At 67.0% G+C, this 57,671-nt stretch carries 47 protein-coding genes and 2 rRNA genes (1 of these 49 running past the window's edge); 19 read left to right on the top strand and 30 right to left on the bottom strand.

Annotation, left to right across the window (positions count from 1 at the left end; all coding sequences use genetic code 11):
• A protein-coding gene (gene glnE / locus ABE522_RS10095; RefSeq protein WP_346591572.1) for a bifunctional [glutamate--ammonia ligase]-adenylyl-L-tyrosine phosphorylase/[glutamate--ammonia-ligase] adenylyltransferase crosses the window boundary here: on the bottom strand, nt 1-2,661 show its 5' portion. The gene continues 138 nt to the left of window position 1, outside the view; only the first 2,661 of its 2,799 coding nucleotides appear in the window; it begins with the start codon at nt 2,659-2,661; the stop codon falls past the left edge of the window.
• A 408-nt stretch (nt 2,662-3,069) separates the two neighbouring features.
• Between glnE and ABE522_RS10090 the strand changes: the two genes are divergently transcribed.
• Both ABE522_RS10090 and ABE522_RS10085 read left to right on the top strand, forming a co-directional pair.
• On the top strand, nt 3,070-4,584 hold the full coding sequence (locus tag ABE522_RS10090; protein WP_346591571.1) for an acetyl-CoA hydrolase/transferase family protein: 1,515 nt from the start codon (nt 3,070-3,072) through the stop codon (nt 4,582-4,584).
• A 74-nt stretch (nt 4,585-4,658) separates the two neighbouring features.
• Entirely contained in the window at nt 4,659-5,432 is a 774-nt protein-coding gene (locus tag ABE522_RS10085; protein WP_346591570.1) for a hypothetical protein, read from the top strand.
• Here the strand turns inward: ABE522_RS10085 and hglS are convergent.
• The 9 genes from hglS to ABE522_RS10040 all read right to left on the bottom strand — a co-directional run bounded on the left by hglS (nt 5,409) and on the right by ABE522_RS10040 (nt 16,633).
• Complete coding sequence (gene hglS, locus ABE522_RS10080) at nt 5,409-6,773, bottom strand: 2-oxoadipate dioxygenase/decarboxylase HglS (protein ID WP_346591569.1); 1,365 nt, start codon at nt 6,771-6,773, stop codon at nt 5,409-5,411. The two genes, ABE522_RS10085 and hglS, sit on opposite strands and share 24 nt — an antisense overlap.
• Before the next feature lie 165 nt (nt 6,774-6,938).
• On the bottom strand, nt 6,939-7,430 hold the full coding sequence (locus tag ABE522_RS10075; protein WP_346591568.1) for a hypothetical protein: 492 nt from the start codon (nt 7,428-7,430) through the stop codon (nt 6,939-6,941).
• A 36-nt stretch (nt 7,431-7,466) separates the two neighbouring features.
• Nucleotides 7,467-8,225, bottom strand: a complete 759-nt coding sequence (locus ABE522_RS10070) for an HAD family hydrolase (protein WP_346591567.1) — start codon at nt 8,223-8,225, stop codon at nt 7,467-7,469.
• Between the two features lie 175 nt (nt 8,226-8,400).
• Nucleotides 8,401-8,826 carry an EF-hand domain-containing protein gene (locus ABE522_RS10065; RefSeq protein ID WP_346591566.1) on the bottom strand — a complete coding sequence of 142 codons (426 nt, stop codon included), beginning with the start codon at nt 8,824-8,826 and terminating at the stop codon, nt 8,401-8,403.
• A 219-nt stretch (nt 8,827-9,045) separates the two neighbouring features.
• Nucleotides 9,046-9,423: a hypothetical protein gene (locus ABE522_RS10060; protein ID WP_346591565.1), complete on the bottom strand. Its 378-nt coding sequence runs from the start codon at nt 9,421-9,423 to the stop codon at nt 9,046-9,048.
• Nucleotides 9,424-9,456: 33 nt separating this feature from the next.
• Entirely contained in the window at nt 9,457-10,170 is a 714-nt protein-coding gene (locus ABE522_RS10055) for a M15 family metallopeptidase (protein ID WP_346591564.1), read from the bottom strand.
• Nucleotides 10,103-11,584 carry a serine hydrolase gene (locus ABE522_RS10050; protein WP_346591579.1) on the bottom strand — a complete coding sequence of 494 codons (1,482 nt, stop codon included), beginning with the start codon at nt 11,582-11,584 and terminating at the stop codon, nt 10,103-10,105. Before ABE522_RS10050 ends, ABE522_RS10055 begins: the two co-directional genes overlap by 68 nt.
• A 480-nt stretch (nt 11,585-12,064) precedes the next feature.
• A complete protein-coding gene (locus ABE522_RS10045) occupies nt 12,065-15,091 on the bottom strand; it encodes a TonB-dependent receptor (RefSeq protein ID WP_346591563.1) in 3,027 nt (1,008 codons plus the stop codon).
• Between the two features lie 39 nt (nt 15,092-15,130).
• Nucleotides 15,131-16,633, bottom strand: coding sequence for a transglutaminase-like domain-containing protein (locus tag ABE522_RS10040; RefSeq protein WP_346591562.1), 1,503 nt, complete (start codon nt 16,631-16,633; stop codon nt 15,131-15,133).
• Nucleotides 16,634-16,764: 131 nt separating this feature from the next.
• On the opposite strand from ABE522_RS10040, the gene ABE522_RS10035 reads away from it, so the two are divergent.
• The 7 genes from ABE522_RS10035 (at nt 16,765) to ABE522_RS10005 (ending at nt 24,369) form a co-directional block, all read left to right on the top strand.
• Entirely contained in the window at nt 16,765-18,216 is a 1,452-nt protein-coding gene (locus ABE522_RS10035; protein ID WP_346591561.1) for a C40 family peptidase, read from the top strand.
• Nucleotides 18,216-19,310, top strand: coding sequence for a dipeptide epimerase (locus ABE522_RS10030; RefSeq protein WP_346591560.1), 1,095 nt, complete (start codon nt 18,216-18,218; stop codon nt 19,308-19,310). Before ABE522_RS10035 ends, ABE522_RS10030 begins: the two co-directional genes overlap by 1 nt.
• A gap of 184 nt (nt 19,311-19,494) precedes the next feature.
• Nucleotides 19,495-20,343, top strand: coding sequence for a MurR/RpiR family transcriptional regulator (locus ABE522_RS10025; protein WP_346591559.1), 849 nt, complete (start codon nt 19,495-19,497; stop codon nt 20,341-20,343).
• Between the two features lie 12 nt (nt 20,344-20,355).
• Nucleotides 20,356-21,357 carry a L,D-transpeptidase family protein gene (locus ABE522_RS10020; RefSeq protein WP_346591558.1) on the top strand — a complete coding sequence of 334 codons (1,002 nt, stop codon included), beginning with the start codon at nt 20,356-20,358 and terminating at the stop codon, nt 21,355-21,357.
• Nucleotides 21,312-22,655: an APC family permease gene (locus ABE522_RS10015; protein WP_346591557.1), complete on the top strand. Its 1,344-nt coding sequence runs from the start codon at nt 21,312-21,314 to the stop codon at nt 22,653-22,655. Before ABE522_RS10020 ends, ABE522_RS10015 begins: the two co-directional genes overlap by 46 nt.
• A 97-nt stretch (nt 22,656-22,752) precedes the next feature.
• Nucleotides 22,753-23,097, top strand: coding sequence for a hypothetical protein (locus ABE522_RS10010; protein WP_346591556.1), 345 nt, complete (start codon nt 22,753-22,755; stop codon nt 23,095-23,097).
• A 111-nt stretch (nt 23,098-23,208) separates the two neighbouring features.
• Nucleotides 23,209-24,369 carry a PQQ-dependent sugar dehydrogenase gene (locus ABE522_RS10005; RefSeq protein ID WP_346591555.1) on the top strand — a complete coding sequence of 387 codons (1,161 nt, stop codon included), beginning with the start codon at nt 23,209-23,211 and terminating at the stop codon, nt 24,367-24,369.
• Between the two features lie 202 nt (nt 24,370-24,571).
• On the opposite strand, the gene ABE522_RS10000 is transcribed toward ABE522_RS10005, so the two are convergent.
• From ABE522_RS10000 to tsaD, 5 genes are all read right to left on the bottom strand, one after another.
• The gene (locus tag ABE522_RS10000) at nt 24,572-25,189 is read right to left on the bottom strand and encodes a hypothetical protein (protein ID WP_346591554.1); all 618 of its coding nucleotides are present in this window, start codon (nt 25,187-25,189) and stop codon (nt 24,572-24,574) included.
• 143 nt (nt 25,190-25,332) lie between these two features.
• The gene (locus tag ABE522_RS09995; protein ID WP_346591553.1) at nt 25,333-27,507 is read right to left on the bottom strand and encodes a glycoside hydrolase family 3 N-terminal domain-containing protein; all 2,175 of its coding nucleotides are present in this window, start codon (nt 27,505-27,507) and stop codon (nt 25,333-25,335) included.
• Between the two features lie 123 nt (nt 27,508-27,630).
• A complete protein-coding gene (locus ABE522_RS09990) occupies nt 27,631-28,929 on the bottom strand; it encodes a mechanosensitive ion channel family protein (protein ID WP_346591578.1) in 1,299 nt (432 codons plus the stop codon).
• Nucleotides 28,930-28,996: 67 nt separating this feature from the next.
• On the bottom strand, nt 28,997-29,353 hold the full coding sequence (folB, locus tag ABE522_RS09985; protein WP_346591552.1) for a dihydroneopterin aldolase: 357 nt from the start codon (nt 29,351-29,353) through the stop codon (nt 28,997-28,999).
• A gap of 1,006 nt (nt 29,354-30,359) precedes the next feature.
• Nucleotides 30,360-31,385: a tRNA (adenosine(37)-N6)-threonylcarbamoyltransferase complex transferase subunit TsaD gene (gene tsaD / locus ABE522_RS09980; protein ID WP_346591551.1), complete on the bottom strand. Its 1,026-nt coding sequence runs from the start codon at nt 31,383-31,385 to the stop codon at nt 30,360-30,362.
• Nucleotides 31,386-31,553: 168 nt separating this feature from the next.
• Here tsaD and rpsU point away from each other — a divergent pair, with 168 nt between their 5' ends.
• From rpsU to ABE522_RS09955, 5 genes are all read left to right on the top strand, one after another.
• Complete coding sequence (gene rpsU, locus ABE522_RS09975; RefSeq protein WP_002808376.1) at nt 31,554-31,769, top strand: 30S ribosomal protein S21; 216 nt, start codon at nt 31,554-31,556, stop codon at nt 31,767-31,769.
• Nucleotides 31,770-31,911: 142 nt separating this feature from the next.
• Complete coding sequence (locus ABE522_RS09970; protein ID WP_346591550.1) at nt 31,912-32,358, top strand: GatB/YqeY domain-containing protein; 447 nt, start codon at nt 31,912-31,914, stop codon at nt 32,356-32,358.
• Between the two features lie 144 nt (nt 32,359-32,502).
• On the top strand, nt 32,503-33,447 hold the full coding sequence (locus ABE522_RS09965) for a YihY/virulence factor BrkB family protein (protein WP_346591549.1): 945 nt from the start codon (nt 32,503-32,505) through the stop codon (nt 33,445-33,447).
• Between the two features lie 57 nt (nt 33,448-33,504).
• The gene (gene dnaG, locus ABE522_RS09960; protein ID WP_346591548.1) at nt 33,505-35,244 is read left to right on the top strand and encodes a DNA primase; all 1,740 of its coding nucleotides are present in this window, start codon (nt 33,505-33,507) and stop codon (nt 35,242-35,244) included.
• A 33-nt stretch (nt 35,245-35,277) separates the two neighbouring features.
• A complete protein-coding gene (locus tag ABE522_RS09955) occupies nt 35,278-36,249 on the top strand; it encodes a bile acid:sodium symporter family protein (RefSeq protein ID WP_346591547.1) in 972 nt (323 codons plus the stop codon).
• Between the two features lie 147 nt (nt 36,250-36,396).
• Here ABE522_RS09955 and cyoE read toward each other — a convergent pair whose 3' ends face one another.
• The 4 genes from cyoE to ABE522_RS09935 all read right to left on the bottom strand — a co-directional run bounded on the left by cyoE (nt 36,397) and on the right by ABE522_RS09935 (nt 39,907).
• On the bottom strand, nt 36,397-37,287 hold the full coding sequence (cyoE, locus tag ABE522_RS09950; RefSeq protein WP_192084219.1) for a heme o synthase: 891 nt from the start codon (nt 37,285-37,287) through the stop codon (nt 36,397-36,399).
• A gap of 4 nt (nt 37,288-37,291) precedes the next feature.
• Entirely contained in the window at nt 37,292-38,455 is a 1,164-nt protein-coding gene (locus ABE522_RS09945; RefSeq protein ID WP_101098655.1) for a COX15/CtaA family protein, read from the bottom strand.
• Nucleotides 38,456-38,465: 10 nt separating this feature from the next.
• On the bottom strand, nt 38,466-39,041 hold the full coding sequence (locus ABE522_RS09940; protein WP_346591546.1) for a hypothetical protein: 576 nt from the start codon (nt 39,039-39,041) through the stop codon (nt 38,466-38,468).
• A 146-nt stretch (nt 39,042-39,187) separates the two neighbouring features.
• Entirely contained in the window at nt 39,188-39,907 is a 720-nt protein-coding gene (locus ABE522_RS09935) for an SURF1 family protein (RefSeq protein WP_346591545.1), read from the bottom strand.
• Nucleotides 39,908-39,964: 57 nt separating this feature from the next.
• Here ABE522_RS09935 and ABE522_RS09930 point away from each other — a divergent pair, with 57 nt between their 5' ends.
• The gene (locus ABE522_RS09930) at nt 39,965-40,183 is read left to right on the top strand and encodes a twin transmembrane helix small protein (protein WP_042611977.1); all 219 of its coding nucleotides are present in this window, start codon (nt 39,965-39,967) and stop codon (nt 40,181-40,183) included.
• 17 nt (nt 40,184-40,200) lie between these two features.
• Here ABE522_RS09930 and ABE522_RS09925 read toward each other — a convergent pair whose 3' ends face one another.
• From ABE522_RS09925 to coxB, 5 genes are all read right to left on the bottom strand, one after another.
• A complete protein-coding gene (locus ABE522_RS09925; protein ID WP_346591544.1) occupies nt 40,201-41,076 on the bottom strand; it encodes a cytochrome c oxidase subunit 3 in 876 nt (291 codons plus the stop codon).
• A gap of 26 nt (nt 41,077-41,102) precedes the next feature.
• Complete coding sequence (locus ABE522_RS09920; RefSeq protein ID WP_057508191.1) at nt 41,103-41,693, bottom strand: cytochrome c oxidase assembly protein; 591 nt, start codon at nt 41,691-41,693, stop codon at nt 41,103-41,105.
• The gene (locus ABE522_RS09915) at nt 41,690-41,824 is read right to left on the bottom strand and encodes a hypothetical protein (RefSeq protein ID WP_346591581.1); all 135 of its coding nucleotides are present in this window, start codon (nt 41,822-41,824) and stop codon (nt 41,690-41,692) included. The genes ABE522_RS09920 and ABE522_RS09915 overlap by 4 nt, the downstream gene beginning before the upstream one ends.
• Before the next feature lie 8 nt (nt 41,825-41,832).
• Nucleotides 41,833-43,443 (bottom strand): cytochrome c oxidase subunit I, encoded by a 1,611-nt coding sequence (gene ctaD, locus ABE522_RS09910; RefSeq protein WP_346591543.1) that lies wholly within the window; start codon nt 43,441-43,443, stop codon nt 41,833-41,835.
• Between the two features lie 61 nt (nt 43,444-43,504).
• Nucleotides 43,505-44,485, bottom strand: coding sequence for a cytochrome c oxidase subunit II (gene coxB, locus ABE522_RS09905; RefSeq protein WP_346591542.1), 981 nt, complete (start codon nt 44,483-44,485; stop codon nt 43,505-43,507).
• 417 nt (nt 44,486-44,902) lie between these two features.
• Here coxB and putA point away from each other — a divergent pair, with 417 nt between their 5' ends.
• Nucleotides 44,903-48,124: a bifunctional proline dehydrogenase/L-glutamate gamma-semialdehyde dehydrogenase PutA gene (gene putA, locus ABE522_RS09900; protein WP_346591541.1), complete on the top strand. Its 3,222-nt coding sequence runs from the start codon at nt 44,903-44,905 to the stop codon at nt 48,122-48,124.
• Between the two features lie 572 nt (nt 48,125-48,696).
• On the opposite strand, the gene pnuC is transcribed toward putA, so the two are convergent.
• Both pnuC and ABE522_RS09890 read right to left on the bottom strand, forming a co-directional pair.
• A complete protein-coding gene (pnuC, locus tag ABE522_RS09895) occupies nt 48,697-49,275 on the bottom strand; it encodes a nicotinamide riboside transporter PnuC (RefSeq protein ID WP_346591540.1) in 579 nt (192 codons plus the stop codon).
• Nucleotides 49,276-49,354: 79 nt separating this feature from the next.
• Nucleotides 49,355-50,698, bottom strand: coding sequence for an outer membrane protein transport protein (locus ABE522_RS09890; protein ID WP_346591539.1), 1,344 nt, complete (start codon nt 50,696-50,698; stop codon nt 49,355-49,357).
• 221 nt (nt 50,699-50,919) lie between these two features.
• Here ABE522_RS09890 and ABE522_RS09885 point away from each other — a divergent pair, with 221 nt between their 5' ends.
• On the top strand, nt 50,920-51,612 hold the full coding sequence (locus ABE522_RS09885; RefSeq protein ID WP_346591538.1) for a rhomboid family intramembrane serine protease: 693 nt from the start codon (nt 50,920-50,922) through the stop codon (nt 51,610-51,612).
• A 166-nt stretch (nt 51,613-51,778) separates the two neighbouring features.
• Here ABE522_RS09885 and ABE522_RS09880 read toward each other — a convergent pair whose 3' ends face one another.
• Together ABE522_RS09880 and ABE522_RS09875 are read right to left on the bottom strand one after the other, a co-directional pair.
• Nucleotides 51,779-53,200 (bottom strand): S41 family peptidase, encoded by a 1,422-nt coding sequence (locus tag ABE522_RS09880; protein ID WP_346591537.1) that lies wholly within the window; start codon nt 53,198-53,200, stop codon nt 51,779-51,781.
• 125 nt (nt 53,201-53,325) lie between these two features.
• Nucleotides 53,326-54,642, bottom strand: a complete 1,317-nt coding sequence (locus tag ABE522_RS09875) for a murein hydrolase activator EnvC family protein (protein WP_346591536.1) — start codon at nt 54,640-54,642, stop codon at nt 53,326-53,328.
• Nucleotides 54,643-54,743: 101 nt separating this feature from the next.
• Here ABE522_RS09875 and ABE522_RS09870 point away from each other — a divergent pair, with 101 nt between their 5' ends.
• A complete protein-coding gene (locus tag ABE522_RS09870) occupies nt 54,744-55,412 on the top strand; it encodes a DUF4097 family beta strand repeat-containing protein (protein ID WP_346591535.1) in 669 nt (222 codons plus the stop codon).
• A gap of 54 nt (nt 55,413-55,466) precedes the next feature.
• On the top strand, nt 55,467-57,194 hold the full coding sequence (locus ABE522_RS09865; RefSeq protein ID WP_346591534.1) for a M28 family metallopeptidase: 1,728 nt from the start codon (nt 55,467-55,469) through the stop codon (nt 57,192-57,194).
• Nucleotides 57,195-57,328: 134 nt separating this feature from the next.
• On the opposite strand, the gene rrf (ABE522_RS09860) is transcribed toward ABE522_RS09865, so the two are convergent.
• Nucleotides 57,329-57,443: ribosomal RNA gene (rrf, locus tag ABE522_RS09860) — 5S ribosomal RNA — on the bottom strand.
• A gap of 126 nt (nt 57,444-57,569) precedes the next feature.
• Nucleotides 57,570-57,671 (bottom strand): 5S ribosomal RNA (gene rrf / locus ABE522_RS09855); the annotation flags it as partial.

Genomic DNA, 57,671 nt, shown 5'->3' with positions numbered 1-57,671 from the left:
ATGCGCGGCCTGCAGTGCAGTGGCGCGTTCGGGCGGCAGCCAGCCGCTGGCCGCCAGCGCATCGATCAGCCCCGGCGTATCGCGCGGTTCAAGCAGCGCCGGATGCGCGGACGCGGTGCCCAGCACGCCGGCCTGCAGCAGGAATTCCAGGTCCACCACGCCGCCCGCGCCTTGCTTGAGGTCCATCCGCGCCGCATCGCTGCGGGCCAGTTCGGCGCGCATGCGCTGGCGCATCTTGACGATGTCCGCGTGCAACGCAGCGCGGTCGCGCGGGCGGCCCACGGTCTGCCTGCGCACGTCTTCGAACGCTTCCAGCAGACCGGCATCACCGGCCACGCCACGCGCGCGCACCAGCGCCTGGTGTTCCCAGGTCCACGCACGTTCGCGCTGGTATTCACGGTAACTGGCCAGCGATGACACCAGCGCGCCCTTGCCGCCATCCGGGCGCAGCCGGACGTCGATGTCGTACAGCCGGCCGGCGGCGGTGACCGCGCCCAGCAGGGCCATCACTTTCTGCGCAAGCCGGGCGTACCAGCGCCCGGGTTCCAGCGGACGGGCGCCGTCGCTGGCCTCCACGTCGGCCGGATTGTCGTGCAGGAAGACCAGGTCGAGGTCCGACCCGAACCCCAGTTCCAGCCCGCCCAGGCTGCCGTAACCGATGATCGCAAAGCGCCCGTCGCGGATTTCACCGTGCGCGCGGCGCATGTCCGCCTGTGCCAGCTGCAGCACCACCTCCACCACCACCTGCGCCAGTTCGGCCAGCTGGCGGGTGCTGTCCACCGCGCCCTGACGACCATCCAGGCTGGCCATCGCCATGCGGAAGCTCAGGGCCAGGCGGATCTCGTTGAGCCAGCGCAGCGCCGATTCGGGGTCTTCCACCGCCAGCACCTGCGCGCACTCGGCCTGCATTTCCTCGCGGCTGGGCAGCGGCCCGGACACGCGCACGTCCAGCAGTTCGTCCAGCAGCAGCGGGTAGGCTTCCAGCCGTTCGGCGAGCAGCGCGCTGCGTGCCAGCACGTCCACCAGCCGCGCCATCGAACTGGGTTGTTCGTCCAGCAGCGCCAGGTAGCTGGTGCGGCGCAGGATCGCCTGCAGCAGGCCCAGCACGCGCTTGAGCGCGGCATCGGGCTGCGGTGACCGGGTAGCGGCATGCAGCAGCGCCGGCAGTACGCGGTCCAGTCGCGTGCGCGCGCCATCGGACAGCGACTTCACCCCGGATGACTGCGCGAAATCACGCAGCATCTGGTCGGCGCCGTGGGCATCGGCGAAGCCAGCTTCCACCAGCAGTTGCGCATCGCCGTGTCCGGGCAGGCCACGCCAGTAGCTGGCCACCGCATCCGGCGCGGCCTTGCCCTTGCGCGGGGCCAGCAGCGCGCCGAATTCGGTACTCACGCGCTGCTGCTGCACGGCCAACGCATCGCGCAGGCTGTCGAAGTCCGGGTACCCCAGCCCGATCGCAATGCGCAGCCGGTCCAGCGCATCGGCCGGCAAGGTATGCGTCTGCGCGTCGCGCAGCATCTGCAGGCGGTTTTCCAGCCGGCGCAGGAACAGGTAGGCCTCGCGCAGCGCCGCGCCGTCTTCGGCGGCGATCTGCCCCGCGTCCACCAGCGCGGCCAGCGCATGCAGCAGCCGCCGCTCGCGCAGCACCGGTTCGCGGCCGGCGCGGATCAACTGCAGCGACTGGCACAGGAACTCGATTTCGCGGATGCCACCGGCACCGCGCTTTATGTCTTCGTGCATGTCACGCCGCGCCACTTCGGCGGTGATCGCCGCCTTCATGTCGCGCAGTCCATCCAGCGCGGTGAAGTCCAGGTAGCGCCGGTATACGAACGGGCGCAGCGACGCCAACCACTCTTCGCCGGCGTCGATGTCACCGGCCACGGTGCGCGCCTTCAGCCAGGCATAGCGTTCCCAGTCGCGGCCTTCGCGCTGGAAATACTGGTCCATCGCCGCGAACGACATCGCCACCCGGCCGGCCCGGCCGAACGGACGCAGGCGCAGGTCCACGCGGTGGCTGAAGCCATCGGCGGTGGTGTCATCGAGCAGTTTGGCCAGCCGCTGGCCGAGCCGGGCGAAGTACTCATCGGCATCCAGCGGGCGCGCGCCATCGGATTCACCGCGCTGCGCGAAGGCGTACACCAGGTCCACGTCGGAACTGAAATTCAGTTCGCCGCCGCCCAGTTTGCCCAGCCCGAACACCACCAGCCGTTGCGCCTTGCCGGCGTCATCGCGGACCACGCCGTGGCGGCTCGCGAACTCGATTTCCAGCGCGCCCAGCGCCAGCTGCAGGCATTGTTCGGCCAGTTCGGTGGACCCGGCCAGGGTCTGCTGCACGCTGTCCATCCCGGCCAGGTCGCGCCATACCAGACGGGTGGACATCGCCGCGCGGTAGCGTCGCAGCAGGGCCGGCCATTCGGCGGCGTGCTGCGGTTCCAGCACCGGCAGCGGCAAGGGCGGGCAGTCGTCCCGGGCCAGGTGGGCGAGCAGCGCGGGCTGCCGGCACAGGGTGTCGATGGCGAAGTCGCTGGCGACCGCCAACTGGCGCAGGAATGGTTCAAGCGGGGCGTCCGGCGCGCTGCCAAGGGCAACGGTCAGCCGCGCGAGGGCGCGGTCGGCCAGCGGGACGAGGGCGTCGGGGAGCGGCGCGAAGGGTGGGGTCATGGGGGGATTGTAGGGGGCTGCGGCCTGTTGACGGCCAGCGGCCGTCACTACCGAAGGCAGGAGCGGTAGCGCCGAGCCATGCCCGGCGAGCGCAGCGGCAGGCAACAGCGTGACGACCAACGGTCGTCACCCACCAGCGGCCGTTACTACCGAGCGCCTATTCAGCTGTACGCTGCAGGCGTAAAAAAGCCCGCTTGCAGCGAACTGCCAGCGGGCTCTGCTCCCTCCCCCACGTCGGGATGCAGGGCCATCGTGCCGACTGCAAAACCACATTGCACGCTGCACTGCAAAACAATACCGGAGGGTACAGAAGCCTTCACGCCGGAAGCGCCATCCCACCAAGGTCGCAGGCCGCCTGCGGGTGGGTTTGGCCGATAATCGGGGTTTCCCCCATGAAACATCGTCGTCATGCCTGCAGATCGCATCGCCAACGCGCGTCTCCGTGACCGCGTGGTCTCCGCCGAGGCCGCAGCCGCGCTCATCCAACCCGGTGAAACCGTCGCCATGAGCGGCTTCACCGGCTCCGGTTACCCCAAGGCGGTGCCGGTGGAACTGGCCCGCCGCATCGAAGCGGTGCACGCGCAAGGGCTGCCGTTCCAGATCAGCCTGATGACCGGCGCCTCCACCGCCCCGGAACTGGACGGCGCGCTGGCCAAGGCCGATGGCATCGCCATGCGCATGCCGTTCCAGAGCGACCCGGATGCACGCAACCGCATCAACGAAGGCAAGCTGGATTACATCGACATCCACCTCAGCCACGTGGCCCAGCACGTGTGGTTCGGCTTCTATGGCGATATCGATACGGCGGTGGTCGAAGTGTCGGCGATCCGCGAGGACGGCTCGCTGGTGCCGTCCACCTCGGTCGGCAACAACAAGACCTGGCTGGACCTGGCCAAGAAAGTGATCATCGAGGTCAACGAGTGGCAGCCGGCCGGCGTGGACGGCATGCATGACATCTACTACGGCACCGCGCTGCCGCCGCATCGCAAGCCGATCCCGCTGGTGCAGGCCAACGACCGCATCGGTGAAACCGCGCTGCGCTGCGACCCGGACAAGATCGTGGCGGTGGTGCGCACCAACGGTCCGGATCGCAACAGCCCGTTCAGTCCGATCGACAGCACCAGCGAGCAGATCGCCGCGCACCTGATCGAGTTCCTGAAGCACGAAGTCGCCAAGGGCCGCCTGCCGGCCAACCTGCTGCCATTGCAGAGCGGCGTGGGCAACATTCCCAACGCGGTGCTGGCCGGGCTGGCCAAGAGCGGCTTCCGCGACCTGGCCGCGTTCACCGAAGTGATCCAGGACGGCATGCTCGACCTGCTCCGCGATGGCGTGCTGAGCTATGCCTCGTGCACCGGTTTCGCGCTGAGCCCGCAGGCCAACGAGACCTTCAAGGAGAACATTGATTTCTACCGCGAGCGGATCATCATGCGCACGCAGGAGATCTCCAACCATCCCGAACTGGTGCGCCGCCTCGGCTGCATCGGCATGAACGGCATGATCGAGGTGGACCTGTACGGCAACGTCAATTCGACCCACGTGATGGGCACGCGGATCATGAACGGCATCGGCGGTTCTGGTGACTTCGCGCGCAACGGCTTCCTGTCCGCTTTCCTGAGCCCGTCCACCGCGAAGAACGGCAGCATTTCGGCCATCGTGCCGATGGTCAGCCATGTCGACCACACCGAGCACGATGTATCGGTGATCGTCACCGAACAGGGCCTGGCCGACCTGCGTGGGCTGACCCCGCGCAAGCGCGCGCAGGTGGTGATCGACAACTGCGCGCACCCGGATTTCCGCGCGCAGCTGCAGGACTATTTCGATCGCGCCAGCCGCGAAAGCTACGGCAAGCACACCCCGCACCTGTTGCCGGAGGCGCTGAGCTGGCACCAGCGCTGGCTGGATACCGGCACGATGAAAGCCTGAGTCTGCGGCGGGATGGTCGACAGCGCGAGCGGAATCTGGAAGCAACCGGGCCGGTCCGGGGGCGTAATGCCCCTATGCCTATCTCGCCCTCTTCTTCGCCGCGCCCCGCGCTGCCGATTGCCCCGCCGGCGGCGGTAACCGATGCGCCCCGACGCTCTGCGTTTGCCCAGGTGGAGCCGCGCAATGCGCCCGCCTCCGCGGCGAGCACCGGCCCGACGGGAAGCATCAGCCTCTTCGATTCACTCCGCCTGCGCTGCATGCAGCGAGGTGCGCCTGCCACCATCGATAGATGTCTGCAGGTCACATCGCAGCAGCGGTGCGCCACGCATCGCGCCGTGCTGCTGCAGCGACTGACGCTGGCGCTGGCCGATGACCGTCGCATCGACTCGCCTGCGGGCCCGGTCAATCTGCGCGCAGATGCCTGCGACACTTACAGGCTGGCGGTTCCCTCGCAGCCGCCCAGCTACGCCGGCTACCAGACCGCATTGATCAGGCTGCATGAAGCGGTACGCGCCTGCAAGGTCGTCCTGCCGGGAACCTATGGCTTCCTGCAGCAGTCCATCGCCTGCGAATCAGCGCTACGCACAGCCGTGAATGCAGACCAGGTACGTCGGGCACTGAGTGGTTGGCTGAACTGGCAGTGGGCCGCGTTGGCTGCCTATGCCTCAGACCCGAACCTGCGCGCCCTTGTCGGCGACACGCCACTGCGGCCGACCCACCTTGCCTATGCACTGGATGATGACAGCGCGCTGTGCACCGACGTCCGCGTGGCGCTGCTTACTGCACCCGCCCCAGCGGCCGCAGCGGGCGACCCGGCGCCAGGCTCAACTCCGCAACGCGACCAGTGAGTCCTGCTGCAGCTGTTCGTACAACGCGAACTCGTCGTGCACCCGCGCACCCAGCGCGGCTTCGAATGCATCGCGGTTGGCATGCGCTGCATACGCGCGCTGTTCGCCGCCGCCCAGGTTGGACTGGAAGATGCCCGCCGCGCTGACCGGCAGGAAGTCTTCGTAGATGATCGGATCGGCGGTGGCCAGGCCTTCGGCGATCAGCACTTCGGCCGGCAGTTCGGCCACGCGCGGCTGCGCTGCACGGCCGGCGTCGGTCAGCTGGTAACGGTAGTAGCCAAGCCCTTCGCTGCGCAGCGTGGCATCGTCGTCCGGGAAGCCGGCGAAGGCCGCCTGCAGCCGCTGGCCGTAATCGCCGCTGGTGCTGCCGGCGCCTTCGGTTTCGCGCGCCTGTGCCAGCAGCTGGTCGTACAGCGCGCGGCCTTTCGGGGTCAGCGCCAGGCCACGCTGCTCGATCTCGCCGAAGCGCGCGGTGTGGGTACCGGCATCGCCGCCGCCGTCCTTGGGGAAATGCACGGCCTCTTCCAGCGCCTTGAAGCTGGTCTGCCGCAGCAGGATCGGGCAGCGGCGGCGCGGCGGGCCTTCGATGACCGCCTTGGCGGCCATGCCGCGTTCGATCATCGCCGCCTGCGCCGCGTCGATGTCCAGCGTGCGCGGGGTGAGATGGTTGATGTGCGGACCACGGAAACTGACCACGTCGGCGATCAGCCGGTGCGCGTTGCCGAGCGCGTGGTAGGTGTCCAGCGCCACCGTGGCATCGCCGTGCCAGCGGAAGGTTTCCAGCGCCTGCGCGACGAAGCGCTCGGCGTCTTCGGCGTGCAGCCCCCCTTCCCGTTCGGCCTGGTCGATCAGCGCCAGCGCCTCGTCGGTGAAGATACGGCGCTTGGACAGGATGTCTGCCGCCTGGGCACGCAGTGCTTCATCTTCGATGAGTTCCAGCCGCAGCAGCGAGGTGAACACACGGAACGGATTGGCCGCCAGTGACGCCGCCTCGATCGGGCGGAACGCGGTGGAGTGCACGGGCACACCGGCCACGCTGAGGTCGTAGTAGGCGACCGGGTACATGCCCATCACCGCGAACAGGCGCCGCAGGGTGGACAGTTCTTCGGCGCTGCCGACACGGATCGCGCCGTGGCGTTCTTCATCCAGCCGGCCGCGGCCGTCGTTGCGCTGCAGCTGCTCGGCAAGTGCGGCGTCTTCGGCCAGCACCTGCGCGTTGATCTGCGCGACCAGGTCGACCAGATCACCGTACAGCGGCACTTCGCTGCGGTACATGCGGGACATGGCCTGGGCGAACAGGCGGCGGATGGCATCGGGCGAAACAAATTCAACAGCGCTCATGGGATACCCGGCAAGGAACAGGGAACATGTGTCGGCTCGCATTGTCGCCGGGCCCTGCCCGCTTTGGTAGCGCCGAGCCACGCTCGGCGGACTCCTTGCCGATCCGCTTGACGCGCGGGCCATGCCCGGCGGCAGTTCCGGCAGCCCGCTGATCCTGGTTCTGCGCTACCCGCCCAGCTGGCGGCGCAGCGTGGCATCCAGCGTGATCGGGCGATCCCAATGCCGGTAGCTGGCCACGATGGCGTGCCGCAGCGCGCGCCTGTGCAGGTTGTCCGGCGGCACCGGCAAGGCCTCCACGGCGGCTTCCCAGCCCGCATCACGGTGCGCGCTGAACGCCCTTACCACCTCACGGCAGCTGACCTGGATGGCCTTGGCCCAGAAGCAGGCGAAGTACACATCTGCGGCATGCCAGCCGTGGTTGTTGACCAGCGCCGCGGCGTAGCCACGATCCACGCCGCTGTAGCGTGCGACTTCGTCCAGGAAACTGTCCGGATAACGTTCGGCGTAGTGGTTGATGTCGGCCAGCCAGGTGTCGATCCACGCATCGCCGGTATCGACCGCATAAGTGGCCGATTTTTCCGCTGTCTGCTGCGCCAGCGTGATCGCCGGCACCAGCAGCACGGACAGCAGCAGCAACGTTGTCAGCAGGCGCGTCATGGGTCGATTGTGACGCAGCCTGCCCGCCGTGTCAGGTCACCCGCTGCAGGCGGCCGCTGCCTTGGCCTCGATGGCCTGCAGCGCAGCCGGCCAGTCCCATGCGGTATCGGCGGTGACCATGCGCGGCTCATCGTCGGCCACGCCATGTTCGGTTTCGTGCGCCCAGGTGACCGCGTACGGCGTATGCACGCCCCAGCCACCCAGGGTGACCACCGGTTCGATGTCCGAGCGCAGCGAATTGCCGACCATCACGAACTGGTTGATCGGCAATTCGAACTCGGCCAGCACGCGGGCGTAGGTCTCCGGATCCTTCTCGGACACGATTTCGATGCGCGGGAACAGGTCGTGCAGCTGGGCCACCTTGATCTTGGCTTCCTGGTGGAACAGGTCACCCTTGGTGATCAGCACCACGGGGTGATCCTCGGCAATCTTCGCGACCGATTCGCGTACACCGTCGATCAGGTCCACCGGATGGCGCAGGGTGTCGTGGCCGATGTCCAGCATGCGCTGGATGTGCTTCGCGCTGACCCGGCTGTCGGTGATGTCGATCGCCGCTTCGATCATCGACAGGGTCATTGCCTTGACCCCGTAACCGAACACGGCGAGATTCCGCCGCTGCACGTCCAGCAGGTGCCGGGCGGTGCGGGTGTCGTGCACGTCGATGTAGTGCGAGAGCAGGTCGAGGTAATCCTGTTCGGCCTTGCGGTAATAATCCTCGCTCTTCCACAGCGTGTCGTCACCGTCAAAACCAACCAGGCCGATGGCGCGGTCGCGCCCGGGCGTGGATATGTTCATGCGTGAAGAATAACAGGGCGGCCCGCGCACTGACCTGCGCAGGCCGCCCTGGTGGGGCGTGCCGACCAAGGTCGGCACCTACGATGGCGCAGAGCCATGCGCGGCGGCTTCTGATGGTGCCGCGCGGTGCGCTCGCCGAGCATGGCTCGGCGCTACCGGGCCGCCGGCGCCGAACTCAGTTGCCCTGTGCGCCGGCAGCACCCTGCTGGGCCTGCACGAAGGCCTTGTACTCATCGGCGGACAGCTCGCCGTCCTTGCTGGTGTCGGCCTGGTCGAACACCTGGGCCAGGCCGGCATTCACCTGGGCCTCGGTCTTGCTGATGGTGCCGTTGCCGTCGGTATCGATGCTGGCCCAGGTCTGGCCGCCGCCGTTGGCTTGTGCTGCGGCTTGGCCAGCGGCATGGGTGGCCTGGTCTGCGGCGTTGCCGGCTTCAGCCGCCTGGTTGCCGGCCGCTGCTGCCGCCTGCTGTGCCTGCACGGCCTGCGCCTGGGCAGTGGCCGCCTGATCCTGTGCGGCGCTTTGCGCCATGGCCGGGAGGGTGAACACACTGCCGGCGGCAACGAGGAGGGCGATCAGCGGCTTGCGGTTACGAAGCGTCATGGGGTGGTCTCCTTGGATGTGATGTTGCACGGCCATGTATTCCGTACGGGGCCTACGTTGGCAGCGTGCCGATGAACGCGGATTGGGGCGCGAGCGGCCTTCACACGCGGCCTTAACCCGTGCGCGGCGGACATCGGCTACGGCGTTGGTTACAAGCCGGTGAGAGGAAAGTAAGGCGCGCATTCAGCGGGCTGTTTTTTAACGAGCGTCAAACGGAATTCAGCCCGCGTCACCCGGTTCACCCGCTGAGCGCGAACTGAACAACAGCCATCCCAGCGCGACGCCGGACAGCGCGCCGATGATCTCCAGCACCACCCGGCTGCCCAGTTCGTTGGGATCATGGATGGTGGAAAGATAGAGGCGCGCGTAGAACGGCGATTCCATCCGCACGATGCCCATGTAGAACAGCTTCCACATGTCGATGCCGGCGGAGATGACCACCGCGATCCCGCTGGCCCAGCCCAGTGCGTGGCCGTGGGCCCAGCGCAGCGCGCGGGCGAGGTGGTGGAACAGGAAATACACCAGCAGGCCCACGAGCAGGGCGATGCCTGCGGCTTCCAGGGTACCCAGCAGACCGAAATGGAGGGGAAGGTTCATGGCCACAGTGTAATGGCCGGCACCCCGCGCGAATCAGCCCACCGGCACGTCGTAGGCGGTGTGCGGGTCCGGCTCGGGCTGGAAGGTGTAATGCCACCATTCCTGCGGATAGTTGACGAAGCCTGCGGCGGCCATCGCCTGCACCAGGCGCTGCCGGTTGGCCTGCTGCGACGGGGTGAGCCCGTCGGCCGCGGTATGCGCACGCTTGCCGAAGAAGTCGAAGTCGGTCCCCATGTCCAGTGGCGTGCAGCGCTCGGACGCGCACTGCATCAGGCCCACGTCCACGGTGGCCGCCCGGCTGTGGCCGGAACGCTCGGCGATATAGCCTTCCGCGAACAGGCGGGACTTGTCCACGTCCGGATACTGCGTGGCCTTGCGCGAAGTTTCATGCGGGTCCCGCGCCCACGCCACGAAGGCCTGCACCGAACGCACCGGGCGGTAGCAGTCGTGCACCTGCAACGCATGGCCCTGGCTGCGCAGCTGGCGTTCCACCTTGGCCAGGGCGTCGGCGACCGGCGGCAGCAGATAGCACGCAGGTGCTACATAGCCGGGCACGGGGCGGCCGGTGAAGTTGTTGTCGGTGGCGTAGCGGATGTCCAGCGCGATGCCGGGCGACAGCGTGCGTATCTCCACCAGCCCGGCTTCGGCGGAGCTGCGTGCGGGCGAAACGGTAGGCGCTTCAGCGGCGTGGGCGCTCGCTGCCAGGGCAATCGCCAACGCGAGTGAAGTGCAGGTCCTGGTAGTCATAGCTGAAGTCGATATCCGGGTCGATGGCGCGCAGGTCCAGCGCGGGGACCGGCGTGCCGTTGGGCAGCAGCCACGCCTGCGCGGCCGGTTCCAGCGTATCCCAGCGCAGTACCCAGCGCGCCCCTGCCTGCAGCACGTCGGCCTGCAGGCGCGGCGATTTGTCCACGCTGAAACGCAGCCGGCCCTGCACCGGGCAAAGCGAGGCCTCGCCAAGCCAGGGATCGCGATAGCGTCCCTGCAGCGCCTGCAGCGCGGTGCTCGGCGCGGGCGCTGTGGTGCGGGTATCCGGCAGCGGACCGGCCTCTGTCGGTGATGGCACGCGTGCCTGCGCGAGTTCGTCCAGCCAGCCATCCACCCCCTGCGTGTCGCCCGGGGCGGTGTAGTGTTTCAACGCAGCCTGCATCAGCGCGGTGCGTGCGTGTTCGCCTTCCCCGTTGATCAGCAGCACCACGCCCACCTTGCGCTCGGGCAGCAACGCCAGCGAGGAATACATGCCGGACAGCGTGCCGGTATGCGCCACCTTCCACTGCCCGTCCAGGTCCGACAGCCGCCAGCCATAACCGTAGCCGGCGAAGTGGGCGTTGTCCCAGCGCCGTTGCCGCTCGCCCAGGGGCATCGGCATCTGCAGCGTCCACAGCTCGCGACGCTGTTCACTGCCCAGCCAGCCCGGCACGAGTGCGGGATCCAGCAGCACCTGCATCCAGCGCAGCATGTCGTTCAAGGAACAGCGGATGCCGCCGGCTGCCATCGACGGCGAATCCGGGCTGGTATCGCCGTCCGCGGCGACGACCACGTTGCGCCCCTTCCGGCGCACGTGGGGCTGCGCGATGTTGCCGACCGCTACGGTAGACCATTCGCCTGCCTGGCAACGGGACAGCCCGAGCGGAGTGAATACCTGCTCGCGCATCAGCTGGTCGTACGGCTTTCCGCCGGCCGCGGCGGCCACTTCGCCGGCCACCACGTACATCAGGTTGTCGTAGGCATAGCCGCTGCGGAAGCTGGTGACGGGCTTGAGGTGAGCCAGTCCCGCGATGATGTCGGCACGGGTGAAGTGGTTTGGTTCCGGCCACAGCATCAGGTCGCCGGCACCCAGGCCGAGTCCGCTGTTGTGGATGAGCAGGTCACGCACCTGCATCTGTTCGCCCACCCAAGGATCGAACATGGTGAACGAAGGCAGGTGGCGGCGTACCGGATCGTCCCAACGCAGCTTGCCTTGGTCGACCAGGCGGGCGAGCAGGGCGGCGGTCATTGCCTTGCTGTTTGACGCGATCTTGAACAGGGTTTCGTCATCGATGCGGGCATCCGGGCCATCGCCGCGGCTGCCTTCCGTACGGCGGTAGACCACCTTGCCGTCTTCCACCACGCCCATGGCGATGCCGGGCAACTGCTCGCGCTGCATCGTGCGTTCGAGCATGCTGTCGAACGGTGACGTAGCCAAAGCCAGCAACAGCAGGGGCGCGAACATGGCGATCAACCTCGCAAAGGCAGGCGGGAGTGGTAGCGCCGAAGGCAGCGGCAGGAGCCGCTGCCAACGTCGCTTGCGGCGACCCGCAGGGTGCCGGTCAGGACGACCGGCATAGCCATGCTCGGCGAGCGCAGCGGGAACAGCAACCGCGTGACGACCAACGGTCGTCCCCCACCAGGGCAACAGCATGACGGCCAGCGGCCGTCACTACCGGGATCAGGCTGGTAGCGCCGAGCCATGCTCGGCGAGCGCAGCGGTGATGAAGCAACAGCGTGACGACCAACGGTCGTCACCCACCAGGGCAACAGCATGACGGCCAGCGGCCGTCACTACCGAAGCAGGTAGCGCCGAGCCATGCTCGGCGAGCGCAGCGGTGACAGGTCACCCACCAGGGCACCAGCGTGACGGCCAGCGGCCGTCACTACCGGGTCAGAAATTCCAGGCCACCACCAGCTGTGCGTAGCGCGGTGCCTGCCAGCGGGTGCCGGTGTTGAACGTGGCTTCGCGATACACGCCCGGCTGGCTTTCGTAGCGCTGGTGCACGTTGATCACGGTCTGGTTGTTGAACAGGTTGTAGACCGACAGCCGCGCGCTCAGGTCGATGCCATCCACCGGCAACCGCCAGGTGACGTTGGCGCCCATGGTCCACGTCCACGGCAGGTTGCCGAACGCACCGCGCGCGGTGGGCTCGAACACACGCTGGTCGTAGGTGCCGGTGCAGTTGGCCACGCACAGCCAGCCGGTGCCGCCACCGCTGCCCTCGCTGGAGGTGCTGCCGCCGGCCACGGTGTCGCCCGGCCACATCACGCCGAAGGCGGTGATCGGACCACCCGACTGCACCTGCAGCGTCGTGCCGAAGGACCACTGCTCGTTCAACGCATACGCCGCGCGGAACTTGAACTGGTGGCGGAAATCGTTGAACAGCGCCCCGTAGCGCTCGTTGTTCGACGGATGGTCCCAGTGCTGGACCATGCCGGTGTCACCGTAGTTGGTGTCCGAGTTCACCGGGCCTTCGAAATTGCCCTCGCTCTTGGACCACAGGTAGGACGCGTTGAACATCCACTTCTCGTCCCACGCGCGGTCCAGCTGGAACTCCAGCGCCTTGTAGGTGCGCTTGGGCTTGGAATAGCCGACCACTTCGCCGCTGCCGCCCTTGCGGTAGCCGCTGTTGGCGGTGTCGATGGTGATCCAGCCCTCCTCGGCGCAGCCGATGCTGGAATCGCCCCAGATGGTCAGGCTTTCGCCGGGATTGGCGATCGGCCACAGGGTGCTGCCGGTCGGTCCGCACGGGGTATGGTTCAGCCGCATGTCGTCCAGCGCGCGGGTCATCCGGCGGTAGGTGCCGTTGACGCCCCACGACCAGGCCTGGTTGATCATGGTCTGGAAGCCGAGGATGTACTCGTCCTGGTAGACCGCCTTCAGGTCCTTGTCCACGCTCTGCCGCAGATCGGCCGCGCCGGTGTTCATGCGGGTATCGGTGGGGCCGACCTGCTGGCCGATGACCGGCGCCATGTACGGCGCGCCGGTGACCGGATTGGTCTGCTGCTGCCAGCCGTTGAGCACGTAGTAGCTGTATTCGTCGGTGAGCCCACCGGCGAAGTTGACGTTGATGTTGTTGGTCACCGGCAGGTAGTAGCGGCCCGCATTGCCGAACAGCTTGGTGCTGCCGTCGCCCTTGATGTCCCAGGCAAAGCCCACCCGCGGGGCGATCAGGTCGTCCATCTTGATGAACGCATCGCCATCGGCGGTGCGGTTCTCGAAGCGGTCCCAGCGCACGCCGAGGTTCAACATCAGCGTGGAGGTGACGTTCCAGATGTCCTCCAGGTAGAACGCGTTGGCCTCGGTTTCAAACGTGCCGCCGGACACGCGGTTACGTGCGCGCAGCATCTGGTTGACCCCGGCCGGTACGTAGGCGTTGGCGCCGTCCCAGACTTCATCGCCGGGCCGTGCCGCGTACGCGGTGTAAGTCATCTGGCTCGGGCCCGGATAGCGCGTGGACTGATCGGTGGTCATCAGTTCGCGGTCCACGCCGAAGCGCAGCAGGTGCCTTCCAAGCGCCCATTCGAAGTCCAGGCGCGCGGCATCGCGGGTGTCGTCGCGTTCGGCGATGGCGGTGCCGGTGGGATGGCAGCCGGCGCGCAGGCCGTTCAACTGGCCCAGGTACGGTGCGTAGGTGGCATCGGTGAACACCGCATCGCAGTACAGGTCCAGCGTGGAGTTGGAGAACGCACGCTGGTTGTTCTGGCCGACCATCGCCTTGGCGGTGAAGCTTTCGCCGAAACGGCCGGTATAGGTCGCCGACCAGTTCTTGCCGCCGCCGTCGGTGAGCGTGTCACCGCCCCACTGGCCCAGCGTCTGCGTCTCCCAGTTGTAACCGGACGAGGCCTGGGTGGTTTCGGTTTCGTCGGAGAACGCGAGCAGTTCCAGGGTGTGGTTGTCGGTGATGTTCCAGTCCAGCTTGGCTCCCCAGAAGTCGTCGTCGCCGGTGTTGTCGAACCAGGTGCGGCCATCGGAGGAGGTGTTGTTGCCGTCGGTATCGCGCTTCTCATACATCGCGAACAGGAACAGTTTGTCCTTCACCAGCGCACCGGAACCCCAGACATTGGTCTTGGTGAACGAGGTGGCGTCGGTGCTGGCGTAGGAGTGCGGCGAGCCATCGCGGTGGAAATGATCGCGGGCGGCCGAGCGCCAGGCATTCGGTTCGAAGGTGACTTCCGCACCGCCTTCGAACTCATTGCTGCCCGAGCGGGTGACGGCGTTGATCACACCGCCGGTGGAGCGGCCGAACTCCACTGAATAACCGCCGGTCTTGACCTGGAATTCCTGGAAGAAGCCGAACGGTGCGCTGGAGAAGCCACGCCGGGTGTACATGTCGGTGACGTTGAGGCCGTTGATGTAGACCGCGTTCTCGGCCACCGACGAGCCGGCGAAGGACAGCCCGCCGAACGAAGAATTGCCGCCCACCACGCCCGGTGCCAGCAGGGCCACCGCGGACAGGTCCTGCGCCACCGGCAGCCGCGAGATTTCCTGGCGGTTGACGTTGAAGGAGGTCTCGGTGGAATACACGTCCACCCGGTTGATCACCCGCGAACCCACCACCTGCAGTGCGTCCAGGTTGACCACCCCGCCGCCGCTGGCCAGGTTCACCGTGGTGGTGCCGCCGACCGCCACGCTGACGCTGACCGGCTCGCCCAGGGCGGCACCGTCGCGGCTCAGCTGCAGGGTGTAGTCGCCGACCGGCAGCTGGCCGAGCCGATAGCTGCCATCGCTGCCGGCAGTGGCCGAGCGGGTCAGCCCGGTACCGCGGTTGACCACGGTGACCAGGTCACCGGCGGTGGCCCGGCCGGCGACTGCGCCGGAAACGTTCTGCGCCGTTGCGACGCTGGGCACGATCATGCCCAGGCACGCGCCCAGGGCGACGGTCAACGCCGCCCGCTTGATGCTGATTGCCTTCATCCCCTGCTCTCTCCTGCAGAAATTGAACGGTGTGGTTGACTAGGGTGTCGCGCTGGGTTTGCCGCCTGCAGGCCGTACCGTCCACTGGAACTGGTCGTCCCACTGGTCGAAATACAGGTTGCCGCCTGCCCACTCGGCCTCGCCGCGCTGCGAGTCCACCGTTTCCGAGCGGAAGTGCTGTTTGGCCGGCACCAAGGCCTGGCCGAAATCATCGTTGAAGGCGATCCGGTAGCCGTCGATGCCGCCGAGATAGAAGTCGCGCAGTGCTGGCTGATCGCTGTCCAGCGCGCCGGTGGTGACGTCCATCGGCAGCCAACCGTAGGGCGCCAGATACACCGCACCCCAGTCATGCAGGTTGCTGTAGCCGGTCGCATTGTCGGAGAACACGCGGCCGGACTGCCAGCGTGCGGGAATGCCGTTCATGCGCAGCAGGGTGATCAGCAGCAGGGTCTGCTGGCCGCAGTCGGCATGGCCGGCCTGCAGCGCGTACTCGCTGATGTTGCTGATCGTGGAGTATTCGCGCGCGCCGGCCCAGGGAATCTGGTCGACTGCGTTGAACAGCAGGCGCACCACTTCATACGGCCGCGTCTCACCCTGCAGCACCCGTTCGGAAAACGCGCGCAGTGCCGGGCTGAAGCGCACATGCGGTGGCTGCTCGGCCAGGTACGGCGCCAGCACCGGCTCGTCCGGCGTGGGCTGCACCACAGACGGATCAATCGCGGTATGGCGGGCGCTGATGGTCAGGGCGTAGCGGATCTGGAAACGGGTCGGCTGCCCGGCCACGGCCGGCGCTTCCAGATAGGCCGTGCGCTGCAGCGTGCTGGCCGGGGCCAGCTGCGCGCCGGACGGTGAACTGCCGATCCACTGCAGCTGCTCCTGCTGGCCGGGAATCTCGCGCGGGTACGGAATCCAGGCACGCACGGTTTCGCCAGCGGGCACCGCATCGGCCTTCACCACCAGTGACTGGGTGACCTCCACGCGTTGTGGCAGCACCGAATCCTTGCCACTGCGTTCGGCGGCGGCCACTACCTGCGCGTGGTACGGCACCAGCGTTTCGTACGGGCCATCGGGCGGCATCGGGGCATCGGCACGGCGGCGTGCGCGGGCTTGGCTGCTGAGCCGGAACAGGTTGGACGGAGCACGGTTGAAGTACCGCCGCTCGCCATCGATATCCAGATGCTCCAACAGTCCCTGGGCGTCCCAGCGCGCGAACTCGTCATCGCGCAGGTCGGGAATCCAGTGGCGCAGTTTTTCCTTGGCCGCGGCTTCATCCAGGCTGAAGTCCAGGCGGATGCGCCGCATGCGTTCCTTCTGGAAAGCCAGCGCATCCCCTTGGACCGCACCCGGGTCGCGCGCCAGCCAGGCGTCCAGGAGCGCGCTGGCCTCGGCGAATCGCCCCTGGTCGATCATCGCGACCACCGCGGCTTCGGACACCGTCTCCGGTATCGGCATGGCCGTCTCCGCTGCAGGCTGCGCCCACGCCACGGCCCCGCACAGGCAGGCAGCAGCAGACAGCAGGAGTTTGCGAACGACGGAATCCACAGCGACACTTCCCCAGCGCGGGTGGTAACAGCTGTGTAACACGCAGGGGACACCCGGTCAATAATTTATTCTTGCGTTCCGCGACGAAAGGAATAACTATTCCAACAGCTTTCGATGAAGGTCTTCGCCCCATGCTCCTGGCTTTCCGCACCACCCGCCGTGCCCTGATGCTGGCCGTGTGCCTGGCCCTCGGCAGTGGCGCGGCGTCGGCGCTCACGCGCGCGCCAGCGCCCAGCCCGGACCCCGGCCCCGCCCTGCCCTATGTCATCGGCCTGCACGAGGCCTACCTGACGCCGCAGTACTGGGCCGCGCGCCTGCCTGATGCCGATGCGCTGATCCTGGACCGCACGCAGATCGCCGCGCAGAACGCGCGCATGCGCGCCGAAGACCCGCACATCCAGGACATCGCGGCGCTGCCCGCCACGTTGCCGGCGGCCGCTGTGCGCACCGCGGTCACGGCGTTGTCGCGCTGGCCGACGCGGACGCTGTACGACGTGCACGGCACCGCGATCCCCGCCGGCCAGCGCGCCGATATCGAAGCCAACCTGGCATTGGATGCACTGCCCGCCGCCACCACGCCGCAGTACGGGCTGGTGGTGCATCGCGCGGCGCTGCGCACCTTCCCGACCCGGCAGCGTGTCTTCAGCAGCACCGAAAACACCGACATCGACCGCTTCCAGGAATCGGCGCTGTTCCCCGGCGACAAGGTCGCGGTGGTCCACCGCAGCGCCGACGGGGCCTGGTTGTTCGTGCACAGCGATCGCTACAGCGCGTGGATCGAAGCGCAGCACGTAGCAACCGGTTCGAAGGAGACCGTGCTGGGCTACGCCACGACGGGACCCTACCGGGTGATCACCGGTGCGGTGGCGCATACCGCGTTCACTCCCGAAGAGCCCCGCGTTTCGCGCCTGCAACTGGACATGGGCGTGCGCCTGCCGGTGCTGGCGCAGTGGCCGGCCGCGCAAATGGTCAACGGCCAGCAGGCGCATGCCGGCTGGGTGGTGCAGCTGCCCGTGCGCGAAGCCGATGGTGCGCTGAAGCTGGTGCCCGCGCTGTTGCCGCGTTCGCAGGACAGCAGCGGCGATTACCTGCCGCTGACCCCGCGCACCCTGCTGGCCCAGGCCTACAAGTTCCTTGGCGAGCGCTACGGATGGGGCCACGACTACGACACCCGCGACTGCAGCGGCTTCGTTTCGGAGATCTACCGCAGTGCCGGCGTGCTGCTGCCGCGCAATACCAGCGCGCAGGGCATCAGCCCGGCGCTGGACCGCATCGCCTTCACCGACAAGGACACCGCCGCACGACGCGACCGCGCGGTGGCGGAGTTGCAGGTGGGCGACCTGGTCTACATCCCGGGCCACGTGATGATGGCCATCGGCCATGTAGACGGCCGCACCTGGGTGATCCACGACACCGCCGGAGGCAGCTGGAAAGGCGAGGACGGCGCCCGCATCCAGGCGCACCTCAACGGCGTGTCGGTCACTCCGCTGGAGCCGATGATGGCCAGCGATGACCTGCGCTACATCGACCGCATCACCAACATCCAGCGGGTCCGCCCGCAGCGCACGCCCCGGACGCCTTGATGAAGATCACCGATATCGAACTGGGCATGCTGCGCGTGCCCTTGAAGACGCCGTTCAAGACCGCCCTGCGCACCGTCGACACCGTCGAGGACGTGGTGGTGATGGTCCGCACCGACACCGGCCACACCGGCTACGGCGAGGCGGCGGCGACTGCGGTGATCACCGGTGATACGCACGGGTCGATCATCGAAGCCATCCGTCACTTCATCAAGCCGCGGCTGGTCGGCCAGGACGTAGCCAACCTCAACCGGCTGTGCGGCCTGGTGCAATCATCGATGGAGCGCAACAGCAGCGCCAAGGCGGCGGTGGAAATCGCCCTGTACGACCTGTGGGCGCAGCTGCATGGCGCACCGCTGTACCAGATGCTGGGCGGTGGCGATCCGGTGATCACCACCGACATCACCATCAGCGTGGACTACATCGAAAAGATGGTGGCCGATTCGCTGTCGGCGCTGGATCGCGGATTCGAATCGCTGAAGATCAAGGTCGGCAAGGACATCGGCCTGGACATCGAACGGGTCAAGGCCATCCATGCCGCGGTGGAAGGCCGTGCGCTGCTGCGGCTGGATGCCAACCAGGGCTGGACCGCGAAGCAGGCGGTGCATGCGATGCGCGCGCTGGAAGAGGCCGGGGTGGTGCTTGAACTGCTCGAGCAGCCAGTCAAGGCCGCCGACATCGCCGGCCTGAAGTACGTGACCGACCGCGTCAACACGCCGGTGATGGCCGATGAAAGCGTGTTCAATCCCAGCCAGGTGATCGACCTGATCCAGCAGCGCGCCGCCGACATCGTCAACATCAAATTGATGAAGACCGGCGGGCTGTCCAACGCGATCCGCATCGCCGACATCGCCGCCATCCATGGGGTGCCGTGCATGATCGGCTGCATGATCGAATCCAGCATCAGCGTGGCCGCGGCCGTGCACCTGGCCGTGGCCAAGAGCGATGTGATCACCAAGGTCGACCTGGATGGGCCGTCGCTGGGCCAGTTCGACCCGGTCAGCGGCGGGGTGACGTTCAACGAATCGGAAATCAGCATCAGCGATGCGCCGGGGCTGGGCATCACCGAAGTACGTGGGCTGGAGATGCTCGCTTGAGTGCCATTGTTCCCGGTAGCGCCGAGCCATGCTCGGCGGGTACCCGTGCGATCTCTTTGCGCAACGCCGCCGAGCAGGGCTATGCCGGTCGTCCTGACCGGCACCCTGCGGGCCGTCGCAAGCGACGTTGGCGGCGGCTCCTGCCGCTGCCTTCGGCGCTGCCCCGCACGCCGGATGCCGCTGCATGCCGCCGCTGCTGAAGATCCGCGCCGAGCGCGGGCAGATGTCGGCGATCGAGCGCCGCATCGCGGATTTCATCCTTGAAAACGCGCACCTGCTGCGCGACTACTCCTCGCAGCAGCTGGCCAGCGCACTGGGCATCAGCCAGTCCAGCGTGGTCAAGTTCGCGCAGAAGCTGGGTTTCAAGGGCTATCTGGACCTGAAGTTCTCCATCGGCCAGGACGTCGCACGCAGCGGCGCCGCGCCCGCAGCGCCAGCCCCGGAGGCCGAGGGCGTGGATGGCTATCTGCGCATCGCCCAGGCCCTGCAGGCCAGCAAGACCGCAGCCGAAGACGAGACCCGCGCAGCCAATCCGCAGGCCGACGTGGAGCACATCGTCGCGCTGGTCGATGCCGCGCCCAAGCTGTTCGTGTATGGCCTCGGCGACGACGGCCTGTATGCACGGGAATTCGCGATGCGGCTGTCCTTGCTGGGCATGCTGGTGGTGCACCACGCCGACCCGATCCTGATGCTGGCCAACCTGTCCGCTGCCCGCCCCGGTGATGTGATGCTGGTGTTTTCCGAGTTCGGCAAGCTGCCGCAGTTGTCGATGCTGTCGCGGCAGTTCCAGGACCTCGGCGGAAAGGTCGTCTCCATCACCCGCCACACCGCCAACCCGCTGCGTGCCCATGCCGATGCCGCGCTGGCGGTATGCGCCGAAGACCGCGCGCCGCACATGGCACAGGTGCTGTACCGTGCTTCCTTGCAGTCCCTGCTGGATTTTGTTTTCGTGCTGTTGTGCGAAGCCAACCCGGACCGCAACCGCCAGTTGGCGGTGAACCTGGAACGCATCGAACACCTGCTGGATACCTGACCGGAGCCGCCCATGAAGTCGCTGTTGCGTTGCCTCGCCGTTGCAGCCCTTTCGCTGGCCGGTCCGGTATGGGCAGCCAGCCCGCTGGACGGTGCCCGGCAAGTGGTGGTGGTCACCAGCGAGGGCTGGGACAGCACGCAGGGACGCCTGCAGGCGTTCACCCGCACCGACAGCGGCTGGAAGGCAGCCGCCGCCGCGTTCGACGTGGCCCTGGGCCGCAGCGGCAGCGCCTGGGGCATCGGCCTGCATCCGGCTGTCGCCGCAGATGCCGCTTCGGTGGGTGATGCCGCTTCGGTGGGTGATGCCGCTTCGGTGGGTGATGCCGCTTCGGTGGGCGATGCCGCTTCGGTGGGTGACGACCGTTGGTCGTCACGCTCTTCGGCCAGCACCCGTGACGACCAACGGTCGTCACCCACCGACGCAACCGCGTCACCCACCGACGCCGCCGAGTCACCCACCGATGCAGCTTCGGCACCCGCCCCGGCCCGGGCCATCGGCGGCCCGCGCAAGCGCGAGGGCGATGGCCGCAGCCCGGCCGGCGTGTTCACGCTGGGCACCGCCTTCGGCTATGCCGCGCAGGCCGACACCGCCCTGCCGTGGCAGCCGATGCAGGAAAGCAGCTACTGCATGGACGTGCCGGATTCGCCGTACTACAACCGCATCGTCGATGCCGACCGGGTCGGTGCCGAAGCTGTGGAGGGCTCCACCGAACCGATGCGGCTGGACCTGCACAACCACGGCGACGTGCGCTACCAGCAGGGCTTCGTGATCAACCACAACCCGCGCAACGTGCCCGGCCAGGGCAGCTGCATCTTCGCCCACCTGTGGCGCCGGGAAGGCGAGGCCACCGCCGGCTGCACCGCGATGACCGCCGCGCACATGCAGCAGCTGCTGGCCTGGCTGGATCCGCGCCAAGGCCCGTTGTTCGTGCTGCTGCCACGCGCCGAGTACGTGAGCCTGCAGCAGGCATGGCAGCTGCCAGCCCTGCCCGCTGCCAGTGGCCGCGCACCGTGAGCGCGCCGGACACCCAACCCACCCCCAGCCTGCAGCGCGCGGTCAGTCGCTGGCAGATCGTCGGCCTGTCCATCAACGATGTGATCGGCAGCGGCATCTACCTGCTGCCGGCCGCCACGGTGATGCTGCTCGGTCCGTTCAGCCTGTGGGGCGTGCTGGCCGCCGGTGTGGTGGTCGCGCTGCTGGTGCTGTGCTACGCGCAGGCGGCCAGTTACTTCGACGAGCCCGGCGGCAGCTACCTGTATGCCCGCGAGGCATTCGGGCGCTTCGCCGGTTTCGAGATCGGCTGGATGATCTGGCTGACCCGCATCAGTTCGGCGGCGGCATTGAGCAACGCGCTGGCCGATGCCGTGGCGCGCTTCTGGCCACTGGCCGGCAGTGGCGGTGGGCGGATCGCGGTGATCGTGCTGTCGCTCGCCTTCCTGACCGGGGTGAACATCATCGGCGTGCGTTCGGCGGCGCGTACCGGCGTGGTGCTGGTGATCGGCAAGCTGGTGCCGCTGCTGCTGTTCGTGGCCATCGGCGCTTTCTACATCGACCCGCAGCTGGCGTTCTCCGGGCAGCGTCCGGACCCGCATGACCTGCAGCGCATGGGCGAGGCGGCGTTGCTGCTGCTGTACGCCTACGCCGGCTTCGAGAACATCCCGGCCGCCGCGGGCGAATACCGCAATCCACGGCGTGACATCCCGTTCGCGCTGATCACCATGATCATCACCGTCACGGTGATCTACGCTGCGGTGCAGATCGTGGCGCAGGGCACCCTGCCCGGCCTGGCCGGCTCGGCCACGCCACTGGCCGATGCCGCTGCAGGCTTCGGCGGCGAAGCCCTGGCGCTGATCCTGACCGTGGGCGCGACGATCTCCATCCTGGGCACCAACAGCAACACGATGATGATGGGCCCCCGCTTCCTGTACGCGCTGGCCGCCGACGGCTACGGTCCGAAAGTGCTGGCACACGTGCACCCCCGCTTCCGCACACCGGCCGCGGCGATCCTGTGCCAGGGCATCATCTCGCTGCTGCTGGCGCTGAGCGGGTCGTTCGTGCAGTTGGCCCTGCTGTCGATGACCACGCGCCTGTTCGCTTACATCGGTACGGCCGCCGCCGTGCTGGTGCTGGCCAAGCGCTATGCCGACCGCCCAGGCGCGTTGAAACTGCCCGGCGGCCCCCTGATCCCGGTGCTGGCGCTGGTGCTGTGCCTGGCGCTGTTCGCCAGCGCCAGCTGGGCGAACATCCTGGCTGCGCTGGCCGCATTCGCGGTGGGCGCGGTGATCTACCTGTTCCCGCGCAAGGGCGGTTGATGCAGCGCTCTACGCTGCGCTCACGCGCCGGGACCGGGCCGTTAACCCCCGGGTCGTCACGATGGAACCTCGAACAACGACGACACGGAGCCGACGAATGAGCCCTGATTACCAGATCCCCGGCCGCGTGCCCGAAGACGGTGTGCAGCGTGATACGTTCGCCGATTACTGGCGCGAACGTTATCCGAGCGAGCCCTACTACGACGCCAGCTCGTCCTTCGAGGACTATGAACCGGCCTACCGGCTGGGACACCAGTCGCGTGCACAGGATGTCATCCGCGCTTATGAAGAAGTGGAGCGCGAACTGCAGACCCGTTGGGCCGCCGAACGTGGCGAGAGCCGGTTGGAATGGCTGCAGGCGCAGCATGCGGTGAAGCGCGGCTGGGAAGATGCCCTGCAGGCCGATCCGCGGCTGGGCAAGGGTCCGACGCGCGGTATCTGAGCCTCTGCGTTGAATGAAGCGCCCTGCACGTATCGCAGGGCGCTTCGGCGTGCACGGCGGCAATGGTATACAGAGGGGGTTGGCCATCCGCATCCCCGCCTGGAGATACCCATGACCCGTAAGTTGCTTCTCACCCTTGCCATCGGGCTGACCCCGATGCTTGCCACCACCGCCTGTGGCGCCGCCAGCCCCGAGGCCACCGCGCCGGCACCGGCGCCGACCAAGAAGTCCTTCAGTGCGTTCGACGCCACCGAGTTCGCCACCTTCAACGAACCATGGGCGATGACCTTCCTGCCCGACGGCAGTGTGCTGGTCACCGAGAAAGCGGGGCGACTGCAGCACTTGGATCTCACCAGCAGGACCCAGCATGAAATCACCGGTGGCCCCAAAGTCGCCTATGGTGGCCAAGGCGGTTTCGGTGACGTGGTGCTGCACCCGGACTTCGCCAGCAACCAGCTGGTGTACCTGAGCTACGCCGAAGAAGGCAGCAACAACACCCGCGGCGCCGCCGTGGCGCGCGCAAAGCTGGTGCTCGATGCCAGCGGTGCCGGCACGCTGCAGGATCTTTCGGTGATCTGGCGGCAGGACGCGAAGGTCAGCGGCAACGGCCACTACGGCCACCGCATCGCCTTCGGTCCCGACGGCAAGTTGTGGATCACCTCCAGCGAGCGGCAGAAGTTCGACCCGGCCCAGGACATGGCCAGCAACCTCGGCAAACTGATCCGCCTGAACGACGATGGCTCGGTGCCGGCTGACAATCCGTTCGCTTCGCAGGGTGGCGTGGCCGCACAGGTATGGTCGCTGGGCCATCGCAACATGCTGGGCATCGCCTTCGATGCGGACAACAAGCTGTGGGTACACGAGATGGGCCCGGCTGGCGGCGATGAGTTGAACCTGATCGCCCGCGGCGCGAACTACGGTTACCCGATCGTGTCCAACGGCGACCATTACGATGGTCGGCCGATTCCCGACCATTCCACCCGTCCGGAGTTCGCGGCGCCGAAGGTGACCTGGAACCCGGTGATTTCGCCGGCTGGTTTCATCATCTACAGCGGCGACCTGTTCCCGCAGTGGAAGGGCAGCGGCTTCATCGGTGGTCTGTCATCGCAGGCGCTGGTTCGGGTGAGCTTCGACGGCGACGCTGCACGCGAAGCCGAACGCTTCGACATGGGCGCACGCATCCGCGAAGTCGAACAGGGCCCCGATGGCGCGGTGTGGGTGCTGGAAGACGGCAAGGACGGCAAGCTGCTGAAGCTGACCCCGAAGGGTTGACCCGGTAGTGACGGCCGCTGGCCGTCATGCCTTGGTGGCCGTCATGCCTTGGTGGGTGACGACCGTTGGTCGTCACGCTGCTGCCCTTGCCGCTGCGCTCGCCGGGCATGGCTATGCCGGTCGTCCTGACCGGCACCCTGCGGGCCGTCGCGAGCGACGTTGGCAGCGGCTCCTGCCGCTGCCTTCGGCGCTACCCGTGCGGTCATTCCTGCAGTGCAACGACCTTGACCTCGGTGCGGCTGCAGGCCGTGTCCAGGCACGTTCCATTCAACCAGGCCTGGCCGTTGCCGATCATCACGCCCTGCTGGTTGGCAAATACCGTTTCGAAGGACTGCGCGCTGATCGCACGCGCCACCGGCGCGGTGACGATGCGTTCGTAATCGCGCTGGAAACTGGCGGCATCGGGCACCTCGCGCTTGTTGCCGCCGGTGTCCACGCGCAGGGGATAGCGCATCAGCGCGGCCACGGCGGCGCGGTCATCGCCGGCGATCCCCTGCTGCAACGCCTTGAACACGGTTTCGTACTGATCGGCATCACCCAGAACGCGTTCGATCCGCCCGCGCGCATCGCCAGCGGCCGGGGGGGCGGCATCAGCGGGTGCGTTCGGGCCGGATTCGGCCGGTGGCACGGACGGCGCGCTCGACGCGTTCGGCGTTGGTGCCACCGCCGGGTCGTCCTGCAATCCGTCCGCGCCCGCAGCAGCGGACATCGGCGCAGGTGCCTCGGCAGGCGCGGCAGGCGCATCGGCCTGCGCACAGGCCACCAACCAGAATGGGCCCGCCAGCAACAGCGGCAACTTCATTGAACGGGACAGGCGCATGCGCGATTCCGGCAGGAACGAGGGCATCCAGCCTAGCCCGGCCGACGTGAGCCGGGCATGCATGTCGCGTGCAGGCACGCTGCGACAAGCCGTGGCAGCGAAAGCCCTCGCATCCGGATGGGCCGGATGCGTCATCACCCCACTCAGCCGGCCAGCAGCTCGAACTGCACCGGTGAACCGCTGATCGCCGATGCGCATACCCACAGGTCGAACAGGCCCGGTTCGGCACGCAGCACCCCATCGCGGCCGGTGAATGCCAGCTGCGAACGGTCCAGGGTGAAGCTCACGTCGGTGGATTCGCCCGGCTGCAGCAGCACCTTGCGGAACTCCTTCAGTTCGCGCACCGGCCGCACGCGGCTGGCCACGCGGTCATGGATGTACAGCTGCACCACTTCTTCGCCGGCCACGCTGCCGGTGTTGGTCAGCGTGGTGGTGATGGTGAGGCTGTCATCCCAACCCAGCTTGGCACTGCTCAGCTGCGGCACGCCGTAGGCGAAGCTGGTGTAGCTGATGCCGTGGCCGAAGGCGTACAGCGGCTCGTTGGGAATCTCGCGCCAGCGCGCCTTGAATTCAGACATGGTCGGCAGTTCCGGACGCCCGGTGCGCGGATGGTTGTAGAAGTACGGCTGCTGCCCGGACACCTGCGGGAAACTCACCGGCAGGCGTGCGGACGGGTTGTAATCGCCGAACAGCACATCGGCCACGGCGTGTCCGGTCTGGGTGCCCAGGTACCAGGTGATCGCCACGGCCTGCGCGTTGCGCACCGCGCCCTGCAGGGCCAGCGCGCGACCATTGCGCAGCAGCACCACCATCGGCTTTCCAGCCATCGCGACCGCTTCGGCCAGCGCCTGCTGGGCCGGCGGCAAGGTGATTTCCACGCGCGACTGGGCTTCGCCGCTGTAACGCTGCGGTTCGCCCAGCGCCAGCACCACCACGTCGGCGCGCAGCGCGGCGGCCACGGCCGCTTCGATGCCACCGGCGATGCCGCTTTCCAGATCGCAACCCGGCACCACTTCCAGCAGCGCTTGATCGCCGATGGCCGCGCGCACGCCGGTTTCCAGGTCCACGTAACGGCTCTTGTCGCCGAACAGCGTCCAGCAGCCTTCGATGTTTTCGCGGTCCTGCACGAACGGACCGATCAGCGCGATCTTCTGCCCGTCGCGGCGCAGCGGCAGCGCCGACTGTTCGTTCTTCAGCAGCACGATGGAGCGCCGCGCCGCGTCGCGCGACAGCTCGTCATGCGCGGCGATATGCGAGTCATCGGCTTCGCGCGCCGGGTCCAGCGAACGGTACGGATCATCGAACAGGCCGATGGTTTCCTTCAGCCACAGGATGCGGCGCACACCTTCATCCAGCACCGCCATCGGCACTTCGCCACTTTCCACCAGGCCCGGCAGGTGTTCGGCATAGAAGCCGCTCTGCATGCTCAGGTCCAGCCCGGCGGTGAACGCCTTGGCGGTGGCATCGCGGTCATCGGCGGCATAGCCGTGTGCCACCAGTTCCATGTCCGCGGTGTAATCGGAGATCACCACGCCGGGGAAATTCCACTCACCGCGCAGGATGTCGGTCAGCAGTTCGGCGTTGGCACTGGCCGGCACGCCGTTGATGTCGTTGAAGGAGGACATCACGGTGATCGCGCCGGCATCGAAGGCGGCCTTGAACGGCGGCAGGTGGACGTCGCGCAGGGTCTGCGGCGATATGTCCACCATGTTGTATTCCATGCCGGCCATCACCGCGCCGTAGGCGGCGAAATGCTTGGGCGTGGCCAGCAGTGCATCGTGCGCGCGCAGGTCATCGCCCTGGAAGCCGCGCACGCGGGCGGCCGCGAACGCACAGCCCAGCACCACGTCTTCGCCGGCGCCTTCCGCACCACGGCCCCAGCGCTGGTCGCGGGCGATATCCACGGCCGGCGCGTAGGTCCAGTGCAGGCCGGCCGCGGTGGCTTCCACCGCGGTGGCACGTGCGGTGCGGCGCGCCAGGTCGGGTTCGAAGCTGGCCGCTTCGCCCAGCGGGATCGGGAACACGGTACGCATGCCATGGATGACATCGGCGGCAAGGATCACCGGGATGCCGAGGCGGCTTTCTTCGATCGCCACCTGCTGGATGCGACGGCCCAGCTCGGCGCCGACGCCGTTGAACAGCGAGCCGACCCTGCCGTCACGCACCTGCTGCAGCACCTGGTCGGCGTTGCTGACGTTGGCTTCCGGGTTCACGTCCGGGGCAAAGGGACGAACCATGTCGGCGAACACGCCCAGCTGACCGACCTTTTCTTCCACGGTCATCTGCGCAATGAGGGATTCGATACGTTCGGAAGCCACCGGGTGTCCTTGATGTAAACGTTTTCAGTGCCGGCATTCTAAAGGTACCGGGCACAAAAGTGCGCATCTTCTGCGTTCATGTTTTCCGCCCGCGCTGATTGCGACGGCGCGGTCGGGGTCAGCTTAAAGCATGCCGGGGCTGGGGGTGGCAGGCGGCTGCTGGGCACGTTCGGCCCGCGCCTCCATCAACATGGCGTCGCTGGAAGCCTGGAACACGCGCAGCCCGAACGCCGGCAGGATCGCCAGCAGGTGGTCGAAGATGTCCGACTGCACGCCTTCGTACTCGCCCCAGGCGGTGCTGCGGGTGAAGCAGTACAGCTCCAGCGGCAGGCCTTCAGTGGTGGGCTGCAGCTGGCGTACCAGCAGGGTCATGTCGGGGTTGATGCCGGGGTGGCTGCCCAGGTAGCGCTCCACGTAGGCCCGGAAGGTGCCCAGGTTGGTGACGCGCCGGCTGTTGATGTCGCCCGCTCCGCGGGCGCGCAGTTCGGCGTTCCACTGCCCCAGTTCGGTGTCCTTGTCGCGCAGGTAATCAGCCAGCAGGGCGAACTGGCCGACCTGTGCCCGTGCCCGGTCATCCATGAAACCGACGCTGTGCTGGTCCAGGAACAGCGCGCGCTTGATCCGGCGGCCGCCGGACTCCTGCATGCCGCGCCAGTTCTTGAACGATTCGGTGACCAGCTTCTTGGTCGGGATGGTGGTGATGGTCTTGTCGAAGTTCTGCACGGTGACGGTGTGCAGGGCGATGTCGATGACATCGCCGTCGGCATTCTGGCTGGGCATTTCGATCCAGTCGCCCAGGCGGATCCGGCCATCCCCGCTGATCTGCACGCTGGCCACCAGCGACAGGATGGTGTCCTGGAAAATCAACATGAGCACCGCCGTGGCCGCGCCCAGCCCGGTCACCAGGTAACGCAGTTCCACCCCGGCGAGTGTGGCCACGATCGCCAGCCCGGCAATCGCGAAAATGACGATCTTGGCGACCTGCAGGTAGCCCTTGATCGGCTTGTTGCGCGCGTCCGGCCGACGCTCGTACAGATCGTTGGCGGCATCCAGTGCATGCGACAGCGCCATCGAGACGGTCAGGATGGCCCAGGCCTGGCAGGCCGCGACGACGAACGCCACCAGCCCGACCGGCAGGTCCGGAACGTAGGCGATGCCGGAGGCGATGACCTGGCTGGGCACCACGTTGGACAACCGGGAGATCACCCGCATCACATTGCTGCCACGGCCGGCGTCGGCCCCCGGCAGGCGGGCGAGCAGGCGGCGCAGGCCACGCAGCAGGATGCGCTTGGTGACCCAGTTGGCCAGCCCGGCGGCGATCACCAGCGCCGACAGCATCAGCGCGAGATAGGCACCGGGGTACGGCGCCAGGGAATCCTGCAGGCTGTCCAGCCAGTTCACCACCACTACCGCATCCACCACCAGGTTGCCTCCTTCTTGTAGGTCGTTCATCGGGTTCCGGTTGCCGACCGCAGCCGGCGCGGCCGGGTTACCGGGGCCGTTCGCGTTCGATGATCACGCCGACGGCGCGCGCGCCGCGCACCGCACCGGGCTTGCTGAGCTTCAGCCGCAGCCACTGAACGTCGAATTCCTGCAGCACGATCTCCGCGCAGCGCTCGGCCAGGGTTTCCACCAGGCCGAAGTCCGAGGCCCGCACGTACTCCTGCAGCCGATTGCTGACGGCCTTGTAATTGAGTGTGTGCTCGATGTCGTCGGTGGCGGCCGGACGACGGTTGTCAAAGCCCATTTCCAGGTCGAATACCAGCGTCTGGCGGATCCGTCGTTCCCAGTCGTAGATACCGATCAGGGCGTCGATCTCCAGCCCTTCGATGAATACCTTGTCCATGATGCCTGCCGCACGAAAGAGGCCGTCATGGTAACGGGACACGCCGCGGGGTGCAGGGACATGGGATGAACAGCGGGGCCTGGGAAAAACAGAGGGCCCTGCTAGCGGGCCCTCTGGTACTGCCATTGTCCCCGGGGGAAGTCGCCTTGCAGCGGCCGCATGTCCCGAAGCCCACGCCAGCAATCTAGATAGCGGCGCGCCCGTCGTCAATTGCCATCCGCGACATTCGTTTTGCCAGAATTGTCCGTATGTTGACGAGCGCTGCCCCTATTCACCGGGGTGCCCAATCGAAGCACATTGGGATACGAGTGGTGTGGCGACGGCCTTTTCGATGGAAAACAGCGACATCTTCAGCAGGGTGCTTTCAGCTGCGCGGTGGGGCACGTTCCAGCGAATGGGGGCCGCCATGGCGCATGACGTTTGCCCTGCAACGCTCTATGCACGGAACATGGCCGTTTGCGCGGAGCTTCTTTCGTATCTGCATATCTGTGAAGTTGCAACGCGCAACGCCGTGGCAGACGCGTTATGCCTTCGCTATGGGCCACGGTGGCCTCGGCACGCGGCATTGCTGCGAAGCCTTCCAGAAGCACGAGGCGCTGCATGTGCGCACAGCGAGCTTCAACTGTTGGGCAGACGCCATCGCAGCGCTGACCAGTTGGTCCCGCACCTGCGCTTTGCGTTCTGGCAACAGATGTTCACCAGAAGGTTTGATGACTCACTATGGCATCCGTGCCTGACTCGGGTATTCCCCAATATCGGAACGGGAGAGATCCCAGGCCTCCGCGCCAGATTGCACACGGATCTGGAGCATGTCCGCACCTTGCGCAACCGGATCGCCCACCATGAACCTGTGCTCGAACGGGACCTTCATCGCGATCTCGCCGCGATCGAGCGGATCATCCAGGCCCGTTGCCCTTCCACGTTGTGCTGGCTGCAATGCAAGTACCCGGTTGACACCTTGCTGGGGACATCACGCGCGCTGCGACGCTGAGCCTGCCGCTGCCGATCACACCGCCGGCAGCGTCGCCATGTCCCAGCGCGGGGTGACCTCCACGCGCGGCGGATTGTGCTGGCCGGCCTGCAGCCGCAGTGCACCGGCAAACGCGATCATCGCGCCGTTGTCGGTGCACAGTGCCGGGCGCGGGAAGCAGGCCCTGCCACCCAGCTTGGCGGCCATTTCCTGCAGCCGCACGCGCAGGCGCTTGTTCGCGCCCACGCCGCCGGCCACCACGATCACGTTGGTACCGGCCGCTTCCAGCGCGCGTCCACATTTGATCACCAGGGTCTCGACCACGGCATCTTCGAAGCCGCGTGCGATGTCGGCGCGGGTCTGCTCGCTCTGGTCACTGTCGCGCCAGGCCAGCAGCACCTGGGTCTTCAGCCCGGAGAAGCTGAAGTCCAGCCCGGGGCGGTCGGTCATCGGGCGCGAGAAACGGTAGGCGCCGGGACGGCCCTGTTCGGCCAGCGCGGCCAACTGCGGGCCCCCCGGATACGGCAGGCCCATCATCTTGGCGGTCTTGTCGAAGGCTTCGCCGGCGGCATCGTCCAGCGTCTCGCCCAGCAGCCGGTACCGGCCGATGGCCTCCACCGCCACCAGCTGGGTATGCCCCCCGGACACCAGCAGGGCCACGAACGGCGCCTGCGGCGGGTCGTCTTCCATCAGCGGGGCCAGCAGGTGGCCTTCCATGTGGTGCACACCCACGGCCGGCACCTCCAGCGCCCAGGCCAGCGAACGCGCCACCCCGGCACCGACCAGCAGCGCGCCGACCAGGCCGGGGCCAGCGGTATAGGCCACCCCGTCGATGTCGCCGACGGTCATGCCGGCTTCGTCCAGCGTCTGCCGGATCAGTGGCAACAACTTGCGCACATGGTCACGGCTGGCCAGTTCCGGCACCACGCCGCCGTATTCGGCGTGCAGCGCGATCTGGCTGTACACCGCATGGGCGCGCAGGGCTTCAATGCCGGTGAGGTCGGTGTCATACACCGCCACGCCGGTCTCATCGCACGATGATTCAATACCAAGGACTCGCATGTGGTGTATTATGCGCCCCCTGCGTGCTCCTCAGGGGCGATGCAGGCCCTTGAGATGCAAGAAAACCGGCCCGTATTCAGGCCGGGATGCTTGCAGTTTGTCGAAGCGCCGCTATAATGTGCGGCTCGCCGGGTATAGACCCGGTTCTACACAGTGTCCGGAGATTCCATGCCCAGCGTCAAAGTCCGCGAGAACGAACCTTTTGAGTTTGCTCTTCGCCGCTTCAAGCGCACTTGCGAAAAGGCCGGTGTGCTGGCCGAAACCCGTAAGCGCGAGTTCTACGAAAAGCCGACCCAGGAACGTAAGCGCAAGGCTGCTGCTGCAGTGAAGCGTCAGCTGCGCCGTTCGTCGCGCGACGTCACCAAGCGTCAGCGCCTGTACTGATCGGACGCACTCATGGCGACAGGTTCTGCCTGTCGCGGTGGGGAAGAAGCCGGCACGCGCAAGCGTCGCCGGCTTTTTGCGTTCCCGGGCTGCCGCCAAGGCGCCCACCAATTAGCCTGACCCACGACATACGAGGTGCCCCATGAGCATGAAGCTGAAGCTGACCGACGACATGAAGGCCGCCATGAAGAGCGGCGACAAGCACACCCTGGGCGTGGTCCGCCTGATCAAGGCCGCCGTCCAGCAGAAAGAAGTGGACGAGCGCATCGAACTGGACGACACCGCCGTGGTCGCCGTGCTGGACAAGATGGTCAAGCAGCGCAAGGACTCGATCAGCCAGTATGAAGCAGCCAACCGTGAGGACCTGGCGCAGATCGAGCGCGACGAAATGGTCGTGATCGAGCGTTACCTGCCGGCCAAGATGGGCGAAGCCGAGATCATCGCCGCCATCCAGGCCGCCGTGGCGGAAACCGGTGCGACCAGCCCGGCCGACATCGGCAAGCTGATGGGCGCGCTGAAGCCGAAGGTCGCCGGCAAGGCCGACATGGGCCTGGTGTCCAAGCTGGTCAAGCAGCAGCTCGCAGGCTGACGCGAACGCCTGCCCCGGCAGCGCCGAGCCACGCTCGGCGGACCGGGGCAGACCGCCTTGAAGCAAAGGCGCCGGGCGCGTCCCGGCGTCACCCTGCACCACGCTTCACCCATCCTTCGACCTGCGGCTGGTAAAACAGCGCGCATGTCCGATCCGATCAACGCCCCCACCGCGCAGCCGCACAGCGCCGTCCCTGCTCCGTTGCGCAAGTACGTGGACCGGCTCAACCGCAGCTTCCCGATGGCCGTGCTCAACCGCTTCATCGAAGTGGACGTGCTGAGCCAGGCCGCTGCCGTGTCCTTCTACGCCCTGCTGTCGATGGCACCGTTGCTGGTGCTGCTGTTGTGGCTGACCGCATCGCTGTACCCGCCGGCGCAGCAGGCGCTGGTCGAGCAGATCGGCACGGCCGCCGGCAACAGCGTGGCGGTGGTGGCCGAAACCGTGTTGAAGAACGCCGACCAGCAGCCCAGCATCGGCTCGCTTGCCGGTATCTGGAGCACGCTGCTGCTGTTCATCGGTGCCACGGCGGTGTTCGCCCAGTTGCAGGGCGCGCTCAACCTGATCTTCCGCACCAGCGGCGAGCGCCTGGACGGGCTGGCCGCCTGGCTGCGCAAACGCGTGTTTTCCTTCGGCGTGGTACTGGCGCTGGGCCTGCTGCTGGTGGTGTCGATGACCGCCACCACCATGCTGCAGGTCGCGTTCGCGCAGCTGCCTTCGTTGCTGCCGGCGCTGGGTTACCTCAGCACGCTGCTGCTGTACACGGTGGCCTTCGCCTTCATGTACCACTATCTGCCGGACCGGCGCGTGGCGTGGCGCCAGGCCTTCATCGGCGGCGCCATCACCTCGGCGCTGTTCGCCCTCGGCCGCTATGGGATCGGCGTGTACATCGCACAGGTCGCACCGGGCAGCGCGTACGGTTCGATGGGCGCGCTGGTGATCTCGCTGGTCTGGATCTACTACGCCATGGTGGTGTTCTTCGTCGGCGCGCTGATGACCTCGGTGATCGACGAACGCCTGCGCGCGCAGAACCACCTGGCTGCCGCCGGCATCGTGCCGCCCAAGCCGGGCGCGACCGCCGGCAACGGGTAAACTAGGCGGACTTCCCGTTCGCCCGCACTGCCTTCCGGCGGTGCCCTGCCGGTTGCCATGGCCCGCATTCCAGACGCTTTCATCGACGACCTGCTGGCCCGCTCCGACATCGTCGAGGTGGTGGGCAGCCGCGTGCCGCTGAAGCGCCAGGGCAAGGAATACGCGGCGCGTTGCCCGTTCCATGACGAACGCTCGGCCTCGTTCACCGTATCGCCCACCAAGCAGTTCTATCACTGCTTCGGTTGCGGCGCGCACGGCACCGCGATCAGCTTCCTGATGAACTACGACCGCCTCGAATTCCTCGACGCGGTGGACGAACTGGCCAAGCGGGTCGGCATGGAAGTGCCGCGCAGCGAGAACCCGCGCAACGCGCAGCAGCAGGACGAAGGCCGCGAATTGTATTCGGCGCTGGACGCGGCCGCGCGCTTCTTCCAGAAGAACCTGGAAGACAGCGAGAAGGCCCGCACCTACCTGGACGGCCGCGGCGTGGACGAAGCCAACCGCACGCGTTTCCAGATCGGCTATGCGCCGGATGGCTACAGCGGGCTGCGCGACGCGCTGGGCAAGGACGAGCGGCGGATGAAGCTGCTCGACCGTGCCGGCCTGTTCTCCAAGAATGATCGCGGCCATGTCTACGACAAGTTCCGCGACCGGGTGATGTTCCCGATCTTCGACCGCCGCGGCCGGGTGATCGCCTTCGGCGGCCGCGTGTTCGAGAAGGACGACGGCCCGAAGTACCTCAACTCACCGGAAACCGCGCTGTTCCACAAGGGACGCGAACTGTATGGCCTGTGGCAGGTGCGCCAGGCCAACCAGAAGATCGAGCGGTTGATCGTGGTCGAAGGCTACATGGACGTGGTGTCGCTGTTCCAGTTCGGGGTCACCCAGGCGGTGGCCACGCTTGGCACGGCGACCACGCCGGACCATGCCGAGCTGCTGTTCCGCAACGCGCCGGATGTGTTCTTCTGCTTCGATGGCGATGCGGCCGGCCGGCGTGCCGGTTGGAAGGCGCTGGAATCGGTGCTGCCGCGCATGAAGGATGGCCGCCAGGCCTTCTTCCTGTTCCTGCCCGATGGCGAAGATCCGGACACCATCGTGCGCAAGGAAGGCGCCGAAGCCTTCGACGAGCGCCTGAAGCAGGCCACGCCGCTGTCGCAGTTCTTCTTCGACGAGCTGACCCGCGAGATCAACCTCGGTACGCTGGATGGCAAGGCCCGGCTGGCCGAGCGTGCCAAGCCGATGCTGGCGCAGATTCCCGACGGGGCCTTCGGTGACCTGATGAAGCAGCAGCTGGGCGTGCTGACCGGGCTGGGCGGCCAACCCGCGCAGCGTCCGCAGCAGGGCCCGCGCGCGACGTCCGGCCGCCCGGTCACGCCGGTGGCGAAACGCAGCCTGGTCCGCGCGGCGATCGCGATCCTGCTGCAGCAGCCCTCGCTGGCGATGTCACTGGGTGGGCAGCACCATTTCCACGGCCTGCGCCTGCCCGGCGTCGAGCTGCTGCTGGAGCTGTTGGCGCTGGTCGAACAACGCCCGGACATCAGCACCGGCGCGCTGCTGGAACACTTCGATGGCCGCGAAGAGCAGGCGTCACTGCATACACTGGCGGCGCAGACGCTGGCCGGCGACGAAGCAAAATGGACCGAAGAGCTGCACGATGCGGTGGGCCAACTGGAGAAACAGCTGCTGTTCCAGCGCATCGAAGACCTTAACGCCAAGCAGCGACAACACGGCTTGGACGATACTGACAAATTCGAAATGCGCGAGCTGCTGAAGGCCCGCGCCAGCCTGCGCATCTGATCGCGTGGGCGCCTGCCAAGGAGCCTGCCTGACATGACACGCTGGTGGTCGCGACTGCGACCTGACACCTTCACCCTGGCCCTGCTGGGCACCGTGCTGCTGGCCACGTTGCTGCCGATGACCGGCCCCGCCGCGTTGGTACTGGACGATGTCACCAACGTGGCGATCGGCCTGCTGTTCTTCCTGCACGGCGCGCGCCTGCCGCGTGAGGCGGTGATCGGTGGCCTGCTGCACTGGCGCCTGCACCTGCTGATCCTGGCCTGCACCTTCGTGCTGTTCCCGCTGCTGGGCCTGCTGTTCCATCCGCTGTCCGGCTGGTTGCTGACGCCGGAGCTGTACCTGGGCGTGCTGTTCCTGTGCACCCTGCCGTCCACGGTGCAGTCGTCCATCGCGTTCACTTCGATGGCGCGCGGCAACGTGCCGGCCGCGGTGTGCAGCGCGTCGCTGTCATCCATCCTGGGGGTGTTCCTGACGCCACTGCTGCTGACCGCGCTGGCCGGCACCCAGGGTGGCATCCACAATCCGCTGCAGGCCATCGGCGGCATCATGCTGCAGCTGCTGGTGCCGTTCGTGGCCGGCCACCTGCTGCGGCCGTGGATTTCCGGCTGGGTGGAACGCCAGCGCGCGCTGCTGCGCTATACCGACCAGGCCACCATCCTGCTGGTGGTGTATTCGGCGTTCGGCGCGGCGGTGACCGAGGGCCTGTGGTCGAAGACGCCGCTGATCTCGCTGGCCGCGGTGGCGGTGGTGGCGGCGGTACTGCTGGGCATCGCGATGCCGCTGATCACGCTGGCCGCACGCAAGCTGCATTTCAGCCGCGAAGACGAGATCGCGATCGTGTTCTGCGGCTCCAAGAAAAGCCTCGCCACCGGCATCCCGATCGCCAAGGTGTTGTTCGCCGGCGGCAGCCTCGGCGCGATCGTGCTGCCGGTGATGATCTACCACCAGATCCAGCTGATCGTCTGCGGGGTCATCGCCCAGCGCTACGCGAAAGAAGCGCGGTAGCCCGGTAACCCGGTAGCGCCGAGCCATGCTCGGCGGCTACATGCAGCGGCGCCTGAACCATCCCGCCGAGCATGGCTCGGCGCTACCAGGGCGGCTGGCTCCACGCGCCGGTAGTGACGGCCGCTGGCCGTCACTCCCCACCGGGCGTTACAGCCAGGGCAGGATCCAGTGGTCCACCAGCAGGAAGGCGAACAGCGCCATCAGGTAGACCACCGACCAGTTGAACATCTTCATCGAGAACAGTTCATCCGGCGGGTCCTGCATGCGCCAGGCGTACCAGAGGAACACGGCGTTCAACACGATCGCACCGCCCAGGTAGAACGGTCCACTCATGCCGACCACGTAGGGCAGCACGCAGATGATCGCCAGCACGATCGAGTAGGCCAGGATCTGCTTGCGGGTGTGCACCACGCCGTGGGTGACCGGCAGCATCGGGATCTTCGCCTTGGCGTAGTCTTCGCGGCGGAAGATCGCCAACGCCCAGAAATGCGGCGGCGTCCAGATGAAGATGATCAGCACCAGCAGTGCCGAATACCACCAGTCGGCCGAGGTCTGCATCCCGGTGACCGCGGCCCAGCCGAGCATCGGCGGCATCGCGCCTGCCAGTCCGCCGATGACGATGTTCTGCGAGGTGGCACGCTTGAGGTACACGGTGTAGATCACCGCATAGCCGATCAGCGAGGCGAAGGTGAGGATGGCGGTGATGACGTTGACCCACACCACCAGGATCGTCATCGACAAGACGATCAGCACGCCGGCGAAGGCCAGCACCTGCCACGGCTTGACCTTGCCGACCACCAGCGGGCGCCACGAAGTGCGCGCCATCTGCGCATCGATCTTCGCATCCAGCAGCTGGTTGATCGCCGCCGCGGCAGAGGCCGACAGCCAGATGCCGAGGAAGCCGAGCGCGCCCAGGCGCACCTGCTCCCAGCTGGGCACGCCGGGGATCGCGAGGACCATGCCGACCAGCGCGGTGAATATGATGAGGGCGACGACCTTGGGCTTGGTCAGGTCCCAGTACTGACGATAAGTGGCCATGGCGTCAGTCCGGTGCCCGCAGGCGGGCCAGCAGGCTGACCATCACGAACAGCAGCAGCACCGCCCCGCCGTTGTGCAGCACCGCCACCGGCAGCGGCAGTGCCATCTTGACGTTGGCGATGCCCAGGCTGATCTGTGCGATGAGGCCGACGATCAACGCCACGGCCCAGCCGCGCATGCTCGGGGTCCGGAACAGACGCACGCCCAGCCACAGCAGGTACGCCGCCACCACGATGGCGAACATGCGGTGGCCCATCTGGATGGCGATGCGCGAAGCGCCATCGAGGATGCCGCCTTCGTAATCCACGCCGATGCCGCGCCACAGGGTGAAGCCTTCGGCGAAGTTCTGCTGCGGCCACCACTGGTTGGCACAACGCGGGAAGTTGTCCAGCGACAGGCTGCCGCCGCCACAGGCCAGCGCGGCGTAGTTGGCGCTGACCCAGCCGCCGAGCGCGATCTGCACGGTCAGCACGGCGACGCCGATGCGCAGCAGCCACTTCAGCTTCGGTGCTTCGGCCAGGGTGATCGGCAGGTGGGTCGCGCGCCAGGCCATCCAGGCCAGCATCGCGAACATCAGCATGCCGCCCAGCAGGTGGCCCATCACCACGATCGGCTTGAGCAGCCAGGTGACGGTCCACATGCCCAGCAGCGCCTGGAAGATCACCACGGCCAGGGTCAACACGGCGGCGCGTGCGAGGTCGCTGTTGCTCCAGCGGAAGGCGGCAACCAGCAGGATCACCTCGCCGAGCAGCGCCAGCACGCTGGCGGTGGCATGCCAGCCCAGCATGTACAGCGGGATGCCTGCGGCCACCAGCACGCAGGCGGTGACCACCGCGGTGCTGCCGAAACGACGTCGACGCGTGGCCAGCAGGGCCAGGGTGAGGATTTCGATGCCCAGCGCGCCGGCCAGGAAGCGGTGCACCTGCTCGCGCCACGCCTTGTGCGTTTCCAGCGGGCGGATGTCCGCGGCCGGATGGCCGATGGTTTCTTCCACGTGCTGCGGCCAGGTGGCCTGGCCATAGCAGGTCGGCCAGTCCGGGCAGCTCAGGCCGGCATCGGACAGGCGCACGAAGGCACCGAACAGGATGGTGCTCGCGGTCATGATCATCGCGAACCACGCCAGGCGGTGGAAATTACGCTGCAGCGCCGGACGCGCGGAAAGGCTCATCAAACAAGGCTCACTTCAGTTTCAGCAACGTGGACAGGTCCTTGCGCAGGCCACCGAGGTCGGTGCCGGGCGCATGGCGCATGATCACGAAGCCGTTCGGATCGACGATGTAGACCGGCACGCCGGCCGGGTCGTCGACACCGGGCAATGCAGCGCGCAGTGCCGGCGAAGGGGCCAGCGCGCGCAGTGCAGGGGTTCCAGCCAGGGGCGCCGGCGGCGTTCCCAGCCAAAGGATCTCCACATTATCGGCGTTATGGCCGAACAGCTGCCACACCTTGGCCAGTCCCTGCGACAAAGTGACGCACGGTTCGGCGCACGCAGCGGGCGGCGCGACCAGGATGCGCCAGATCTTTTCTTCGCCTTTCCAGGCATAGGGCGCGCCGCTGGCCAACAGGGGCGGCTGCAGGCGCAGGTCCACCGGCGGCTGCAGCAGCTGGCCGACGTTCTTGTGCGCCGCCGGCTGCCAGCCGGAGAAGCGCAGCACCCCGGCCAGTGCCATCGCGCCGAAGAACAGGACGAACAGCAGCACCAGAGTCCGGCGACCCTTGCCGCGCCCGGTGTCCTGCGATGACATGGCAGCATTCATGGGCAGCATTTTCTCATGTTGGGAAGGGGTGTGCCGGTGGGTTGTGGTGGGTTCGGTGGGTTCGGTGGGTTGTGGTGGGTTCGGTGGGTGACGACCGTTGGTCGTCACGCTGCTGCTCCGGGCAAGAGCGTGACGACCAACGGTCGTCACCTACCAGGGAACGGCCGACGGCGGCGCCATTCCAGCACCAGCGCCACCACCAGCACGGTCAGCGCCAGGCCGAACCATTGCACGGCGTAGCCCAGGTGGCGCTGCGGCGGCAGCGTGTTGGGCAGCAGGTCGAGGTCGCGCTCGTCGCCGAACGGCAGCGCGGGATCCAGCCGCAACACGCGCGCGGGCAGGCCGGGCAGGCCCAACAGCGGGGCCAGCGCGTCGGCCTGCAAGCGGCTGGCCAGCCAACGCTGCGGGCCCGCCGGGGTCGTCACCCCCCCCAGTGCCAGCCCCGGTGCCGGCGCGGGCGCCAGCAGCCCGCGTACGGCCACCGGCGAGGGCGGTGGCGCGACGTCGGGCAGCGCGCGATCGGCAGGCAGCGCACGCCAGCCCAGGTCCACCAGCAGCACCACGCCATCATCGCTGCGGAACGGTCGATAGAGCTTCACTCCGGCACGGCCGTGGCGCATCTGGTTGTCCAGCAGCACCAGCCCCGACAGGAAGCGGCCGTGGTCGACGATGCCGTGCACCGGGCCGGCAGCGGCCAGCGCGCGCGACAGGGTGGTGGAAGGTTGCGCTGCCGCCATGGCCTGCGCCTGCAGCAATGCCTGCTTCTGCTGCATGCGCTGCAGCTGCCAATGGCCGAGCAGGCAGAACACCGTCATCGCCACCAGGGCCAGCACCCAGCCCAGCAACCGCGTGTGCCGTCGCATCATGACAAACGGCCGCAAACGCGGTCAGATAGGAGCATCCGCCCCGCCATCGAGCCGCGCATGAACGATTCGCTGAAGACCCTGCTGGTGATCGCGTTCCTCATCGTCATCGTCTGGAACCTGGGCGCCGGCCTGTACTACCTGCTGGTGGATCGGGGCCAGACCAAGCGCACCGTCAACGCGCTGACCCGGCGCATCGCGGTGTCGGTGGCGCTGATCCTGCTGGTGGTCATCGGCATCTGGGGCGGCTGGATCCAGCCGCACGGCATCGCCCGCTGAGGCCATCGGTTCGTCGTTCAAAGCACGTAGACGAACAGGAACAGCATCAGCCACACCACGTCGACGAAGTGCCAGTACCAGGCCGCCGCTTCGAAGCCGAAATGGTTGTCGCGGGTGAAGTGGCCCTTGGCCGCGCGCAGCCACATCACCGCCAGCATGATCGTTCCCAGCAGCACGTGCGCGCCATGGAAGCCGGTCAGCATGAAGAACGTGGACCCGTAGATGCCCGAGCCGAGGGTGAGGTTGAGCTCGGTGTAGGCATGGATGTACTCCTCCGCCTGCAGGGTCAGGAACACCACCCCCAGCAACACGGTGATGCCCAGCCAGGTCAGCAGCTGGCGACGATGGCCGGCCTTCAGTGCATGGTGCGCGATGGTCAGGGTGACGCCGGAAGTGAGCAGGATCAGCGTATTGATCAGCGGCAGGCCCCACGCCGGGATGGTCTGGAACTGGCCACCGATGGCCGCCGGGCCGTTGGTCGGCCAGCCGGACGAATAGCCCTGCCACAGCAGTTCGTTGGTCATCACCCCGTCGCCCTCGCCGCCCAGCCACGGCAGCCCCAGCGCACGGGTGTAGAACAGCGCACCGAAGAAGGCGCCGAAGAACATCACTTCGGAGAAGATGAACCACACCATCCCCATCCGGAACGAACCATCCACCTGCTGGTTGTAGTGACCGGCCTGCGATTCACGCACCACGTCGCTGAACCACCAGAACAGGGTCAGCACCAGCATCGCCAGCCCGGTGAAGAAGCTCCACTTGCCCCACGTCGCATCGTTGAGCCAACTGGCCACGCCGACCATGGTCACCATCATCGCGATGGAGCCGATGAACGGCCATCGGCTGTGGGTCGGCACGTAATACGCGTTGGCGTCGGAAGGAAGCTGGGCCATGGTCGTTGTCCGGTTCGGTGGCGCGCTCAGGGCGCGGCGTGCGCATCGGCCGGCACGCTGGCCGGTGCAAGGCGCGCGGAGAGCGCGTCGTTCTTGTAGAAGGTGTAGGACAGGGTGATGGTGCGGATCTCCGGCGGCAGCGACGGATCGACGATGAAGCGCACCGGCATGTCGCGCTTCTCTCCGGCCTGCAGGGTCTGGGCGGTGAAGCAGAAGCATTCGGTCTTGCTGAAATAGCCCGAGGCGCGCGCCGGCGCCACCGACGGCACAGCGCTGCCGACGATGGCGACCTTGCCGTCGTTGCGCGCGAAATACAGCGCTTCGTTGAGCTCGCCGGGTACCACATCCATGGTCAGCTGTTCGGGATGGAAGGCCCACGGCAACTGCGAGTTCACCCCGCCATCGAACTCCACGCGCACGGTGCGCTTGCCGGCCGCGGCGCCGACGCTGGCCTGTGCCCCGGGCCCGCGTTCCAGGCGTACGCCGAACACTTTTTCGCAGGCGATGCGGTACAGCGGCACCAGCGAGAACGTCAGCAGGAACACCGCCACCGCCACGCCGATCAGGCGCGGCAGCCCGGCATGCCGGGACGGGGCAGTGGCCTGCGGTGCGTTCATCGCCCGATCACCCCGCTGAGGATGAAGCCGACATACACCGCCACCGCCACCGCGCCCACCCACAGGGCGGTGCGGCGTGCGCGCTGGTGGCGCAGGGCGATATCATCGGATGATGGGTTCGCATCATGCATGTCGCACCTCAGTGACTGATGTCATCGTGGGCCAGGTCGCCCGGGCGTATCACCGGCGGGGTGGTGAAGGTATGCGCCGGCGCCGGTGACGGCACCGTCCATTCCAGCCCGCGCGCGCCTTCCCAGCTTCGCGCTTCGGCCTTTGCCCCGTTGCGCAGCGAGGCCAGCAGGATCGCCGCCATCAGGAACGGGGTGGCGAACATGCCGAACGCGCCGATCGAGCTGATCAGGTTCCAGTCGGCGAAGGCCACGCTGTAATCCGGGATGCGTCGCGGCATGCCGGCCAGACCGAGGAAATGCTGCGGGAAGAACAACAGGTTGACGAACACGATCGACCACCAGAAGTGGAACTTGGCCCACTTCTCGCTGTACATGCGGCCGGTCCACTTCGGCCACCAGTAGTACACCGCCGCGATCAGCGCGAACACCGCACCGGTGACCAGCACGTAGTGGAAATGCGCGACCACGAAGTAGGTGTCGTGGTACTGGAAATCAGCCGCGACGATGGCCAGCATCAGGCCGGAAAAACCGCCGATGGTGAACAGGATGACGAACGCCACCGACCACAGCATCGGCGCTTCGAAGGTGAGCGAACCGCGCCACATGGTGCTGACCCAGTTGAACACCTTCACCCCGGTCGGGATGGAGATCAGCATGGTGGCGAACATGAAGTAGATCTCGCCGCCCAGCGGCATGCCCACGGTGAACATGTGGTGGGCCCAGACGATGAACGACAGGAAGGCGATCGCCGCGGTGGCGTAGACCATCGCCTGGTAGCCGAACAGCGGCTTGCGGCTGAAGGTGGGGATGATTTCACTGACCACGCCGAACGCCGGCAGGATCATGATGTAGACCTCCGGGTGCCCGAAGAACCAGAAGATGTGCTGGAACATCACCGGGTCACCGCCGCCGGCGGCGTTGAAGAAACTGGTGCCGAAGAACTTGTCGGTCAGCAGCATGGTGACCGCGCCGGCCAGCACCGGCATCACCGCGATCAGCAGGAAGGCGGTGATCAGCCAGGCCCAGCAGAAGATCGGCATCTTCAGCAGGTCGATGCCCGGCGCGCGCATGTTGAGCACGGTGGCGATGATGTTGATCGCGCCCATGATGGAACTGATGCCGGCCACGTGGATGGCGAACACGGTGAACGCCACGTTGTAGCCGCCCTGCAGCGACAGCGGCGGGTACAAAGTCCAGCCACCGGCGGGTGCGCCGCCGGGCAGGAACAGGGTCAGCAGCAGCATGCCGAAGGCCACCGGCAGCAGCCAGAACGACCAGTTGTTCATGCGCGGCAGCGCCATGTCCGGCGCACCGATCTGCAGCGGGATCATCCAGTTGGCCAGGCCGACGAAGGCCGGCATCACCCCACCGAAGATCATCACCAGCGCATGCATGGTGGTCATCTGGTTGAAGAATTCCGGCTTCACGAACTGCAGGCCGGGCTGTGCCAGCTCGGTGCGGATCACCACGCTCATCGCCGCGCCGATGATGAACATGACGAAGCTGAAAAGCAGGTACAGCGTGCCGATGTCCTTGTGGTTGGTGCTGAACAGCCAACGCTGGAAAAAGCCCTGCGCATGACCGTGGTGTTCGTCGTGCCCAACTGCCGAGTGCGCCATTGCAAAACACCTCTCAGATCGATTTGTCACGGTGGCCGCGGTGCGGCCACGGGCGGTTGGGTCAGGCGTCGGTGGTGGGCGCCGGGGCCGGTGCAGCAGCAGGCTCGGCCGGGGTCACCGGTTGCCGCGGCGCGCTGCCGTCGCCGGGCGGCGTGGCGGTCTCCGGCGCGTCCGGGGTGGCAGGCGCGGCAGGTGCAGCAGGGGCGGCGGCGGGCGCCGGCTTCTTCTGCGCAAGCCACTGCTTGAAATCTTCCTTGGACACCGCTTCGACCACGATCGGCATGAAGCCATGGTCCTTGCCGCACAGTTCGGCGCACTGCCCGCGGTAGACGCCGGGGGTATCGATGCTGGTCCAGGCCTCGTTGATGAAGCCCGGGATCGCATCCTGCTTCCAGCCCAGCGCCGGTACCCACCAGGCGTGGATCACGTCGTCGGAGGTGATGACGAAGCGCACCTTGGTGTCCACCGGCAGCACCAGCCGGTTGTCGACGTCGAGCAGGTAGTGCGGATTGCTTTCGCGGGTGGGCACCTTGCCGCTCTGGCGCACGCGGTCGGACTCGCGGTCCAGCCGGCTGGTGAAGTCCACGCCCTCGCCCAGGTATTCATAGCGCCACATCCACTGGTAGCCGGTGACCTTGACGGTCATCTCGGCATCGCGGGTGTCGTACATCTTGATCAGGTTGGCGGTGGCCGGCCACGCCATCACCACCAGGATCACCACCGGGATCACCGTCCAGATGACTTCCGCCTTGGTGTTGTGGCTGAAGGTGGCAGCGACGGCGCCCTTGGACTTGCGGAACTTGAAGATGGCGTAGGCCATCGCGCCGAACACGATCACGCCGATGACCGTGACCACGATCAGCGAGAGCATGTTCGATTCCCAGGCCAGTCGCGAGGTCTGGGTGACCCCCCGGCCCATGTTCAACTGCCATGGCTTGGGATCGGCGGACTGCGCCCACCCCATTGCCGGAAACGCCATTCCGGCCGCCATCGCGGCGATCCCGGACACACACCTGCCGCCCCACGCGCTGCTTTGCTTCATTGCCTAGACCCTTGACGTCATCGGTGACCGCCATCGCTGGCGGCGAGCAAGCTTTCAAGCTGGTCCCGGGCCTCAAGCGTCCGTGGGGGACACTGTCGCCGCTGCGTATTCAGATCCCCTGCAGCGCGTTCGGCGCCCTGATCCTGTCGCAACCGCGTTCCTGCCGCGGGCTACGTCTCGATGGTAGCCCTGCCCTCTCGACACTTACAAGGTCCATTCACGGTAATTACGATGTTGCAGCACAGCAATGTGCCGTCGGCCGATTTGCCGATTTCGGCACAATTTCTGCTGAACCGGCGCATCCAGCTGAATCCTTTACAGGGCGGTGCTATCCGGAATGCCGAGAGGGCCCATGGAGGGGCTATCCGCAGGCCAAAAAATGATTAAAATCGCCAGTTTTCCACTGGCCGGACCGGCATGAACGCACCTACTCTTTCGCCCGCTGCCCCCGGCCTCGCGCCGCCGGCCGACGCGCTGCTGTCGCCGGAACTGCCGGCATCTCCCTCCGCTTTCCGCCAGGCGATCACCGATGCCTGGTTGAAGGACGAGGCGGCCCACGTGACCGAACTGCTGGCACAGGCGCGCCTGCCGGCCGACGAACAGGCGCAGGTGCAGGCGCTGGCCGCCGACCTGGTGGCCCGCGTGCGCGTGCGCGCCAAGGACCAGGGCGCGATCGAAGCCTTCATGCGCCAGTACGACCTGGGCAGCGAGGAAGGCGTGCTGCTGATGTGCGTGGCCGAAGCGCTGCTGCGCATCCCGGACCAGGACACCGCCGACAAGCTGATCCGCGACAAGCTGGCGGACGCGGACTGGAAGAAGCACATGGGTGGCAGCGACTCGGTGCTGGTCAATGCCTCCACCTGGGGCCTGATGCTGACCGGCAAGCTGGTACAGATCAACGACCTCACCCGTGCCGACGTGCCGGGCGCGTTCAAGCGCCTGATGGGCCGCGTGGGCGAGCCGGTGATCCGCCTGGCCGTGCGCCAGGCGATGAAGATCATGGGCCATCAGTTCGTCATGGGCCGCACCATCGGCGAGGCGCTGGAGCGTTCGCACAAGGGTGACAACGCCAGCTACCGCTATTCGTTCGACATGCTCGGCGAAGGTGCGCTGACCATGAAGGATGCCCTGCGTTACCTGGAGGACTACCGCCGCGCGATCCATGCCATCGGCGGTGACCACAAGGCACGTGGCGGCCGGCCGGATGGCGACGTCAACAACGCCCCGGGCATCTCGATCAAGCTGTCCGCGCTGTACCCGCGCTACGAGCACGCCAAGCGCGCGCGCGTGCTGCACGACCTGGTGCCCGGCGTGCTGGAACTGGCGCAGCTGGCGAAGAGCTACGGCATCGGCTGCACGGTGGACGCTGAAGAAGCCGACCGCCTGGAGCTGTCGCTGGACATCATCGATGCGGTGTTCTCCGATGCCTCGCTGACCGGCTGGGATGGCTTCGGCGTGGTGGTGCAGGCGTACCAGAAGCGCACCCCGTACACGATCGATTTCCTCGCCGACATGGCCCGCCGCAACGGCCGTCGCCTGCAGGTGCGGCTGGTCAAGGGCGCGTACTGGGACGCGGAGATCAAGCGCGCGCAGATCGAAGGCTATCCGGGCTACCCGGTGTTCACCCGCAAGCAGAACACCGACGTGTCCTACCTGGCCTGCGCCAAGCGCCTGTTCGGCCATGGCGACGCGATCTATCCGATGTTCGCCACCCACAACGCGCACACCATCGCGGCGATCCGCAGCATCGCCAAGGGCGGCGTGTACGAACACCAGAAGCTGCACGGCATGGGCGATGACCTGTATGCCGAAGTGGTGCCGGCCGATCGCCTTGGCCTGCCCTGCCGCGTCTACGCGCCGGTCGGTTCGCACGAAGACCTGCTGCCCTACCTGGTGCGTCGCCTGCTGGAAAACGGCGCCAACTCCAGCTTCGTCAACCGCATCACCGACGACCGCGTGGCAATTGCCGAGCTGGTCCGTGATCCGGTGGAAATGGTGAGCTCGTTCGCCTCCATCCCGCACCCCAAGATCCCGCTGCCGGTCGACCTGCTGCGCAGCCAGAACCACCACAGGACCAATTCCATGGGCATCAACCTCGCCAACGACAACGCACTGCGCAACCTTGCCGGGCAGCTCAACAGTGCCGTGAAAGCATGGCATGCCACCCCGCTGGTGCCCGGTGCCAACCTGACCGGCCCGACGCTGCCGGTGACCAATCCGGCCGACAACCGCCAGGTGGTGGGCCAGTGGCAGGCGGCCGACGATGTGACCGTGCAGAAGGCCCTGACCAACGCGGTTGCAGCGCAGCCAGCCTGGAACCGCACCCCTGCTGCCAGCCGCGCGGCGATCCTGGAACACGCCGCCGACCAGCTGGAAGCCCGCATCGCCGAGTTCATGGCGTTGTGCGTGAAGGAAGCCGGCAAGAGCCTGCCCGACGGCGTGGCCGAAGTGCGCGAGGCGGTCGACTTCCTGCGCTACTACGCCAAGCAGGCACGCGAGCAGTTCGCGCATGCCGAGAAGCTGCCCAGCCCGACCGGTGAATCCAACGAACTGCAGCTGCATGGCCGCGGCGTGTTCGTGTGCATCAGCCCGTGGAACTTCCCGTTGGCGATCTTCCTGGGCCAGGTCGCTGCGGCACTGGCGGCGGGCAACAGCGTGATCGCCAAGCCGGCCGAACAGACCAACCTGATCGGCTACTACGCGGTGAAGCTGCTGCTGGATGCCGGCGTGCCGGAAGGCGTGCTGCAGTTCCTGCCGGGCGACGGCGCCACCGTCGGTGCGGCCCTGACCGCCGACCCGCGCGTGGCCGGCGTGGCCTTCACCGGGTCCACCGATACCGCCCGTGCGATCAACCGCGCGATGGCCGCACGCGACGCCGCGATCGGTGTGCTGATCGCCGAGACCGGCGGCCAGAACGCTTTCATCGCCGATTCGTCGGCGCTGCCGGAACAGCTGGTCAAGGATGCGATCGGTTCGGCGTTCACCTCGGCCGGCCAGCGTTGTTCGGCCGCACGCGTGCTGTTCGTGCAGGACGACATCGCCGACAAGGTGATGACCATGCTGGCCGGCGCGATGAAGGAACTGAAGGTCGGCGACCCGGGCGAACTGTCCACCGACGTCGGTCCGGTGATCGACGCGGACGCGCTGCGGATCCTGCAGGACCATGCCGTGCGCATGGACGCCGAAGCCCGCCTGATCGCCGCCGCCACGCTCGGCGATGACACGGCGCACGGCACCTTCTTCGCGCCGCGTGCGTACGAACTGAAGGACCTGGGCCAGCTGCACAGGGAAATCTTCGGACCGGTACTGCACGTGATCCGCTGGAAGGGCGACCAGCTGCAGGCGGTGATCGACCAGATCAACGCGACCGGTTACGGCCTGACCCTGGGCGTGCATTCGCGCATCGACGAGACCGTGGACCGCATCACCCACGGCATCCAGGTGGGCAACGTGTACGTCAACCGCAACCAGATCGGTGCGGTGGTGGGCGTGCAGCCGTTCGGTGGCCAGGGCCTGTCCGGCACCGGCCCGAAGGCGGGCGGCCCGCACTACCTGCTGCGGTTCGCAACGGAGAAAACCGTCACGGTGAACACCACCGCGGCCGGCGGCAACGCCTCGCTGCTGACGCTGGGCGATTGATTTTTTTCGCTGTGCCGCGGGTGATCATGGTGCCTGGGTGGGGCGGGAAGATTGCAGGGGACACGCCGCAAGTACGTCCCTGTAGGCTCGCTTTTCGCATCCATGCGAAAAGACGGTCCCCTGCAACCTACCCGCCCCACCCCTGACAGCTTCCCGCGGCCGCCAGCAGGTGGGGAAGGACGGTAGCGCCGAGCCATGCTCGGCGGAAACCATCAGATCCCCTTTCTCCCCACATCCGCCGACCTTGGGTCGGCGCTACCGAGGCCCCAAGGACCATGTTTGTCCATGGCCCCCATGGACCTGTCGAAGGTGGGGCGGGGTGGCTGTGCAGGACCGTCTTTTCGCATGGATGCGAAAAGCGAGCCTCCATGGGTGAGAGCGCATTGCTTGCGAGGCATTGCCTCGCATGCGCTCGAACGCACAGCCGCCAGCGGCTGGGCCGGGCCGCGGAGCGGGATTCACGGCGTGTCCTGCACAGCCACCCCGCCCCACCAACCCACGGCCCAGCAGGGCTTTTGACGTTGACGTTGACGTTGACGTTGACGTTGCCTGCGCTTCTGACCGTGCGCGCCTCAGCGCGCAGCCAGCATCAACCGCCGCCAGTGCAGCAGCGCGACGATCGCATTGATCCAGTAGCCGACGTACAGCAGCGCGGTCAGCTGCAGGCCCCCTGCGTAGTACAGCGGCACCGCCAGGGTGTTCACCAGCAGCCACACCCACCAGCATTCCAGCTTGCGCCGCATCATCATCAACTGGCCGACCATGCTCAGCAGCAGGATGCCCGCGTCCACGTAAGGCGCCTGTCCATCCGTATGGCGGCTGAGCATCCACCCGTAGCCCCACGTGCCCGCCACCACCAGCAGTACCAGCCACGGCCACGCAGCGGCGCGCAGGCGGGTGATCGGCAGTGGCGCGCCCTGGTCGCCACGCAACCACTGCCACCAGCCCAGTGCGCCAACGGCGATGAAGAAACCCTGCAGCGCCACCTGCCCGTACAACCGCGCCTGCAGGAACACCGCCGCGAACAACAGCCCGGCAATGATGCTCATCCACCAGCCATGCACGCTGTTGCGCCCGGCCAGCAGTATCGAGGCGGCCGCCGCGACGTTGGCGGCGATTTCAAGCTGGAACGCGGGGTCTGAAAAATCCATGGGCCATTGTAGTGCGCAAAGAAAAAGCCCCGCTTGCGCGGGGCTTTCCGGTCCTGCTGTCACGCGTTGGAGCGTGGAATCAGAACTTGTACTGCATCGATGCAGCCAGCACGTCGCCGCGGACCTTGTACTTGCCGGTCAGCGAGTTGCCCTGGTTGTTGGTACCCGGCTGCACGAACACGTTCGGGTCGCTGGTCAGCAGGTGGGTGTAGCCGAAGTTGTATTCGACGTTGTCCGACGGGGCCCAGCCCAGGCCGACCGACAGCCACTTGCGGCTGGTGTCCGGCACGCGCACGTCGCGGTGCGCGTCGGTGGTCGGGGTCTGGTCCAGTGCCACGCCGCCACGCAGGGTGACGGTGTCGCTCAGCTTGAAGTCGGTACCCAGCGACACGAAGGTGGTATCGCGGTAGCCGAATTCCAGCACCGAATCGGGCTGGGCCGAAGCGTAGTCGATGACCACCTGGTCGAACGCGGTCGACCATGCGGTACGGGTGACATCACCCATCACGGTCCAGCGATCGTTGATGTTGTGGGTCACGCTCAGCGTGGCCGACGCCGGCAGGGTCACCGTGGCCTTGCCGCTGGTGGTCACGAAGCGGCCCGGCTGGGCAACGGCCAGCACGGCAGCGGCGTTGGACGGCACGTCGAAGGTAGCGTCGCCGCCGGTGATCTTGTGCTCGACCTTGGAACGGTAGCTGATGCCGATGTGGGTGTTCTCATCCGGGCTGAACAGGCCGCCGACCGTCCAGCCGACCGCGTTGTTGTCGCCTTCCACGGTCAGCTTGCCATCGGCGCTGCCCGGGGCGAAGCCCGGTACGCGGGACTGGGCCAGCGCGGTGCCGAAGTCGATGTTGTTGCTCAGTTCGATGGTCAGGTGTTCGACGAACACCGACGCGCCGAAGGACACGTACGGGTTGACGTCATAGGACATCGCAAAGCCAAGGTCGATCGCCTTCAGGTCGGTCTTCAGGCCGCTGTAGCGACCCACCCAGCCGTCGTCGTAGTCGGTCTTGAAGCCGAACGGTGCGGTCAGCGACACGCCGAAGTGGGCCTTTTCGCCGATCGGCATGTGGAAGTAACCGGCCGGGACCGGCGCGATCATGCCGGCGTCGCCGCCGTCACCACCGGTCTGCGGGGCGCCGGTCGGCTTGCGGCCGGCACCTTCGAACTCGGCCTTGAAGCTGATCGCGCTCAGGTCACCCTGGATCACGCGGCCATCGAGCTGGCGCATGCCAGCCGGGTTGGCGGCGATGATCGAGGCATCACCCTCGGCGCTGCCCGAACCGGCGAAAGCGCGGCCGAGGCCCTTGGCACTCTTTTCAGCCAGCTGGAACGCGGCTGCGTTCGCATCGGTGGCGGCCAGTACGCCGGCAATGCCGACAGCCAGCATCGTAATGCGGGCAAAAGTAGAAGCGGTTTGCATCGTTTTATCTCTCCGGAAAGCGGTTGTTTGCTCTGCATGCGCCTGCGTCCCGCTGGGGCCAAGGCCCTGCAGGACGCGCCGGATTCCCCTCCCGACATACGACGCCGTATGCGAGTATTACCCAGACGTGTTAATGAAACAATAACAGATAGGGTGCATTTTCAGCTTTAAAACTGAATGCGCAGACCTCCGCCATCGGCTGTCGAGATACCCTAGCCCCCATGTTCCTGTCGCTGCCCTCCCGCCGCAAAGCCGCCTTCCGCTGGGCGACCCCGTTGTTGTTTGCGACGGTCTGGCTGGCGTTCCTGTGGTCGATCTCGCGCCCCCACGAAGCCCGTAACAGCCTGTGGATGGACTGGGGCGCCCTGTCGGCAGGCCTCATGCGGCCGCTGGACTGGTGGGCCACCCTGCAGGACGGCAGCGTGCTGCGACTGTTCACCGCGCTGTTCCTGCATGCGGACTGGTCGCACCTGCTCGGCAACCTGGTGTTCCTGTTGATCTTCGGGCTGCCGGCGGAACGCGTGCTGGGGCCGTGGCGGCTGATCCTGCTGTTCCTGTTCGGCGGCGCATTTTCCAACCTGGTGGCGGTGTACACCATGGGCACGCCGGACCAGATCATCATCGGCGCCAGCGGCGCGGTATCGGCGCTGATCGGGACCTACCTGGCGCTGTTCCCGGGCGCACGCCTGGGCGTGGTGATTCCGCTGGGCCTGTTCCTGGAGTTCGTCCGCGCACCGGCCTACCTGCTGATCGGCTTCTGGGCGGTGCTGCAGGTGGTATTCGCGCATATCGGCCCGAGCTTCGGCATGGTGGCCTGGTGGGCGCATATCGCCGGCTTCGGCTTCGGCGTGGTGTACGGCGTGTATGTGCGCGCCGCGATCGCCCGTCGGCTGCGCAAGCGCCAGGGGTTCTGACGCGGTTCCGGTAGTGACGGCCGCTGGCCGTCATGGATCGGTGGCTGATGGTGGGTAACGGTGGGTGACGACCGTTGGTCGTCACGCCTTTGCTCTGCCGCTGCGCTCGCCGAGCATGGCTCGGCGCTACCGAAGCGTGGGTTTCGGTAGTGACGGCCGCTGGCCGTCAGGGCTTGGCCGGCGCTTCCGCCGGCTTGGCTTCCGGCTTCGCAGCGCCCTTGTCCGCTGCCGCCTTGGCCGCTTCGGCCTTCAACCGCGTGGCGACCGAACCCGGTGCCTTCAGCTCGGCCAGTGCGTCGTTGATCGGGCCGTCGCCCGGTAGTACGTCGCCGGCCTGGTAGCCTTCCTCGCCTTCTCCATCGCCCTGCAGGTGGCCCGGCAGGGTCGCTTCGCTGAAATCGGACAGGCTGGCCGGCAGCGCGTCTTCGCCTTCCACCGGTGCCGGCTTGAGTTCCACTTCCGGCACGATCCCGGTGGCCTGGATCGACTTGCCGCTGGGGGTGAAATAACGCGCGGTGGTCAGCTTGACCGAATCGCCGTTGTCCAGCGGCAGCACGGTCTGCACCGAGCCCTTGCCGAAGGTCCGGCTGCCGATTACCCGCGCACGCTGGTTGTCACGCAGGGCACCGGCCAGTACTTCCGATGCGCTTGCCGAACCGGCATCCACCAGTACCACCACAGGCGCTCCCTTCAACAGGTCGCCGGGCGTGGCGTCGAAGCGTGCATCGCTGATGCTGATGCGGCCGCGCGTGCTGACGATGTTGCCTTTCTCGATCAGGTCATCGGCCACCTGCACCGCCGCGGTCAGCAGGCCACCGGGATTGCTGCGCAGGTCCAGCACCAGGCCCTTGAGCTGGCCGCCGGCCTGCGTGGACAGCTGGCGGACGTGCTTCTGGAAATCGGCCCCGGTATCGGCCTGGAAGGTGCTCAGGCGAAGGTAACCGTAGCCCGGTTCCAGCATGCGGCTGCGCACGCTGGTCACGCGGATGGTTTCGCGCGCCAGGCTGACATCGAATGGCTTGGGTTTGCCGTCACGCACGATGGTCAGCACCACCTTGCTGCCAGCCGGGCCACGCAGCGGTTCGCTGGCCTGGATCGCGCTGATCGGCTTGCCGTCGATGGCGATGATCAGGTCACCGGCGAGGATGCCGGCGCGTGCGGCCGGAGTGTCGTCGATCGGCGAGATGATCTTCAGGCTGGCGTTGTCCGGCTGCTGCTGCAGCTCCACGCCGATGCCTTCGTAGGCGCCGTTGGCCTGCTCGTCGAAGGCTTCGGCATCTTCCTTGTCGAAGTAGGTGCTGTGCGGGTCCAGGTCCAGCAACAGCCCGCGCACGGCGTCCTGCATCAGCTTCTTGTCATCGACCGGATCCACGTAGGCCGCACGCACCGCGTTGTACACCGCCACGAAGCGCCGGATTTCCTCCAGCGGCACCTTCGATGTCGCCGCCTCTTCGCTGCTCGCCGCGCTGGACGGCCTGGCGTCGGCGGGGGCTTCGGCAGGGACGGCCGCGGCGGGTTCGGCCTGCTGGGCCAGCGCCAGTGAAGGCATCATGGCCAGCAGCAGGGTGGCGGTTCGGGCTACACGCATGAAGCACTCCTGGGGTCGAATTCGAATGCTCCGGTGAAGTGCGCGCACGACCGATGCAGGCTTCGATTATGCGTCAGCTGCCGGTAAATTCCCGTTGAATGTCCGATGCCCTGGCGCGCCTCGGTTCAGCGACGCTGCAACCAGCTGTCCGGGTTCACCGGCTGGCCGCCGCGGCGCAGTTCGAAGTACAGCGCGGTGACGCCCTGGCCGCCCGAATTGCCGACCTTGGCCAGCGCATCGCCCCGCTTCACCGCCGCGCCCGCATCCTTGAGCAGGGTGTCGTTGTGCGCGTACAGGCTCATGTAGCCGTTGCCGTGGTCCACGATCAGGATCATGCCGTAGCCGGTCATCCAGTCGGAGAACACCACGGTGCCATCGGCCACGGCGGTGACCGTGCTGCCGGCGGCCGCGCCGATCAGCACGCCGCTGCTGGTGCGCCCGTCAGGCAGCTTGCCGCCGTAGCGGGCCAGCAGGTTGCCGGTCAACGGCCAGCCCAGCCCGCCGACCCGCGGCGCCGGTGCGGCGGCGGCCACCGGCGGCACCTTGGTGGCACGCGGCGGCGGCGGCGGACGGCCTTCGGCCACGGCGCGGTCGGCGGCGGCTTTTTCTGCTGCTTTTTCAGCGGCGCGTTCGGCGGCTGCGCGACGTGCCGCGGCACGCCGTTCGGCTTCGGCACGCGCGGCGGCGGCACGCAGGTTGGCCAGCAGGGTTTCCAGCGCCTTCGCGTCCTGGCCGAGCGCCTTCTCGCGTTCGCTGCGGTCCTTGAACTGTTCGTCCAGCGCGGCCACGGCCTGCTCACGCTGGCGACGGTCGCTGGCCAGCGTGGTGGCCTGCTGCTTCTGCTGCTGGCGGGTGGACTGCAGCTGCTGCTGGCGTTCACCAATCTGCGCCTGCAGGGTGTCCAGTTCCTTCAGGTCGCCGGTGATGTCATGGATGCGTTGGCTGCGCTCGCGCTGCAGGTAGCGGTGGTAGGCCAGCGAGCGGTTGCCATCGGCCACGGTGTCCTGTGACAGCAGCAGCTTCAACGGCGCATGGTTGCCCAGCCGGTAGGCTCCGTTGAGCAGCCCGGCCAGTTCCGTGCGTTGCTTCTGCAGCCCGCCCTGCAGCGCAGCGCGGCGTTTTTCCAGATCGGCCAGCGCGCTGTTCTGCGCCTGCAGCGCCGCTTCGGTTTCGGCCAGGGTGCGGCCGGTGCGCGCGACCTTTTCATCCATCTCGCGCAGCTGCCGGCTGGCCTGGCCGCGCTGGTTGTCCAGCTGCCTGCGCTCCTGCGCCACGCCCTTCAGTTCGGTACGCAGCTTCTGCAGCTTGCGCTCCGCTTCACGGGTGGACTGGGCACCGGCGGGCAGCGCCGGCAGCAAGGCAGCGATGGCCAGCAGCACGCCCCCGGCCAGCACGGGCCAGCGGGTGTTAGCGATGCGTGAGGGAAAAGCATTGTCGCGCAAGGGCGTTCCAGTGACTTCAGGCAGATGCGGTTTCCAGTGCAACATGGTGACATCTTTGCCGGGCGGCCGGCCAGCCGCATGTGACTGACAAGGAACCTCTCATGAAAGCCCCATCCCTGACCCTGGCGCTCACGCTCACCCTTGCCGCGGTCGCCAGCACGGCGGCGGCGCAGGAAGACATCAGCAAGGTCAACGGCAGCATCAGCGCCGAACCGGGCCAGCGCTACGGTGACCTGGATACGGTCAACGGCAGCATCCGGGTAGACGACGGCGTGGAAACCGGCGACATCGAAACCGTCAACGGCGGCATCAAGGTCGGCGATGGCGCGCGCACCGGCAGCATTTCCACGGTCAACGGCGGTGTGCGGCTGGCGGGCGGGGTGATCGCACGCGGCAACGTGGAGACGGTCAACGGCAGCATCTTCGCCGACCGCCGCAGCCAGATCGAGGGCAGCGTGGAGACGGTGAACGGAGGTATCGGCCTGGTCGAAACCCGGCTGGCTGGTGACATCGAGACCGTCAACGGCGACGTCACCGTCGGCGTCGGTTCGGTGGTCAACGGCGGTATCCACATCAAGAAGCCCAGCTTCAGCATTTCGCTGACGCCGAACCGCAAGCCGCGGGTGATCATCGGTCCCAACGCGGTGGTCAACGGCGCGCTGCAGTTCGAACGCGAGGTGGTGCTGTACGTGCACCGCAGCGCGAAGATCGGCGCGGTGTCCGGCGCTTCGCCGGTAGCCTTCGACACCGACACCGCCCCGGAAAACTGATTCCATGCCGGGCCTGCGCCCGCAGGCCGGCTTCACTCCCTGCAGGACCTGATGATGCCCCGTAAATTACTGCTCTGCCTTGCCCTCACCGCGGCACTGACCGCCTGCAAGGGCGAGGACGCCGCCCCGGCGGCCACCGCCCCGGCCGCCGACGCCAGCGCCGCCGCCGTGCCGGCCAGCACGCACGCGTTCTCACCGGAGATCAACGCGGCCGACTTCGCCGAACTGGTCAAGACGCTGGCTTCCGACGAGTTCGAGGGCCGCGCGCCCGGCAGCAAAGGCGAAGAGTTGACCGTCAACTACATCCGCGACCAGATGCAGCGGATCGGCCTGCAGCCCGGCAACGGCGACAGCTGGTTCCAGGACGTGCCGATGACCGAGACCACCGCTGACGAAACCACCTCGCTGAAGATCGACCAGGCCGGCAAGGCCAGCGAGCTGAAGTTCGGCACCGACATGGTGGTGGGCACCCGTACCGGCCAGACCGAAGTGAAGGTGGACGGCAGTGACATCGTGTTCGTGGGCTACGGCGTGGACGCACCGGAGCAGCAGTGGAACGACTACGCCGGCCAGGACTGGAAGGGCAAGACGGTAGTGATGTTCGTCAACGATCCGGGCTTCCATGTCGACGATGCGAAGCTGTTCGATGGCAAGCGCATGACCTACTACGGCCGCTGGACGTACAAGTTCGAAGAAGCCGCGCGCAAGGGCGCTGCCGCCGCGCTGATCGTGCACGACACCGCCGGCGCGTCGTATGGCTGGGACGTGGTGAAGAATTCCTGGGCCGGACCGCAGTACGACCTGCCGGCCAAGAATGATCCGGAAGCCCGCCTGCCGGTGCAGGGCTGGCTGAGTGCCGATGCCGCCAAGGCACTGTTTGCCGGTGCCGGGCTCGACCTGGCGCAGGCCTACAAGGATGCCAACAAGCGCGGCTTCAAGCCGGTGCCGCTGAATGCCAAGCTGTCGGTGGACCTGAAGAGCACCACCGCCGAGAAGACCTCGCGCAACGTGGTCGGCGTGCTGCCGGGGAGCAGCCGGGCGGACGAAGCCGTGCTCTACATGGCGCACTGGGACCACCTGGGCAAGCATGAGGGTGAAGCGGACGACAACATCTACAACGGTGCCGTGGACAACGCCACCGGCGTGGCCGGCATCCTGGAAGTGGCCGACGCGATGATGCATCAGGATCCGAAGCCGGCCCGTTCGGCGGTGTTCCTGGCGGTGACGCTGGAAGAATCCGGCCTGCTGGGTTCCAAGTACTACGTGGCCCATCCGACCTTCCCGCTGGACAGGATCGCCGGGGTGATCAACATCGATGCGATGTCGGTGGCCGGCCGTGCCAAGGACATGACGGTGACCGGTTTCGGTAGTTCCGAGCTGGAAGACATCCTCAAGCCGCTGGCCGCCGCCCAGGGCCGCACGCTGCATGGTGAATCGGCGGTGCAGAGCGGGTTCTACTTCCGTTCCGATCACTTCAACTTCGCCAAGGCGGGTGTGCCTGCGCTGTATGCCGATGGCGGCGAAGACCTGCTGGAAGGCGGCGTGGACGCGGGCCGCAAGGCCGGTGAGGACTATGGCCGCAATCGTTACCACGGCCCGAAGGATGAGTTCGACGCGGCGACCTGGAAGCTGGACGGCACCATCGAAGACCTGCAGTTGCTGCACGGCGTGGGCAAGGAACTGGCCGCCGGCGATCGCTGGCCGAACTGGTACGAAGGCAACCCGTTCAAGGCGGCGCGCGACGAGATGATGAAGGGCAAGGCCGCACCGGCAGGCAAGTAAGTTCCGGTTGTGTTGATGTGTAGCTGCGGCGCCCTTCGGGGCGCCGTTTTTTTTTGCGGGTTTGACGGCCAGCGGCCGTCACTACCGGGCAAGAAAAAACCCCGCTGCGTGAGCAGCGGGGTTTCTGGTTTGAACCCTGGCGATGACCTACTCTCGCATGGCTTGAGCCACACTACCATCGGCGCAGCTGCGTTTCACTTCCGAGTTCGGGATGGGATCGGGTGGTTCCACAGCGCTGATTTCACCAGGGAGACGTTGGGAGCAGCGCATATGCGCCAGCTCACGTTGTTGCCCTTGGGCGGCAGGCACGAAAAGCAGGTGCCTGCAAAAAAAGAAAAACCCCGCTGCGTGAGCAGCGGGGTTTTTGGGTATAAACCCTGGCGATGACCTACTCTCGCATGGCTTGAGCCACACTACCATCGGCGCAGCTGCGTTTCACTTCCGAGTTCGGGATGGGATCGGGTGGTTCCACAGCGC

It is taken from the genome of Stenotrophomonas lacuserhaii (genome assembly GCF_039674585.1).
Classification (GTDB): domain Bacteria; phylum Pseudomonadota; class Gammaproteobacteria; order Xanthomonadales; family Xanthomonadaceae; genus Stenotrophomonas; species Stenotrophomonas pennii_A.
The sequence above is the reverse complement of the archived record's forward strand: the minus strand, read 5'-3'. Positions and strand labels throughout refer to the sequence as shown.

Excerpts from the sequence above, each read along its gene's own strand:
- ABE522_RS10090 (WP_346591571.1), top strand. The coding sequence starts at position 3,070 with ATGCCTGCAGATCGCATCGCCAACGCGCGTCTCCGTGACCGCGTGGTC.
- ABE522_RS10085 (WP_346591570.1), top strand. The coding sequence starts at position 4,659 with ATGCCTATCTCGCCCTCTTCTTCGCCGCGCCCCGCGCTGCCGATTGCC.
- hglS (WP_346591569.1), bottom strand. The coding sequence starts at position 6,773 with ATGAGCGCTGTTGAATTTGTTTCGCCCGATGCCATCCGCCGCCTGTTC.
- ABE522_RS10075 (WP_346591568.1), bottom strand. The coding sequence starts at position 7,430 with ATGACGCGCCTGCTGACAACGTTGCTGCTGCTGTCCGTGCTGCTGGTG.
- ABE522_RS10070 (WP_346591567.1), bottom strand. The coding sequence starts at position 8,225 with ATGAACATATCCACGCCCGGGCGCGACCGCGCCATCGGCCTGGTTGGT.
- ABE522_RS10065 (WP_346591566.1), bottom strand. The coding sequence starts at position 8,826 with ATGACGCTTCGTAACCGCAAGCCGCTGATCGCCCTCCTCGTTGCCGCC.
- ABE522_RS10060 (WP_346591565.1), bottom strand. The coding sequence starts at position 9,423 with ATGAACCTTCCCCTCCATTTCGGTCTGCTGGGTACCCTGGAAGCCGCA.
- ABE522_RS10055 (WP_346591564.1), bottom strand. The coding sequence starts at position 10,170 with ATGACTACCAGGACCTGCACTTCACTCGCGTTGGCGATTGCCCTGGCA.
- ABE522_RS10050 (WP_346591579.1), bottom strand. The coding sequence starts at position 11,584 with ATGCTCGAACGCACGATGCAGCGCGAGCAGTTGCCCGGCATCGCCATG.
- ABE522_RS10045 (WP_346591563.1), bottom strand. The coding sequence starts at position 15,091 with ATGAAGGCAATCAGCATCAAGCGGGCGGCGTTGACCGTCGCCCTGGGC.
- ABE522_RS10035 (WP_346591561.1), top strand. The coding sequence starts at position 16,765 with ATGCTCCTGGCTTTCCGCACCACCCGCCGTGCCCTGATGCTGGCCGTG.
- ABE522_RS10030 (WP_346591560.1), top strand. The coding sequence starts at position 18,216 with ATGAAGATCACCGATATCGAACTGGGCATGCTGCGCGTGCCCTTGAAG.
- ABE522_RS10025 (WP_346591559.1), top strand. The coding sequence starts at position 19,495 with ATGCCGCCGCTGCTGAAGATCCGCGCCGAGCGCGGGCAGATGTCGGCG.
- ABE522_RS10020 (WP_346591558.1), top strand. The coding sequence starts at position 20,356 with ATGAAGTCGCTGTTGCGTTGCCTCGCCGTTGCAGCCCTTTCGCTGGCC.
- ABE522_RS10015 (WP_346591557.1), top strand. The coding sequence starts at position 21,312 with ATGGCAGCTGCCAGCCCTGCCCGCTGCCAGTGGCCGCGCACCGTGAGC.
- ABE522_RS10010 (WP_346591556.1), top strand. The coding sequence starts at position 22,753 with ATGAGCCCTGATTACCAGATCCCCGGCCGCGTGCCCGAAGACGGTGTG.
- ABE522_RS10005 (WP_346591555.1), top strand. The coding sequence starts at position 23,209 with ATGACCCGTAAGTTGCTTCTCACCCTTGCCATCGGGCTGACCCCGATG.
- ABE522_RS10000 (WP_346591554.1), bottom strand. The coding sequence starts at position 25,189 with ATGCGCCTGTCCCGTTCAATGAAGTTGCCGCTGTTGCTGGCGGGCCCA.
- folB (WP_346591552.1), bottom strand. The coding sequence starts at position 29,353 with ATGGACAAGGTATTCATCGAAGGGCTGGAGATCGACGCCCTGATCGGT.
- tsaD (WP_346591551.1), bottom strand. The coding sequence starts at position 31,385 with ATGCGAGTCCTTGGTATTGAATCATCGTGCGATGAGACCGGCGTGGCG.
- rpsU (WP_002808376.1), top strand. The coding sequence starts at position 31,554 with ATGCCCAGCGTCAAAGTCCGCGAGAACGAACCTTTTGAGTTTGCTCTT.
- ABE522_RS09970 (WP_346591550.1), top strand. The coding sequence starts at position 31,912 with ATGAGCATGAAGCTGAAGCTGACCGACGACATGAAGGCCGCCATGAAG.
- ABE522_RS09965 (WP_346591549.1), top strand. The coding sequence starts at position 32,503 with ATGTCCGATCCGATCAACGCCCCCACCGCGCAGCCGCACAGCGCCGTC.
- dnaG (WP_346591548.1), top strand. The coding sequence starts at position 33,505 with ATGGCCCGCATTCCAGACGCTTTCATCGACGACCTGCTGGCCCGCTCC.
- ABE522_RS09955 (WP_346591547.1), top strand. The coding sequence starts at position 35,278 with ATGACACGCTGGTGGTCGCGACTGCGACCTGACACCTTCACCCTGGCC.
- cyoE (WP_192084219.1), bottom strand. The coding sequence starts at position 37,287 with ATGGCCACTTATCGTCAGTACTGGGACCTGACCAAGCCCAAGGTCGTC.
- ABE522_RS09945 (WP_101098655.1), bottom strand. The coding sequence starts at position 38,455 with ATGAGCCTTTCCGCGCGTCCGGCGCTGCAGCGTAATTTCCACCGCCTG.
- ABE522_RS09940 (WP_346591546.1), bottom strand. The coding sequence starts at position 39,041 with ATGAATGCTGCCATGTCATCGCAGGACACCGGGCGCGGCAAGGGTCGC.
- ABE522_RS09935 (WP_346591545.1), bottom strand. The coding sequence starts at position 39,907 with ATGATGCGACGGCACACGCGGTTGCTGGGCTGGGTGCTGGCCCTGGTG.
- ABE522_RS09930 (WP_042611977.1), top strand. The coding sequence starts at position 39,965 with ATGAACGATTCGCTGAAGACCCTGCTGGTGATCGCGTTCCTCATCGTC.
- ABE522_RS09925 (WP_346591544.1), bottom strand. The coding sequence starts at position 41,076 with ATGGCCCAGCTTCCTTCCGACGCCAACGCGTATTACGTGCCGACCCAC.
- ABE522_RS09920 (WP_057508191.1), bottom strand. The coding sequence starts at position 41,693 with ATGAACGCACCGCAGGCCACTGCCCCGTCCCGGCATGCCGGGCTGCCG.
- ABE522_RS09915 (WP_346591581.1), bottom strand. The coding sequence starts at position 41,824 with ATGCATGATGCGAACCCATCATCCGATGATATCGCCCTGCGCCACCAG.
- ctaD (WP_346591543.1), bottom strand. The coding sequence starts at position 43,443 with ATGGCGCACTCGGCAGTTGGGCACGACGAACACCACGGTCATGCGCAG.
- coxB (WP_346591542.1), bottom strand. The coding sequence starts at position 44,485 with ATGAAGCAAAGCAGCGCGTGGGGCGGCAGGTGTGTGTCCGGGATCGCC.
- putA (WP_346591541.1), top strand. The coding sequence starts at position 44,903 with ATGAACGCACCTACTCTTTCGCCCGCTGCCCCCGGCCTCGCGCCGCCG.
- pnuC (WP_346591540.1), bottom strand. The coding sequence starts at position 49,275 with ATGGATTTTTCAGACCCCGCGTTCCAGCTTGAAATCGCCGCCAACGTC.
- ABE522_RS09890 (WP_346591539.1), bottom strand. The coding sequence starts at position 50,698 with ATGCAAACCGCTTCTACTTTTGCCCGCATTACGATGCTGGCTGTCGGC.
- ABE522_RS09885 (WP_346591538.1), top strand. The coding sequence starts at position 50,920 with ATGTTCCTGTCGCTGCCCTCCCGCCGCAAAGCCGCCTTCCGCTGGGCG.
- ABE522_RS09880 (WP_346591537.1), bottom strand. The coding sequence starts at position 53,200 with ATGCGTGTAGCCCGAACCGCCACCCTGCTGCTGGCCATGATGCCTTCA.
- ABE522_RS09870 (WP_346591535.1), top strand. The coding sequence starts at position 54,744 with ATGAAAGCCCCATCCCTGACCCTGGCGCTCACGCTCACCCTTGCCGCG.
- ABE522_RS09865 (WP_346591534.1), top strand. The coding sequence starts at position 55,467 with ATGCCCCGTAAATTACTGCTCTGCCTTGCCCTCACCGCGGCACTGACC.